Here is a 57,671-nt window from a genome sequence, read left to right as displayed (position 1 = left end):
CAAGGGTAAACTCAATCCTTTACCTGCCAGTATTCAATTACGCAGACAAAAAAGGCCGGTCAATGACCGGCCTCATCACGGCCACTCGGGTATCAGTTCACTTCCAGCCGGTCGCGGTTCTTGTCCAGGAGCGTCTTGCCGATGCCCTTGACCTCCAACAATTCATCCACCGAGGTGAACGAACCATTGCTGTCACGGTACGCAACAATAGCTTTGGCTTTGGCCTCGCCGATTCCGGAGAGGTCGCGCTGTAAAGTAGCCACATCGGCTTTGTTCAGATCGACCTTGGCCGCCATCTCAGAAGACGCCACTGGCATCGTTGCAGGCGCTGGAACCGTTTCGGCTTTAGTGGAGGGAGCAGCGATTGCTGCAACTGAGACACTGGTCAACAGGGCGAAAACCAGAGAGTGGAAGTAGCCTGTACGCATAAGTGACGCTCCATGACTTCGTTGAGAGAGAAGCAGCTTTTCCAAAGCTGCTTCCCAAACCTAGGTCATGGTGGGCTTCTGTCAAAAATGTGTGCGTTGCAGAGTATGTAGCATCAGGGCTCAAGGCGGCGTTGCTGGTAGATCCAATCGACGATTTCCCCGTCCGGGGTATAGCCGCTGACGGTTTCGCGCAGCAGTTGCCGAACTCGGGCGTAATCATCCTGTTCAACGGCCCGCAACAGTTTAGCCAGGCGCACCTTCAGATCATCCCAAGGCAGGTGATCCTCGTTTGCACTCATGATCATCGGGTGCTGAGTGGCCGCCACGTTGTCACCTATCAGCAACTCTTCGTAAAGCTTTTCACCCGGACGCAGGCCCGTGAACTCAATGGCAATGTCACCCTGCGGGTTCCTCTCCGAACGAATGCTCAAACCAGACAGATGGATCATCTTCTCTGCCAGTTCGACGATCTTCACCGGTTCACCCATATCGAGTACAAACACATCCCCGCCTTGCCCCATGGACCCCGCCTGGATGACCAGTTGCGCCGCCTCGGGAATGGTCATGAAGTAACGCGTGATCTTGGGGTGCGTCACTGTCAGCGGACCACCCGACTTGATCTGGCTGTGGAACAGCGGGATCACAGAACCGGATGACCCCAGCACGTTGCCGAAACGAACCATCGTGAACCGGGTTTTATTGACCCGCGATACATTGCCTTTGTCGCCAAACAGCACCGGAGCGATTTCACGACTCAGGGCCTGCAGTGTCAGTTCGGCCAAGCGCTTGGTACTGCCCATCACATTGGTCGGGCGAACAGCCTTGTCAGTGGAGATCAGCACAAAACTGGCAACCCCCGCTTGCAAGGCCGCCTGAGCGGTATTCAGCGTGCCGATCACATTGTTGAGCACGCCTTCGGCAATATTGTGCTCGACCATCGGCACGTGTTTGTATGCGGCGGCGTGATAAACGGTATCCACACGCCAGGTCTTCATCACATCCAACAACTTGTCCTGATGGCGGATCGATCCCAGAATCGGCAGCAAACGCACGGACAAGGACTCACAACTTGCTCGCTGCTCGAGCTCGGACAAAATGCTGTAGAGATTGAACTCACTGTGTTCGAACAACAGCAGCGTGGTGGGCGCGAGGGAAAAAATCTGTCGGCACAGTTCGGCGCCAATGGAACCTCCTGCACCGGTCACCATCACCGTCTTGCCCTTGATACAACGTTCCAGCAAATCGGATTGTGCCGGCACCGAATCCCGGCCAAGCAAGTCGGCGATATCTACTTCCTGAATATCTTCGACTTTGACCCGGCCACTGGCCAGGTCAGTGAAATTCGGCACACTGCGGATATGTAATGGAAATCCCTCAAGGACATTGAGAATTTCCCTACGCCGCGCACGGGTCGAAGACGGCAGCGCCAACAGAATTTCCTGCGCCCCCGTTACGTCGATCATTTGCTGAATGCGCTTGGGATTGTAGACCAGTAGTCCGGAAATAGACCGGTCGGCAATACTCGGGTCGTCGTCAATGAAGGCCACCGGACGCATCACGCGCCCCATGCGAAGCGCTGCGACGAGCTGATTCCCCGCGACACCCGCGCCATAGATAGCCACTTTGGTCAAACCATCATCGCGATTGGTGAACGGCACGTGTTGAGCCGCCGTGAACCAATCGCCCATGAAGTAGTGGCGCATGCAGAGGCGAAGACCGCCAATGATCACCAGGCTCAACCACCAGTAGTTGAAAATGATGGAACGCGGCACCACAGCCTGATGATTGCTGTACCAATAGACAACAACCGCCAGGATCAACGAAGACAGACTGACGGCCTTGATGATAGCGATGAGAGCGTCATTGCCAAAATAGCGCATGACCGCGCGGTACATGCCGAAACGGATGAAGAGCGGAATGGCAACAATTGGAGCGCAGACAAAAAGCCAGAAGTGGACCTTGATCGGATTGAGCACATCATCGATACCAAGACGCACTATAAATGCCATCCATAGCGCCCCCCAGACCAGCAACATGTCAGTAATGACCTGAATGAGTCTTTTTTTACGTCTGGGTAGTCCAAGTAAAAACGTTCTAACTTTATCCATAAGCCCCTCAAACACTGCAACTATCTCCCTCGTTTTGCCCCAATTCCTGAAGCCTTAGACATAAACTCAGGAGGATCGATGAGTCCTTAAGGTGGACGTTCCAGTTCGCCTGCGCGAAACCACCATGCCAACACTAGCAATGGACTATAGGCCAGCAGCACGCCAATCGCACCGTCCAGGCTATAAAGAGTAACGCAAAGGGCTATCGGCAGCAGCCAACACAGATTGATCAGTCCGACTGCGAGCGTCACTGGAAGGTGCTTGCCAAATCGACGCGAGGCAAACTGATAGGCGTGGCTGCGATGGGCTTCATAAATCCTGTCCCCGCGTATCAGTCGACGTAGCAGGGTAAACGTCGCATCAACGATAAACACCCCCATCAGGATGAGCCATCCCCAAAGCAGTTGCGCTGAAATCCAGCCAGCCTGAAGGGACATCACCCCGAGCATTATGCCAAGAAAACCACTACCGGCATCGCCCATGAATATCTTGGCGGGGGGGAAATTCCAGCAGAGAAAACCAGCGACGCAAGCGCCCAGCAACAAGGGAGCCCAGATCGAGCCGCTTTGCCCTGACATCCCGTATAGAAGGCAGGCTCCAAAGCAGGCACAAACGGCTTCTACGCCAGCGATACCATCAATTCCATCCATGAAGTTGTAGAGATTGAGCATCCAGACCAAGTAAATCACGGCCAGCGCAGAGCCTGCCCAACCCAGGTCAAGCTCAACTCCCAACACGCTAATGGCAGGCAAGCCCCCCAACCAGAATATGGCCCAGGCAGCGGCAATGAAATGCCCGAGCAAACGCCATCTCGCGGCTATGTGCCCATGATCATCCATGAACCCAATGATCGCGATAAGCGCCCCCGCCCCGGCACACGCGGCAAAAACAGCTGGAGAAACCAGCCCGAAAAACAACAATGCACCCAGCGCCAGGAGAAAGGTCAACACGATAGCCACGCCGCCGCCGCGTGGGGTTGGCAGTACGTGTGAACTACGTGCGTTCGGGACGTCCATCAGGCTACGGGCGACAGCGTAGCGACGCATTGCGCCCGTCAGTAAAAAGGCCACACTTACGGCCACGAGAACAAACCAAGCGTAACTCACGAGCTTCTAGACTCTGAAAAATGCCGCGCAGTCTTGCGCAGAGACTGCTCCAAGGTCATGGGCGGTGACCAGCCCAGGAGTTGCTGGTTTTTACTGATATCCACTTGCAGAGAATCGAAAAGGCGTTGGACAAGTGCTTGCTTGCCTAACGACAGCGCCAGGCTCCTCATTATCCAGACAGGGAAAGGAATGAGACGGGCGGGCCGACACAAGGCGTGACTAGTCTTGCGTAGCAAATCGGTGGTGGATACATCCTGACCATCACTGACCAGAAACGTCTGGTTTGCGGCAAGTGGGTGATTGAGGCACACAATGATCAGATCAATCAGGTTATCCAGCGCTACCAGACTGCGACGATTGTGGATTGCACCCAGTGGCAGCGGCACGCCCTTGGAAAGCCATTTCATCATGCTAAGAAAGTTAGCCTTTACGCCCGGACCATAAATCAACACGGGGCGAATGATGACAACCTCCATGGATGTACTGGACGCCAACTCCCGCAACCCCTGCTCCGCTTCCATCTTGCTTATCCCATAAGGATCGATTGGAGCAGGCACATCATCTGCGCAATACGCGGTGCCGGGCTCAGTGCGCTCACCGTTGACCTTGATCGAGCTGATGAAGATGAAACGCTTGACGCCCGCAGCAGCGGCTTGCCTGGCGAGGTTCAGCGTGCCGTCGACATTGACTTTGCGAAACTCGGTCAACGGATCAGCGCTGGCCTCTTTCATGACATGTACTCGGGCTGCTGCATGTACCACTTTGTCGACACCGCAAAGGGCCTGCTTCCAATCGGTATCCGCGTCCAGGTCCTGGATTTGTAGAACCCGCGCAGAGGGGGGAAACCCCGCTTGGGTATTTCTGATAGGTAGAACGAGCGCACAGCCGTCCATTGCAGCCAAGTGTTTTACCAAGGCGGCCCCAAGAAAACCGCTCCCTCCTGTAACAAGAATCGTCTCAGCGTTCATTTCAATGACCCTGGAAAAAAACAAGACTGCACACGATGCAGGCTGATAAAACTGCGCTTTACACTTCGCAAGCGCTGACCCATGGCGGGCATCGCCAAAAATCAGACTAGGCGGGATCGAAGATTTTCGCAGACGAAAAACGAGCATTCCAGGAGTTTACCTGCCGAAACTGCCCTATCTGGTCCAAGGTAAATCTGAACGCGAGAGCCGCCTCAACCGTCCCGATCAAGCTAGACGGGGTGTCAGCCGAGTGCACGGTAAATACGCCGGGCTGCTGGGCATGCACGCGCATTTCGCCAAAATCAGAGGTAATGACCGGTAAACCGAGTGCGCAATACTCGTAATATTTGATGGGATCAACCGACTCGGTCAACTCTGTGATCTTGAACGGAATCAAACCGACGTCGAACGCCTGCATAGCCGCAATGGCCTGCGCATGTGAACACTGCGGCAGAACTTCGACATTGGCGGGCAACTTGAACGGCGCTGGCGTGTAGACGGGGCCGATCAAACGGACGGTGACGTCAGTGCATCCCGCCAAACGCTCGATCATCTCCCAATCAAACCATTTCCCGATGGTCCCCACGTACCCCAGAATCCTGGGACCCGAATGCAGCGCCTGATGCTCGATAGGTGGCAGCACTTCAACCGCGCATGCATTCTCGCATAGGCGAACATCAGCTCCCGGGCGCATCTGCTGTGCTCTGTGCATAAGCAGGGTGGACGACACCAGTACATGGTCTACCGCGCTGACTACCGCGCGTTCTTTGCGTTGCATCGAACGCTTGGAAAGTCCACTGTAGAACGCCGGAAAATCATCCATCGAATCGTAAATACTCTTGGCAAAACGACCGCCACTCAAGAGTTGCAACGCAAAGGCCGATGGTTTGCCAATAACCAGACTGGTGGGCCCGGCACTCGCAAAGGCATTTATCTCCTGTACTAGCGCACGTCGCAGATAGCGGTTGACGACGTCCAAACCAGCAATCGGTTCGATGGGCAACGCTTTGACCGTCAAGCATTTCAACCAGGGCTCCGACCTGCTCTGAGGGTTACTGGGGCTCGGTCGAGCAGCAAAGTCTCCCAGGCCGGGTAGCCGGGTCGGGTAAGGATCAACCCAGAGCACCTGTCCCCCGTAGAGGGCGTGAAACCACTCGACGAATTTATGTGGGCGCTGGGAAAAGCTGTCCCATGGCACCGGGGATAGGTAAACCATGCGATTCAACAAAAGTACTCCCGCAAAACCCCGATAATTCGAGCGGATGCTTTGCCATCTCCGTACGGAGAAATCCCGATAGCCATCTTCTTGTACTCATCTGGATTATTGAGGAGCTCTTGGGCTTCACGAACAATCACCCCAACATCCGTACCCACCAGCCGAGAACATCCAGCGGCTATCGCCTCGGGACGCTCCGAGCTTTCGCGCATTACCAATACAGGCTTTCCAAGTGCTGGCGCCTCCTCCTGAACACCACCTGAGTCGCTGATAATAAAGCTGGCTAGCTTCATCGCCATCACGAACTCTTTGTAGCCCAATGGATTGACCAGATGGAGATTAGCAACATCACCCAACAGCTCGTAAGCAACGGTGCGAATACTCGGGTTGGGGTGAACAGGAAATAGCACTTCAACATCTGGGTTATTAACCGCGATCATTTTGATAGCGGTACAAATATCAACGAACGGCTGCCCAAAGTTCTCTCTTCGATGCGCGGTTACCAAAATCATCCGTTTGGCGCGGTCCAACGGCACGGAAAGGGGCATTTCTCTTGCCGCCGTGTAGTGCAACGCATCGATAACGGTATTACCCGTGATGAACACCTTTTCGCCAGGTGTGCGCTCCGCCAATAGATTCTCGGCAGCACTCGACGTCGGTGCAAAGTGCCAATGCGCCAACACGCCGGTCACCACCCGATTGGCCTCTTCAGGAAATGGGCTATTGATATCGCCCGTCCGGAGTCCAGCCTCAACATGCCCAAACGGAATACCCGCATAAAAACATGCCAAAGACGCCGCTAATACGGTAGTCGTATCGCCTTGGGCCAGTACCGCATCAGGTTTTTCCGCCAACAGTACCTTGTCAAGTTCGAGGAGCAACTTTCCCGTCAATGTGATCAATGACTGGTTGGGCTGCATGATATCCAAGTCGATATCAGGAGCGATCGAAAAATCCAACAATATCTGATCAAGCAAATCGCGATGCTGAGCCGTAGCCAGAATCCTGACCTCCGCCCACTCTTGCTCTTTCAGGCCAAGAATAAGAGGGGCCATCTTTATGGCTTCAGGTCGTGTGCCTATAACGCACAGGATTTTTTTCCGAGGGTGGCTCAACATAGAAACGGTCGCATAGTATTAATCTTAAAGCCTTGCAAGAGGTCATCTTCAAAGTTGTTAAGCGAAGATGACCCCACAGTTCATGAAAAGTATTTCATCCCCGATTCTGCCTACTCAGGCAGAGTAGTCGACAAAGAACTCGGGGTGATGCTTCCACTTCTCCTTGAAATAAGTTGAATTTCTCAGGAACAGGGTTTTGTACTTATCACTGCCGCTATCGGCACCCGTAGTCTGATGGGGCTGGTGACGAATTCCGGACAAATCGCGGAATGAAACCTCCATTCCCAGCGCCCGGATCTGGAAGCACAGATCCGTATCCTCGAAGCAGGTTGGGTCGTAATACGTATCAAAACCTTCAATTGCCTCGAATACCGAACGACGCATAAAGAAGCCGCTGGTTCCCAGGAATCCGATATCAGAGCGATAACCCTCGCGTATCGCGACAGGGTTCATTGCACGGTTCGGGCAGTAATCCGCAATCATTCCACCCAGGTCAGTACGGGTTGCATCAAACCAACCCGCATTCCAACCGATGACCCCGACACTGGCGCGGCTTTCAAGAATTGACAAGGCCTCGGCAAAACCCGATGACCCAGTGAACCATTGATCGCTGTCGAAAAAGGTGATGTATTTTCCGCTGGCATGGGTGACGCCCAAGTTACGGCCGGAGGAACAGCCGTTCTCGGGGTTTCTTACCAACTTGACGTCTGGGAACTGTTGTTCAACGATTTCTGCACCACCATCAGAGCTGGCGTTATCGACAACAATGACTTCCTTGACATAGGCGCCACAGTGTTTTTTCAGGGTTTCAAGGCAACGCGCAATGATGCCCGCGTTGTTATGGATAAGAATTACCACACTGAGATCGTTACGCGGTGCCGCCGGCACCAAGGATTCCAGGCGGGCGAGCCAGGAGTTTTCCGACACAAACAAATCGTTCTTCAGGACGACCGGGAAGCGACTATTGACGTCCCCCACGACCTCAGCATTTGGCAGGTGCAGGAAGTTATTCAACTGAGGAATATCGATAGCCTGGGAACTAATCACCGGCTTATTCAGAAAAGCGCCTGCATAGATACCTTGAGGCAGGCCCGCATTAGCGGGCGTCGCCTTCAAGAACGGCGAAAGCAGGAAATCGCTATGGGCAATGAACGCATTAGCATTACTCAGGCACTCCTGGGCAAGCGTCACTACGTTATTGGGGAGCCCCTCGGAGCGATTGAACACCCCCAACAGATAGAACGTCACCAGCGGGTTCATGCCAGCGATGCGCTCAACGTACGGCCAGTCAACACTGGCCTCTTCCCCTGGCGCAAAGATAACAGCCTTGGTACCACTGACCCCGTGGTACTGCGACGGGACCTGATAGTTCTGGTAGATATCAAAGTAGGTATGGCTAGCGGCTGCAGGGACACACACCACAGGTGTGTTGTTGAACGCTGCCAGATAACTGGTTGCCTGTGTGCAACTTACGCAGAAGGCGCTGACCTTGCTGGCCAACTCCTTGAACAACGGTGTGCAGACGACCCGCGGATCGGCAAGGCTCGCAGAAGTCTCCAGGTAAGACTTCAGTCCGCGACTTTGAGCATACTGAAGGTACGGCAGTACTACCGGATCCAGCATAAAGTTCACGAGTACCGAACGCTCGGAGAGCAGCGAAAACAGCTTGGTGACAGACAGATCACTCAAGGACATTTGCAGTAGGCCCGCTGGCCCTTGAGGTACTGAGCCACTCAGTACACTCGAGTAATCCTTGGTCAGGTAAACCACCCGATGTCCGGCAGACAGGGCCGCCCGCGCCAACTGTGCCGCACGGTGATGCCCACCCAAAGAGTCAAAGGTTCGCGAGGCGAAAATGACGACTTCTTCTTCGCGAAGCTTTGCGGCGGCTTCAAACAGCGCACGATCGAGATCAGCCTGGCTCATGGACTCCGAAAACTCGATGGTCGGCAATGGCATCTGTTGCGCCAACGCCAGTTGCCGACGTCTTTTCAGCGCCGAAAGCAATGCTCGAGGGCCACCGTTTTGCAACAAGTAAGCCGCGCGCTGAAGTTTGCGAGTTATATTCTGCATGCTGCCTGACATGATCATTCCTGTGGTTTTCTTTGCGCTTTCGACTGTCTGTAGCTGCGTCGTCCGGGCATCCAACTCCTGTTGCAGGCTAACGGCGGTAGCCTTCAACAGGAGAAATTGCTGTTTAATTTGATGCAGTTCATGATCGAGATCATAGAATTCTTGAGTTTGCAGCGGCGACGCTGCGAGCTCAGCATTGTGTTGCAGCAGCTCTAGATGCAGCCTTTCCAGCTCCGCCTGCTGCTGCTTGCTCAGCAGGACTTCTCTTGCCAACTCTGCATTCTGCTGCTGTAGCGCCTGAAAGTGCAGCTCCTTTTCGCTGAGCTGACCGTCTTTCTCATGGATTTGCAGGTCGCGGTACTTCAACAGCTCATGCGCGCGCGTGCTGGCCTGCTGGATAACCTGCTTCTGCCAGATAAGATCCTGTAGCCAGACAGACATCCAATCCAGATTCTGGCTTGACCATCGGCTACGCCTCTCGCCATCACCGCGAACCTGCTCCAACGCACCGACTAGCATATCCCTATGGGTTAATGCCGAAATTTGCAGTTCTTGCAAAACCTGCGGATCAATTCGCCAGCCCGCTTCAAGGTTTGCAAGCTTGGCAATAATGAGTTCATAGGCGCTCAGAGGACACTTCAGGTCAAGTCTCAGATTCTCTGGGACCTGCGCCATGTTATGCGCCTGAGTCATCTTGTCATCGTACTCAAGGAAACCACAGGGCTTACCCAGGGCGAGCGACAAAATGCTGCCATGCAGGCGCATCGACAACACCGCATCACACGCATTGATGGCATCTACCGCATCTGCAACAGCAACGTGATCGACAATCTCGCTGTCGATACGCGCATCCAGGCCGCTCGACAGTTGCTCAAGGAAAGGTCTGTCAGAGCCTGCACGACGTTCATCCAAAGCGTTCTGGAAAGCAAACCAGACACATCCCCAGCCAGCGGGTAGATGGCTATTAAGCGCCGACACCAGCTTCTCTTCCCAGTCCCGCCCTGCGTGCCACTCACGAATGATCAGCGCAATTTTTTTCTTGTCATCGGGTGCGCGAATGGCGTGTTCCTGGCCGGTACGCACAACCTGCCCTGCTGCAAACCAGCCTGGATCCGCTGCCACCAGAAGTTCACGAGTAATGCCAATCTTGCGCAGAAGTGCTGCGCTTGGTTCATCTCTAACTGATACAAAATCCGCAAGAGTGAATACATCTCTGACGATTTCCTGAGCATCATGACTGGCGAGAGGTCCTACGCCATGAGCAAGGATCAGGGTCTTTACCCCAAACTGTCGAGCCAGATAAAACGGACGTGCGTACTGGGCGATATCGAGAGCGGTTGCATCATATAACGCACTGATGTGAAACGGATGGTGGTCCTGGAAGATCCCCCCGCCGCCCATCACGAACAAGTCGCAGTCGGCCAGCGCCGAGGCAATCTCACCCAGATTGTGGAAATCAACCGCGGCGGTTCCGTAGACTTTGGCCGTATGCTCGGGGTTGAGACTGATGATCGTCAGCTCACCGCCAGCGTCTGCGACCCATTTTGCGACGGCTCCCAGGAGCAACTCATCGCCGACATTGCTGGCCCCGTACCATCCGCTGACTACGACCTTCGGTTTGTCAGTCATAACTTATCCTCGACGACTAGACTGATGACAGCGAAACGGTCGGGCATGGGGCCAACCAGCCAGAACCGCTCCGTTCCTGAGGCAAGACATCAATATGCCCGGCATAAGGAAGCCGGGAATGTCGGCGATACTCACCCGTTTCGGTACTTCCCGCTCCAATCGCCAAAACATAACGATTGCCCGAAAAAGTCGCTTTGCAAACCCAGGTAAGTTGATGATGCCCTACCGCAAGCCGACCTAATGGAACCTCCATACTCTGGGTAGTCGCACTCCAGAGCACAATATCGTCGACGCTTTTTATCTGCATGCCAAAACAGGGTAATTCAACGGCAACGCCGACCCGAAGGTTCACCCGAACCAAAAAGGTATCACCATAGGAAAAAGTACTGCGCTGCAGTCCTGCAGAATCGAGTACATCCACCCCGACGATGGCAATTTTTTCCTCTGATCCACCTGGAGTCTCTACAAAGGCCGTGGACTCAAGGTCCTGGAGCGCCAAGGCTTCGTCCTGGGTTCTCTCGGCAAGCGCAATACCACCTTCCTCTTCCACCAAGTCATTGGCGTAATGCTTGACCACATCACGACACACACCATCCTCGACCAAAACTCCGCGCTTGAGGTAAATCGCCCGATCACAGTATTCAATCAGGGTATTGGTTGAGTGAGTGACCAACAGGATGGTTGTACCTTTCTTCTGCAGTTCGCGAATTCGCGTCAAACACTTGGTCTGAAATGCAGTGTCCCCCACCGCCAACGCTTCGTCGACGACCAGAATATCCGGAGACGTATGGATGGCCGTGGCAAATGCCAAGCGCACGAACATACCCGAAGAGTATGTTTTTACTGGCTGCTCAATGAACTCTCCGATATCTGCAAAAGCCGCAATATCAGCGAAGCGTTTGCGCATTTCCTCTTGGGAGATACCGGCAATGCTTCCAGAAAGGAAAACATTGTCGCGCCCGGAAAATTCAGGATTGAAGCCAGCACCCAGCTCAAGCAAAGCCGCGATTCGCCCGTGGATGTCTACTCGTCCTCCAGTAGGCGTCAACGTCCCGCAAATCATTTGCAATAAAGTGGATTTACCGCAGCCGTTGCGGCCGATAATTCCAACTGTTTCACCTCGGCGCAGCTGAAAGGAAACGTCATGCAATGCCCAGAACTCATGCATAAAACTACTGGGCCGAAGCCCGACAGCACGTTGCAGTCTAGGCACAACAAACTGCATGAAACGGTGCGCCGGTTTATCGTAAATATGAAAGCACTTCGACAACCCGGCCACGTCGATGAGGATATCTTCAGAGGACATCACTAAATCCCTTCCGTGTCTTGTTAAAGAACCACAAGCCCGTGCCGCAGGTTAAAATGCCAACCAAGCTGAGGATAAGCAGAGTCTGTAGATCGGGCTGACCACCGTAAATCAGGACTTGCCTGGACTGCTCAATTACTAGGGTCAATGGATTAGCCATCATATAAGGACGAAACCGCTCAGGTATCGACTCGATTGAGTAGAACACCGGCGATAGAAACATCATGACCGCAGTAATCATCCCGACGAGCTGTGCGATGTCTCTGAAAAATACGCCCAAGGCCGATACAAACCAGGACAATCCCACCAAAAACAAAACAAATGGAATCAGAATCAGCGGTAGATATATCAACGTCCACTGCAAGCCACCCGTCAGAAACAGTTGCAATCCCATCAGCACAACCAGACCGGTAAACAAGTGGAAGAGTGCTGCCCCTATTATTGTCCAAGGCAGTATTTCCAGAGGGAAAATGACTTTTTTTACATAGTTGCTGTTTGCCACAATCAACGTCGCTGATTTACCTAGGCACTCGGCGAACAGCCCATGCATCAGCATGCCGACGAAAAGTAGGATGGTGTAGTCCTGGCTCTCAGTGGCCACACCTCCCCATCGCGCCTTGAAGACGGTACCGAAGACAAAACTGTATACCATCAACATCGCAAGCGGATTGATGAACGACCAGATTATCCCTAGGAATGAACCGCTGTAACGAAGGCTGATTTCGCGCCGAACAAGCTGCCAGATAAGCTCGCGGCTCTTGATGAAGCTCCGAGCACCGAATGCAAGAGTTCTAATCATGAGGGGGTTTCATCTCAATTCAGGCGCTGGCTCAAACCGACGCCAGCAGCTTATGATAAATCCGATCTTTTTCATCAATGCAGTTCTGCAAGTTGTACTTCTCATTAAGAAGCTGCTTGCAAGCGTTTGATAATTGAGCGCGTCGCAGCGGGTCGGCGGCTAGCTGAAGAATCGCATCAGCGAACGCCTGAGCGTCGTCGCGAACCACAATATCGAGCCCATCAGTAGCCCCCAACCCTTCGCAGCCTTTACTGGTACTTAGGACTGGAATGCCGTTACTCATTGCTTCAAGAATTTTCACCCGCACTCCACCACCCGACAACAGGGGGACAAATAGCAGGTGCGAACTAGCGAGCATATCTTCCAGAGAGTCCACGAAACCATGGACAAATATGTTCTGACCGTCGTCGACCGCCTTCAATTCGTCCGGAGGGCCGGCGCCGAGAAAGTGCAGACGAATATTCAAAGCCGCTAGCTTATCGACGATCAACGGCAGAATACTTCTGACAAACCAAAGTACCCCTTCAGCATTCGGGTGCCACCAGAAACCGCCCATCCAAAGCAGGTTTACGCAATCATCAGGTTTATCTGAATAGTTGACGCCCTTCACGGGCAGGCAAAGAGGAATATAGCTTTTACTCACCTCAGCACTGACCCGTTCCATGTCGCTCATGGAAATGAACGTCATTGCATCAAACTTCCATTTGTTCTGCGCTTCGACCTGATGGGCATTACGTCGACTAGCCCTGGCCACGCCTTCAATTGCAGCTTTTTTCCAGCCCGTCAAATGCTGCGGGATCCAAAATGGAAAAATATCGGATTCAATATTGTGACTGACCAATAACGCAGGAACGTGCGGGATAAACTTCTTGAAAAAGGCCAAGTGACTGGAATGAATTTCCATCGCCTGGATGTTGTATTGCTTGACGATTCTGCGCGCGTTTTTCACAGCACTGTGGCTGTAATAACTGGCGTCCATAAAAGGCAAACCGTGATACAGGTGTTCCAGGCTGTGAGCAATCCGGCCAACGGTTCCCTTCTGTGAAGGCATCAGCGCCCGCGGCTCTACATGCACACTACGGAAGTAACGATCGTAAAGGCTCTGATGTCGCTTGATGTGCGCAATCTCGTCCGGACCACCGATGGTATACAAATGCAAATCATACTTATCGGCGAGCGGTAGCAGCGTATTGCAGATGTAGATAGGCGCGCCAGAATTAGCTGGCAGAGGTGGAGAAAGCGTGAAAACAAGCAGGCTTTTCTTAACTGGATTTAGCATGGGACTCATCGAAGATATCTGTGTCGAAGAAAGGGGAGAAGTTGGTCACATAGGTCAGATCGCGGTTGCGCTGACCAATCACTCGGGCTGGTACTCCCCCCACCACCGCATAGTCAGGCACCGAACGGGTTACCACAGCACCGGCAGCGACAACGGCGCCTTCACCTACAACGACTCCAGGTAAAATCATAGCCCTTGCACCGATCCAGGCATGGTCTTGAATAACAACTGGTGCGCCAATCGCGGAAAAATTCGGGTCATTATGATCATGATGCAGGCTCAAGAGACACGCCTGGAACGACACATTCACATTGTTACCAATGTGCACCCCGGCCCTGCCATCCAGATATATATCGCGATTGATTACACAATTATCCCCAATGACGACCTGGCAGCGACTATGGTAACCAGTCAGAAAAATCCTCATGCTTAGATGGGTGTCATTCCCAATCGACACCCCCATAATCCGCCGATAATAGGCTTTACGCACTGACTCGATCGGCACCTTCGCGATAATATTATTTGCAATATAATATTTTGCCGCTGCCAGCATAAAGTAGATACTGGATTTCAGTAGCGCCTGCTTGAGCCTGACCTTCAAATTACCTGCCATATTCTGTCCCGAAGTGAGGCGCAGTCAGCGCCTTGTGTATTCAACCTCTTCTATCAGATCCTTTGAAGCCACGATTCACCCAACCCTGGGATGACAGCTACCCGCCTGAAATGGGCGCGCAGTGTAATCCAATATCAGCACAGGTGGTATTGGCTTCCCTCCAGCGCCGGCATTGGCTTCACAACCGGTTTACTAGAACGGCCGCAATCAAAACCACGTTTTCGGCAGCAGATTGGCGGTAGATCCCCGAGCGCTTAAAGCAAATGATTCTCATTGGTAGCGATGATCTTCGAGCCTTTCGAAACATATCCAGCCGCTTGAGGTGCTCCACCGTCAAATCTTGTCGAAAATACTCAAGGGCCACTAAATTATCCGTAGTCCAAGCGCGAAAGGTTCCATCAAACATCTTTTTAAGTCGCGATAAACGCTCACTTAAACGCCGATTGGAACCCATCAGATTATTAGCATGCTGCCTATAATCAACTTGTGGAGTCGGATCATAAAGAACTCTGCCACCACTACCGCTGACTAGCAAATATGCCCACCAGTCATGCGAAACGATCGACAATTCCTCGGGTGTTCGACTCACCAGTTGTCTGGCTGGCGAGTTGAGTACCATGGTGTTACCTCCCGCAATACTTTGAACCAAAGCACTCTCAAAGCAGGGTCGACCAGGAAACAACGCCGAATACCCCATCTCGACACCGCTCTCATCAACTAGGCGAGTGCGCGAACAGTAGAGTGCCGGTACCGGCCCTTCCTCGTCCAAACAACGTACTGCAGTGGAAATTTTTTCTTTGGCCCAGATATCGTCCTGGTCACAAAAAGCAAAATAACTTGCCTGTATTTCTTCACGCCGAACCAGCGACATGAAATTTGCCGCGAAACCCCGTCCTGGGCCACGATAGATACTCAAGCGATCAGTACCCAATCGCTCACGGTAGGACTCAAGAATCTCTAAAGTGTCATCGGTGGATCCATCGTCTGAAGCATGAATTTCCCAGTTTTGATACTCCTGAGCGACCAGCGACTCCAATTGAGCCACCAGGTACTTTCCGCCGTTATACGTTGACAACAAAATAGCAACACGACCAACAGCCCGGCTATCGTAACCACTATCAGCAATAGATAAAAAATCAGGCATTGGATAGACAACCAAAAACTATATTAAGATTGCAGAGCTGGACTAGACATTAGCCACATCCAACTCGCAATTAACGCTATCAAACTGAATGTCAAACTCAAGACTTGGCAGTGACTACTGCATCTACCCGTCCATAATTATCTTCAAAGCGGACAATATCGTCCTCACCTAGATAATCTCCGCTCTGCACCTCAATCATTACCAGGTCGATTACCCCTGGATTCTGCAAGCGATGCTTATGGCCCGCACGAATAAATGTTGACTCGTTGGTATTAAGCATCAACTCCTGTTGATCGTTGACAACCACAGCCATGCCACTCACCACAATCCAATGCTCACTACGGTGGTGGTGCATCTGCAGGGAAAGTGAAGCCTTCGGCTTGACCACGATACGCTTGATTTTGAAGCGCTCACCGCTCTCCAGCGTTGTATAAGTACCCCACGGACGATGCACCGTTCGATGCAGTAAGTGCGCAGTATGGCTACTGGCCTTGAGCTGGCCAACAATGTGCTTCACATCCTGCGCATGGTCTTTATGCGCAATCATCACGGCATCTGGCGTGTCAATTACCAGCAGGTCCTCAACCCCAACCAAAGCAGTGAGTCGACCCTCACTGTTTACATAGTTGTTGCGCGAACCATGAGATAACACCTCACCTTCGAAACGGTTACCATCGGCATCAGGGCTGGTCAGCTCAGCCACTGCGTTCCACGAGCCGATATCACTCCAACCGATATCACAGGGAATGGTCGCGACCTTGATAGAGCGCTCCATCAACGCGTAATCAATGGAGATATCGGGAACCTGGGCAAACGCATTAGCGTCAAGGGTCAGGCAGCGGTACTTGTCAGACGAAGTGATTCGCGACTTTTCAATGGTCTTGACCACCGCTTCAACTACGTCCGGAGCATGCTTGCGCAGCTCCTCAAGGACGGTGCCGACCCGGAAGCAGAACATCCCGGAGTTCCAATAGTAATTGCCGGCACTTACATAACCTTGAGCGGTTTCAAGATCTGGTTTTTCGACGAAACGCGCAACTTTCAAGCCGCCGTTCAGCGGAACATTCTTCTGCGCCTCGATATAACCAAACCCTGTTTCAGGGTAGGTAGGTTGAATCCCAAAAGTCACCAGCCAGCCTTCGGAAGCGAGCGCTACGGCATCGGATACCGCGGCGGCAAAGGCCTTTTCATCCTTGATCAGGTGGTCGGCAGCCAGCACCAACATATGGACATCAGGACCATGCGTGACTTCCAGTTGCAGAGCAGCCGCGGCAACAGCGGCAGCCGTATTACGCCCGAAAGGCTCAAGAATGAAGCCTTGTGAGTGCTTGGCGGCATCAACAGCGCCGTACTCGTCTTCAGTCTTGAACAGCAGCTCACGGTTCGTCACCGTCAGGACTTCTACAACGCCCTCCAACCGCGAAGCGCGCAGGAAGGTTTTCTGGATCAGATTCTGGCCACCCGGCAGATCCATGAACGGCTTGGGGTGCGCCTCTCGAGAAACAGGCCACAACCGGCTGCCCACACCGCCAGACAAAATTACTGGAATCAGTTCCATACTCAACCTCCTTAATCCTCGCTCACTGAAAGGTTAACCACAGAAAACGGCGCTCGTTTACATTCCGATCACCTTGCACCTCTTTCAGATGCAAATCGCTGTGAACGCCTACGAAACCATCAAGCCACTTGCTTGTGCTAGGGCCGCCCTGCTATTTATTTATGTTCGACCTGAGCTATCGACGCTCGCTCGGCCTGAAATGCATATTTGCCCATTCTACAGCTAACCAAGACTTTACGAACCACTCACAATCCGCTAAACCTCAGCCATTCAGTCATGCATCCAACAACCTCTGCAGATACTGACCATACCCGGTTTTTTTCAATCGCTCAGCCTGGACTCCGAGCTCAGCTGGCGTGATCCAGCCAAAATTGTAAGCAATCTCCTCCAGGCAAGCGACCTTCAACCCCTGGCGCTGCTCAATGGTATGAACAAAGTGACTGGCCTCCAGCAGCGACTCGTGGGTGCCGGTGTCCAGCCAGGCAAAGCCGCGACCGAGCATTTCGACATTGAGGGTCTGCTGTTCGAGGTAAGCGCGGTTGACGTCGGTAATTTCCAACTCGCCACGCGAGGATGGCTTGATGCTCTTCGCGATCTCGACCACCTGATTATCGTAGAAGTACAAACCCGTTACTGCGTAGCTGGATTTTGGCTGGAGCGGTTTTTCCTCGATGCTCAACGCACGACCGGTTGCATCGAACTCGACCACACCAAAACGCTCAGGATCACTGACGTGATAACCGAAAACCGTCGCTCCCTGGGCCTGGGTATTGGCAGAGCGAAGCTTCTCCGAGAAGTGCTGGCCATAAAAGATATTGTCGCCCAGGATCAGGCAGCACGGGGCATTGCCGATGAACTCTTCACCAATGATAAAGGCCTGTGCCAGTCCATCGGGGCTTGCCTGCTCGGCATAACTGAGCTGGATACCATACTGACTGCCATCACCGAGTAACTTGCGAAAACACGGCAGGTCTTCAGGGGTGGAGATGACCAGGATTTCCCGTATACCTGCAAGCATCAACACCGATAGCGGGTAGAAGATCATCGGCTTGTCATAGATCGGCAGCATCTGCTTGGACACGCCGAGCGTCAACGGGTGAAGTCGAGTGCCTGAGCCGCCTGCGAGGATGATGCCTTTACGATTTGTCGTGGTCATTTATTCAGGACTTCCCTAAGCATTCGGGTTACACCAGTTTGCCAATCCGGTAAGCACAGAGAAAAACTGTCGCGCAGCTTTTGCGTATTCAGACGCGAATTCAGCGGGCGGCGTGCAGGTGTTGGATAGGCCGTGGTATCGATCGGATTGACTGCCGTCACTGCCAGTTGTTCACCCTGGCTGCGGGCGAAATCGATCACATGACTAGCATAGCCGTGCCAGGACACTTCACCACCAGCAGCCAAGTGATATAGGCCCGCGAGCGCAGGGTTGTGCATGACTTTCTGAACAGCCAGCGCGGTGATGTCTGCGATAAGCTCTGCCCCCGTAGGAGCCCCAATCTGATCAGCGATGATGCTCAAGGTCTCGCGCTCCCTGGCCAGTCGCAGCATCGTCTTGGCGAAGTTATTGCCGCGAGCCCCATAGACCCAACTGGTGCGAAAGATCAGGTACTTGCATCCGGACTCAATAATCGCCTGCTCACCGAGCAATTTACTGGCGCCGTAGTGATTGACGGGGGCGACCGCATCCACCTCCGTCCATGGAGCCAGGCCCTGCCCACTGAAGACGTAGTCGGTCGAGTAGTGAATAAGCCAGGCATCGAGAGCTTTGGCTTCCACCGCCATGACCTGGCTCGCCTGACCATTCACACGGTCAGCCAGTTCGGTTTCGGATTCGGCCTTATCAACAGCTGTATAAGCAGCAGCGTTGACAATGACGTTGGGCTTGACCCGGCGGATTGTCGCGCGCAAGGCCTCGAGGTCGGACAGGTCGCCGCTCAAGCCATCGGAGGCATGACGATCCAGCGCAATCAACTCGCCAAGGGGTGCAAGAGAGCGCTGCAGTTCCCAGCCTACCTGGCCATTTTTCCCCAGCAGGAGGATTTTCATGCCTTGCTCGACCGATCCGCGTAGTTCTGGTCGATCCACTGCTGGTAGCTTCCGCTCTTCACGTGATCCACCCACTCAGTGTGGGTTAGATACCATTCGACGGTCTTGCGGATGCCGGTTTCAAAAGACTCTTGCGGCGTCCAACCCAGCTCACGCTGGATTTTGCTGGCATCGATCGCGTAGCGCTGATCGTGGCCCGGGCGATCCTGAACGTAAGTGATCAGGCTGGCGTGCGGGCAATGAGGAGAGTCCTGACGCAGCTCATCGAGTAGTGCGCACAGGGCGTGTACGACCTCGATGTTTTGCTTTTCGTTATGGCCGCCGATGTTGTACGTCTCGCCAATGACACCTTCGGTCACGACTTTATACAGCGCCCGCGCATGGTCCTCGACATAGAGCCAGTCACGCACCTGGTTACCTTTGCCATACACCGGCAATGCCTTGCCTTCCAGCGCATTGAGAATGATCAGCGGAATCAGTTTCTCGGGAAAGTGGCACGGCCCGTAGTTGTTCGAGCAGTTGGTGACCAGGGTAGGCAGGCCATAGGTACGCGCCCAGGCACGAACCAGATGATCAGAGCTGGCCTTGCTGGCCGAGTACGGCGAGCTTGGCTGATAGGGCGTGGTTTCGGTGAAGAGGTCTTGCGGGCCTTCGAGGTCACCATAAACTTCGTCAGTCGAAATATGGTGAAATCGGAAACTCGCCTTGCGACCATCGTCCAGCGCTGCCCAGTAGTGACGCGCGGCTTCAAGCAGCGTGTAGGTGCCAATGATGTTGGTCTGGATAAATTCGGATGGGCCGCTGATCGAACGATCGACGTGGGATTCCGCGGCCAGGTGCATGATGGCATCTGGTTGCTGTTCACGCAGGACACGATCGATCTGCTCGCGATCACAAATATCGACGTGCTCGAATAGATAACGGGCGTTTTGGCTGACTTCAGCCAAAGACTCAAGGTTGCCCGCATACGTGAGCTTATCGACATTAACGACCGCGTCATTCGTGTTGGAAATGATATGGCGAATGACCGCCGAACCGATAAATCCTGCACCGCCGGTTACTAGAATTTTCACGCGAAAGCATACCCTTGAGTTGCAGACAGCGTCGCTACCGGACGGCCGTCTAATCCATGAATGCATCAGTCGTTTTTTGTCAGGTTCAGTCCGACCGATGTGAGGCCCAATCATTTGCGGACGATTGCTGCAATTTACCGCTCAATCACGACTCACTAATGGATATGGGCACCCTGCAGCCAAAGCCAGGGGCATGCCAAAGGTGCTCCGCTAGGACAGCACCCGCTTTCGCGCCCCCCTGGAAGTCCGACCCAGGAACCACCCCAATACAGGCCCTATCACCATCCCCACCAGAAGCGTCAGTACCACAACCACCGACAGTGGGATTTGCGGCCCCGCCCAGCCAAGAAACAGCAAAGATACCGACTGCTGATTTTCCAGCACAAACAGCAGTATCGCCAGCGCCAGCAACAGGACAAAAACGCCAAGCAGTACACGCTTCATGCTACGCATAAGTGATTCCTTGAGTTGCGCAGTCTGTCAAAGCCCCTCCTCCTCTTCTTCATTCACCCGATCCCGAAGCTCTTTGCCCGGTTTGAAATGGGGAACAAATTTTCCATCCAGGCTAACCGATTGCCCGGTCTTCGGGTTGCGTCCTACACGAGGTGCGCGGTAGTGCAGGGAGAAACTGCCAAAACCACGGATCTCGATGCGATCACCGGTGGCCAGGCATTGGGACATTTGTTCAAGCATAGTCTTGATGGCCAGCTCTACATCCTTGGATGAAAGCAGCCCTTGATGGGTGACAATTCGTTCGATCAACTCCGACTTCGTCATATTTTTCCCTTCTTTTTCAAGCAGCTAGATCAGCGCTTCAAAGGTTTTAGCATGCCAGAAGGAATTTGAACAGCCCAAGCATTGACTTATCTGCACGACCACGACCTCACCGATCAATCGAGTTTTTTCAGACATCAAACCCAGACTCACCATACAAATTCACCACACGATTACCTACAAATGACCAGCATAGTGCGCGTAAGGTAACCCGCCGGATTCCAACCAAACGGATAGTCCTGATCCTCCTCCTTGATATCACTGGACCTGGCAACGACCTTATACCCCTGCGCCTTGCATTCCTTGTCTGCGCGCTTGTAGCACCTCTCCCAACCCGACCCAAGCCCCGAACAATCGATCTCGATCCCGCTCACCCCGCGCACCGCATGGGACTTCACGTTAGTGGTACAGCCTGCCAGAACCAGCACAACAAGCACGACGAAGAACCTGTTCATTCGCTTCCTTAGACTGGACGATTTGCCCGACCGCTGTTTGCTTCAGGCTAAGCCTAGCCCAAATAGTGAAATGCTCTGCACAAAGAACCAGACAGCACTGCCCGGGGTTTGTTTCACCGATAACCGACACACCCATCAATCGTCGCAAACTCAAATTCCAGGCACAAAAAAGGGCGACCGAAGTCGCCCTTTTTATGGTCTGACAGAACTTAGTTCTGTTTTTCCATCTGTGCACGCAACAGGTCGCCCAGAGTGGTAGGACCAGCAGCAATGTCAGAGGTAGCTGGCTTGTCGCGCAGGCTCTGGATTGCTTCTTTCTCTTCAGCATCGTCTTTCGACTTGATGGAGAGCTGGATTACGCGGCTCTTGCGGTCAACGCTGATGATCTTGGCTTCTACTTCTTCGCCTTCTTTCAGAACGTTACGCGCGTCTTCAACGCGGTCACGGCTGATTTCGGAGGCTTTCAGAGTCGCTTCGATGTCGTCAGCCAAAGTGATGATGGCGCCTTTAGCGTCAACTTCTTTCACGATGCCTTTAACGATTGCGCCTTTGTCGTTCTCTTGAACGTACTCGGAGAACGGATCGCTTTCCAGTTGCTTGATACCCAGGGAGATACGCTCGCGCTCTGGGTCAACCGACAGGATAACGGTGTCCAGCTCGTCGCCTTTCTTGAAGCGACGAACAGCTTCTTCGCCCACTTCGTTCCAGGAGATGTCGGACAGGTGAACCAGGCCGTCGATGCCGCCGTCCAGACCAATGAAGATACCGAAATCGGTGATCGACTTGATGGTGCCGGAGATTTTATCGCCCTTGTTGAACTGGCCAGAGAAATCTTCCCATGGGTTAGATTTGCACTGCTTGATGCCCAGGGAGATACGACGACGCTCTTCGTCGATGTCCAGAACCATAACTTCCACTTCGTCGCCGACTTGTACGACTTTCGAAGGGTGGATGTTCTTGTTGGTCCAGTCCATTTCGGAAACGTGTACCAGACCTTCAACGCCTTCTTCCAGCTCAGCGAAGCAGCCGTAGTCGGTCAGGTTGGTTACACGCGCGGTAACGCGAGTGCTTTCTGGGTAACGGGCTTTGATAGCAACCCATGGATCTTCGCCCAGTTGCTTGAGGCCCAGGGAAACACGATTGCGCTCGCGATCGTACTTCAGAACCTTGACATCGATCTCGTCGCCAACGTTGACGATTTCCGATGGATGCTTGATACGCTTCCAAGCCATGTCGGTAATGTGCAGCAAGCCATCGACGCCACCCAGATCGACGAATGCGCCGTAATCGGTGAGGTTCTTGACGATACCTTTGACTTGTTGGCCTTCCTGCAGGGATTCCAGCAGAGCTTCACGCTCAGCGGAGTTCTCGGCTTCGAGGACGCTACGACGGGAAACGACAACGTTGTTGCGTTTCTGGTCAAGCTTGATGACCTTGAATTCCAGCTCTTTGCCTTCCAGGTGCGTGGTGTCGCGCACAGGACGGACGTCAACCAGAGAACCTGGCAGGAACGCACGGATGCCGTTAACGTCGACAGTGAAGCCGCCTTTAACCTTACCGTTGATAACGCCCTTGACCACTTCTTCGGCTGCGAAGGCTGCTTCCAGAACAATCCAGCATTCAGCGCGCTTGGCTTTTTCACGGGACAGCTTGGTTTCGCCAAAGCCGTCTTCAACCGAGTCCAGAGCAACGTGAACTTCGTCACCGACGTTGATGTTCAGTTCGCCAGCGTCGTTGTAGAACTGCTCAAGCGGGATGAGTGCTTCAGACTTCAGGCCAGCGTGAACGGTTACCCAGCGAGCTTGGTAATCGATATCAACGATAACACCGGTGATGATGGAGCCTGCCTGAAGGTTCAGGGTTTTTAGGCTTTCTTCAAAGAGTTCCGCAAAGCTTTCGCTCATTTTAATTCCTGTTGATAAGGGCGAAGAATACGCCCATCTCCACACCCCAGACGGTGTGGGTTAGTTTCAATTAAAAGAAGCACCGCAGGACTATGACTGGTCCCCTACGGCCTTCTTGGTCACCCGGCGATATCGCGGAGGGCGATTTCGCTCATGATGCGTTCCAGCACCTGATCGATGGACAACTCCGTGGAATCCAGCTGAATCGCGTCGACCGCCGGCTTGAGCGGGGCTACCGCTCGCTGGGTGTCGCGCTCATCGCGCACACGGATCTCATCTAGCAGACTCGACAGACTAACATCCTCGCCCTTGCCCTTCAACTGCAAATATCGGCGGCGCGCTCGTTCCTCGGCGCTGGCGGTCAGAAAAATCTTCAAGGGTGCATCGGGAAAGACCACCGTACCCATGTCACGACCGTCAGCCACCAGCCCCGGGGCTTCCTGGAAAGCCCGCTGGCGCTGCAGCAGCGCCTCACGCACAGCCGGCAGCGCAGCTACCTGGGAGGCGCCGGCACCGGCAACTTCGGTGCGGATCGCATCGCTGACCTCATCCCCTTCAAGGATGATGCGCTGCAACTGACCGTCGGTCGCCGCGATGAACTGCACATCCAGATGAGCGGCAAGTTTCTTCAGCAATTCCTCATTGGTCAGGTCGACCCCGTGGTTGCGCGCAGCGAACGCCAGCAAACGGTACAACGCACCGGAATCCAGCAGATTCCAGTTCAGGCGCCTGGCGAGCATGCCGGCAATAGTGCCTTTACCCGAACCGCTTGGCCCGTCGATGGTGATAACTGGAGCAATGTTGTTCACGACTGAGCCTCTTGGGCAACGCGGATACCGACCTGCGCGCACAACGCGAGGAAATTCGGGAAGGAGGTGGCGACGTTGGCGCAATCATGGATGCGGATCGGCGCATTGGCGCGCAACGACGCCACACTGAACGCCATCGAAATCCGGTGATCGCCATGACCATGGACTTCGCCACCACCGATCTGGCCGCCGTCAATGATAATCCCATCCGGCGTCGGCTCGCACTTGACGCCCAGCGCCAGCAGACCGTCGGCCATGACCTGGATCCGGTCAGATTCCTTGACCCGCAGCTCTTCGGCACCGCGCAGGATAGTCCGGCCTTGCGCACAAGCTGCCGCCACGAACAGTACCGGGAACTCGTCGATGGCCAGCGGCACCAGCTCCTCGGGAATCTCGATGCCCTTGAGTTGAGCCGCGCGCACACGCAGGTCAGCCACCGGCTCGCCGCCCACTTCGCGCTGGTTTTCCAGGGTAATGTCGGCACCCATGAGACGCAGGATATCGATCACCCCGGTGCGGGTCGGGTTGATGCCGACGTGCTCCAACACCAGTTCGGAACCTTCGGCAATCGAAGCGGCGACCAGGAAGAACGCCGACGAAGAGATATCGCCCGGCACTTCGATGTGAGTGGCAGTCAGCTTGTGGCCGGACTCGACCGAAGCGGTTGCGCCCTCGACAGTTACCGGATAGCCGAAGCCGCGCAGCATGCGCTCGGTATGGTCACGCGTTGGCGCAGGCTCGGTGACCGTGGTCTGGCCTTCGGCGTACAGACCGGCCAACAGCAGGCAGGACTTAACCTGGGCGCTGGCCATCGGCATGGTGTAGGTCAGGCCCTTGAGGGCATGACCACCACGAATGATCATCGGCGGACGGCCTTCAGCGGCGGTTTCGATCACCGCACCCATTTCCCGCAGCGGATTGGCCACGCGATTCATCGGGCGCTTGGACAACGAGGCGTCGCCCGTCAGGGTGCTATCGAAGCTCTGCGCAGCCAGAAGGCCAGACAGCAGGCGCATCGAAGTGCCGGAGTTGCCCAGGTAGATCGGGCCAGGCGCCGGTTTCAAGCCATGCAGGCCCACACCGTGAATGGTCACACGACCATGGTGCGGCCCTTCGATGACCACCCCCATGTCGCGGAAGGCCTGCAGGGTCGCCAGGGCATCTTCGCCCTCGAGGAAGCCTTCGACTTCGGTGACACCCTCAGCCAGCGAGCCGAGCATGATCGAACGGTGGGAAATCGATTTATCGCCCGGTACACGAATCCGCCCAGTCAGGCGGCCACCAGGTTGTGCCAGGAAAATCAGGTCGTTGGAGTTCATAGCGTCCACATAGGCCCGGCGGGCCAGGATTTTACTGAAATGCTCGCGGGCAACCCGGGCGCGAGTGAATACGCCCAACAATTGGTGCCCGTCCCCTGCATCGACCGCGTCGCGCAAGGCGTCGAGGTCGCTGCGAAATGTATCGAGTGTGCGCAGCACCGCTTCCCGGTTAGCGAGAAAGATGTCGTGCCACATCACCGGGTCGCTACCGGCGATTCTTGTGAAATCGCGGAAGCCGCCCGCAGCGTAACGGAAGATCTCAAGATTTTCATTGCGCTTGGCCAAAGAGTCGACCAGACCGAACGCCAACAGGTGCGGCAGATGGCTGGTTGCGGCCAGCACTTCATCGTGGCGCTCGACCTGCATGTGCTCGACATCGGCACCCAGTTCGCGCCACAACGCATCAACCACCGCCAGCGCAGCCGGATCGGTTTGCTCAAGCGGCGTAAGGATCACCTTGTGCCGGCGGAACAACTGGGCATTGGAGGCCTCAACCCCGCTCTGCTCGGAACCGGCAATCGGGTGCCCCGGCACGAAGCGTGGCGGCATGCCGCCGAACGCCTGGGTTGCCGCGCGTACCACATTGCCCTTGGCACTGCCGACATCCGTCAGGATCGCTGCGCCCAGGTCCATGCCCGCGAGCAACGCCAGGAGTTTCTCCATGGCCAGGATCGGCACCGCCAACTGAATGACGTCCGCACCGACACAGGCGGCCGCCAGGTCATCTTCACAACGGTCGACCACGCCCAGCTCTACGGCAAGCTTGCGCGATTGCGGATCGAGATCGACCCCCACCACCTCACGGCAAATGCCGCTTTCGCGCAAGCCCTTGGCAAACGAACCGCCGATCAGCCCCAGGCCGACCACCACCAGGCGGCCGATCACCGGCACAGCAGGTTGCACGGCACTGACATCAACCACGAGCCAGAACCTTGCTCAGCGCCTCTAGGAAACGACTGTTTTCCGCCGGGAGGCCGACGGTGATGCGCAGGTGGTTTGGCATGCCGTAGTTGGCCACCGGACGCACAATCACACCTTCACGCAGCAAGCCCTGGAAGATCGGCGCAGCACTGCACCCCAGATCAACACAGATGAAGTTGCCCCGGGACGGGATCCAGCCCAGCCCCAGCTCACGGAACCCGGCTTCCAACTGCTGCATGCCAGCCTCATTCAGGCGTCGGCTTTCAGCCAGGTATTCATCGTCCTGCAACGCGGCACAGGCGGCTGCCAGTGCCAGGCTGTTGACGTTGAAGGGCTGGCGCACGCGATTCAGCACGTCAGCCACCACCGCCGTCGACAAACCATAACCGACGCGCAGCGCCGCCAAGCCATAGGCCTTGGAGAAGGTGCGCGATACCAGCAAGTTCGGATACGCAGCAAGAAAATCCAGGCCATCGGGCAGGTCACTGCCCTCGGCGTACTCGATGTACGCCTCGTCCAGCACCACCAGCACCGAGGCAGGCACATCCTGCAGGAACTCATCCAGTGCCTCGGCACTGAACCAGGTTCCGGTCGGGTTGTTCGGGTTGGCAATGAACACTACTCGGGTATTGGCGTCGATCGCCGCCAACATGGCGGGCAGGTCGTGCCCCCAGTCCTTGGCTGGAATCACCCGCGCGTCAGCACCAACGGCCTGGGTGACGATCGGATAGACCGCAAAGGCGTGCTCACTGAACACCGCGTTCAAGCCGGGTGCAAGATAGGCACGCGCCACCAGCTCAAGAATGTCGTTGGAGCCGTTGCCCAACGTCACTTGGCTCAGCTCGACGCGGCACTGTTCTGCCAGCAGGGTCTTGAGCGCAAAGCCATTGCCATCCGGATACCGGGTCAGCTCGGCCAGCTCTTCGCGAATCGCCGCCAAGGCCTTGGGACTGGCACCCAGCGGGTTTTCGTTGCTGGCCAGTTTAACGATGCTGGCCGGATCGATATCCAGCTCGCGAGCCAGTTCGTCCACGGGCTTGCCCGGAACGTAAGGCGAAAGTTGTTGCACGCCCGGCTGTGCCAGAGCGAGGAAGTCGCCACTCATTGTTAACGCCCTTAGAGAACTGCTTTGGGGTAGGAACCCAACACTTTAAGTGCCACTGCTTCCTGACTGATTTTCTCCAGCACACCCTTGACCAGCGGATCGCGGTGGTGGCCGACAAAGTCGATGAAGAACACGTAGGTCCACTTGCCACTGCGCGACGGACGAGTCTCGATGCGAGTCAGGTCGATGCCGTTGTCGTGGAAAGGCACGAGCAGTTCGTGCAGCGCACCCGGCTTGTTGCTCATCGAGACGATGATCGAGGTTTTGTCGTCGCCGGTCGGCGGCACTTCCTGGCTACCGATCATCAGGAAGCGCGTGGAGTTGTCCGGACGATCTTCGATCTTCTCGGCCAGGCGAGTCAGGCCGTACAGGCCAGCCGCCATGTCGCCAGCGATTGCCGCCGAATTCCACTCACCCTTGACCCGCTTGGCTGCCTCGGCGTTGCTGGAGACCGCCACGCGCTCGACATTCGGGTAATGCGCATCCAGCCACTTGCGGCACTGGGCCAGGGACTGGGCGTGGGAGTAGATGCGGCTGATGCTGTCAGTCTTGGTGTTTTCACCCACCAGCAAGTGGTGGTGAATCCGCAGCTCGACTTCGCCACAGATGACCATGTCGTGCTCAAGGAAGCTGTCGAGGGTGTGGTTGACGGCGCCTTCCGTGGAGTTTTCCACAGGCACCACGCCAAAATTCACCGCGCCGGCAGCCACTTCACGGAACACTTCATCGATCGCCGCCATCGGCTTGCTGATCACCGCGTGACCAAAGTGCTTCATGGCGGCTGCCTGGGTGAAGGTACCTTCAGGCCCCAGGTAAGCCACTTTCAGCGGCTGCTCGAGCGCCAGGCACGAGGACATGATTTCACGGAACAACCGCGCCATCTCTTCGTTGCCCAGCGGCCCCTGGTTACGCTCCATCACGCGCTTGAGCACCTGAGCTTCACGCTCAGGACGATAGAACACCGGCACTTCGCCTTCGGCCAGCGAGGCCATCTTTACTCGCGCGACTTCCTGGGCGCAGCGGGCACGCTCACTGATCAGCTCCAGGACCTTTTCGTCCAGTGAATCAATGCGCAGGCGCAGTGCCTTGAGTTCTTGCTCAGACATTAGCCGTGTTCCTTCTCGAACTCTGCCATGTACGAAACCAGTGCGTTGACCGCAACGATGTCGACGGCGTTATAGATGGAGGCGCGCATACCGCCTACCGAACGGTGACCCTTGAGGTTCAGCAGGCCCCGCTCCTCGGCACCGGCCAAAAATGGCTTGTCCAGGCGATCGTCGGCCAGGCGGAACGGCACGTTCATCCACGAGCGATCAGTCTTGTTGATCGGGTTGCTGTACAGGCCGCTGGCATCAATGAAGTCATACAGAGTGCGCTGCTTGGCCTCGTTGAGCTTACCGATAGCTTCCACGCCACCTTGATCCTTCAGCCACTCGAACACCAGGCCGGACAAGTACCAGGCCAGGGTTGGCGGGGTGTTGTACATCGAGCCGTTGTCGGCCGCGACCTTGTAGTCGAGCATGGTCGGGCACAACGAGCGGGCACGACCCAGCAGGTCTTCGCGCACGATGTTGACCACGATACCGCTCGGCCCGATGTTTTTCTGGGCGCCGGCGTAGATCATGCCAAAACGCGAAACATCGATCGGACGCGACAGAATGTCCGAAGACATGTCGGCGACCAGCGGCACATCACCGGTTTCCGGCACCCAGCCAAACTCCAGGCCGCCGATGGTTTCGTTCGGCGCGTAGTGCACGTAGGCGGCGTCCTGCGACAACTGCCACTCGTTCTGTCCGGGAATTGCAAAATAGTCGTAGGGCTTGGCGGTTGCGGCAACGTTGACGTGGCCGTAACGGGAAGCTTCTTCGATGGCTTTCTGCGACCAGATACCGGTGTCGATATAGTCGGCAGTGCCGTTTTCCGGCAACAGGTTCAGCGGAATCTGGGCAAATTGCTGGCTCGCGCCGCCTTGCAGAAACAGTACTTTGTAGTTCGAAGGGATATTCAGCAGATCACGCAGATCCTGCTCGGCCTTGGTGGCAATGGACACGAACTCATCACTGCGATGGCTCATTTCCATGACGGAGAGGCCCTTGCCGTGCCAATCCAGGAGTTCACCCTGGGCACGTTGCAGGACAGCTTCGGGAAGTGCCGCCGGACCGGCACAGAAGTTATAGGCTCTCTTGCTCACATCCAATCTCGCTCTGATTTGGTGGTATCACACAATTAATCACAACATCTATCGACACCGATCCTGGCTGGAGCAAATTATTGTGGGAGCTGGCTTGCCTGCGATTGCATCACCGCGGCACTGAAGACGCACCGCGGCGTCTGCATCGCGGGCAAGCCCGGCTCCCACAAAAAACCTGTCACACAAGATCTTCGCAGTTGTCGATATTTTCATACCGGACAAACAACAAGGGGGCGAATTTTCATCCGCCCCCTGTTTGTCCGCTTACTCTTGCGGTTCTTCGTCAGCGGCGGCATCGAGTTGCTGATCGTCAACCACGTCGTCGATCACGACCTCGCCGTCGAATACCGCACCCTCTTCACCTTCCAGCTCGTCACCTTCGACTTCCGACGGCTCCTGGACCCGCTCCAGGCCTACCAGCGTTTCGTCGCTGGCCAGCTTGATCAGGGTCACGCCCTGGGTGTTACGACCCAGGCTCGAGACTTCGTCGACACGGGTACGCACCAGAGTGCCCTGGTCGGAAATCAGCATGATCTCCTCACCGTCGAGCACCTGAACGGCACCTACCAGACGGCCGTTGCGATCGTTGCTGACCATGGCGATCACGCCCTGGCCGCCACGCTTGTACTCCGGGAACTCGCCGATGGCGGTACGCTTGCCATAACCACGCGCCGAAGCGGTGAGGATCTGGCTGCCTTCTTCCGGGATCAGCATGGAAATCAGCTTCTGCCCTTCCGGCAGGCGCATGCCGCGCACACCACGTGCAGTACGGCCCATGGCACGTACATCGGATTCCTTGAAGCGAGTGACCTTGCCGCCGTCGGAGAACAGCATGACTTCACGCTCGCCATCGGTGATGGCTGCGCTGATCAATACGTCGCCTTCGTCCAGCTCCAGCGCGATCAGGCCGACGCTGCGTTGACGACTGAAGGATTCCAGCGGGGTCTTCTTCACGGTGCCTTTGGCGGTCGCCATGAAGATGAAGTGACCTTCGGTGTATTCCTCGACCGGCAGCATGGTCGTGATGTACTCATCACTGTCCAGCGGCAGCAGGTTGACCAGCGGACGCCCACGGGCAGCGCGGGAAGCTTCCGGAATCTCGTAGGTTTTCAGCCAGTACACCTTGCCCTTGCTGGAGAACAGCAGCAGCGTGGTGTGGCTGTTGGCAACCAGCAGGTGAGCGATGTAGTCCTCATCCTTGACGCCAGTCGCCGACTTGCCTTTACCGCCACGACGCTGAGCCTGGTACGCAGCCAATGGCTGGGTCTTGGCGTAGCCACCGTGGGAAATGGTCACGACGCGCTCTTCTTCCGGGATCATGTCACCCAGGGTCAAGTCGAGACGGGCATCGAGGATTTCGGTGCGGCGCACATCGCCGTACTCGGCGCGGATCACTTCCAGCTCTTCGCGGATCACTTCCATCAGGCGCGTGGCGCTGTTGAGGATGCGGATCAGCTCGCCGATCTGGTTGAGGATCTCTTGATACTCGGCCAGCAGCTTTTCGTGCTCCAGGCCAGTCAGGCGGTGCAGACGCAGCTCCAGAATGGCTTGCGCCTGTTCCGGCGACAGGAAGTACTTGCCTTCGCGCAGGCCGTATTGCGGATCCAGGGTCTCTGGACGGCAAGAGTCGGCACCGGCGCGCTCGACCATCGCCACCACGGCGGAGGATTCCCAGGCAGTGCTGATCAGCGCTTCCTTGGCTTCCGACGGCGTTGGCGAGGCCTTGATCAGGGCGATGACCGGGTCGATGTTCGACAGGGCAACGGCCTGGCCTTCCAGGATGTGGCCACGCTCGCGGGCTTTACGCAGCTCGAACACGGTACGACGGGTCACGACTTCGCGACGGTGACGCACGAAGGCTTCCAGCAGATCCTTGAGATTGAGGATCCGCGGACGGCCATCGATCAGCGCAACGATGTTGATACCGAACACTGCTTGCAGCTGAGTCTGGGCGTAGAGGTTGTTGAGAATCACCTCTGGCACTTCGCCGCGACGCAATTCGATCACGACGCGCATACCATCCTTGTCGGACTCGTCGCGCAGCTCGGTGATGCCTTCCAGTTTCTTCTCTTTGACCAGCTCGGCGATCTTCTCGATCAGACGCGCCTTGTTCAACTGGTAAGGCAGTTCGGTGATGACGATCTGCTGGCGACCACCGACCTTGTCGATGTCTTCGATCGTCGAGCGGGCACGCATGTAAATGCGCCCGCGGCCGGTACGGTAGGCTTCGATGATGCCGGCGCGACCGTTGATGATCGCAGCGGTCGGGAAGTCCGGACCCGGGATGTATTGCATCAGTTCGTCGACAGTCAGCTCGGGATTGTCGATGAGCGCCAGGCAACCGTCGATGACTTCACCGAGGTTGTGCGGCGGAATGTTGGTCGCCATGCCCACGGCAATACCGCTGGAGCCGTTGACCAGCAGGTTGGGAATACGGGTCGGCATGACCGCCGGGATCATTTCGGTGCCGTCGTAGTTCGGCACCCAGTCCACGGTTTCCTTGTGCAGGTCAGCCAGCAGCTCGTGCGCCAGCTTGGTCATGCGCACTTCGGTGTATCGCATCGCTGCGGCGTTGTCGCCGTCGACCGAACCGAAGTTGCCCTGGCCGTCGACCAGCAGGTAACGCAGCGAGAATGGCTGCGCCATCCGAACGATGGTGTCGTACACCGCGGTATCACCGTGGGGGTGATACTTACCGATCACGTCACCGACAACACGGGCAGATTTCTTGTACGGCTTGTTGAAGTCGTTACCCAGCTCGCTCATAGCGAACAGCACACGCCGATGCACGGGCTTCAAGCCATCGCGCGCATCAGGCAGTGCCCGCCCGACAATTACGCTCATTGCGTAGTCGAGGTAGGACTGCTTCAGCTCGTCTTCGATATTGACCGGGAGGATTTCTTTGGCCAGTTCGCCCATGAGAAGCCTGATTCCTTTTTCTGGTGAAACTTCGTCACATCCAGATGGGACGAACGAAGCTCGCCGCTGCAGGCTGAGTGCCATGCACCGACTTACGACAAATCAACGAGTTATGCCATGGATCTGCGCAGTAAAGGTTACCCCGCGGGGCGACCTTGGAAACCGCCGGATGTTATCACAAGAGCCGCCACGCACCTATCCCCCTGATGCGCATGGAGCATAGTTAGTTGACCGATGACAGGCTTGAGGGGGACGAGAGAAGCTTAGAGGCTGATTCGAGACTAGATTGTGGTTAATTTATTGACTTGACCTGCCCTTTCGCTGGCAAGCCAGCTCCTGCAGAGCCTGTGGTGGGCGCAAAACCTGTGGGAATGAACCTGCTCGCGACGACAATCGCTCAGGCACCTGAGCTGATCAATGCAGGCGCTTGCGGCACATCAATTGCGCCATCTTTGCGGTATCCGGCCGCTCGACCAGGCCTTTTTCGGTGATGATGGCATCGATCAAGTCCGCCGGCGTGACGTCGAACACCGGATTGAAAGCCTCGACCCCCTCACCGATCCGCTTGCCGCCCACTTCGAGCAACTCACCGGCGTCGCGCTCTTCAAGGGCGATGTCCTCGCCGCTGGCCAGGTCCATGTCGATGGTCGAGCTCGACGCCACCACCATGAAGCGCACGCCGTGGTGCATGGCGTTGACTGCCAACTGGTAGGTGCCGATCTGGCTAGCCACATCACCATTGGCGGCGATCCGATCAGCGCCGACGACCACCCAGGTAATCCCCTTGGTCTTCATGATATGGGCGGCAGCCGCATCGGCATTGACAGTCACCGGAATGCCTTCGTTGGCCAGCTCCCAGGTGGTAAGGCGCGAGCCTTGTAGCCAGGGCCGAGTTTCGTCGACATAGACCCGCTCGACCATGCCTTCCAGGAACGCCCCGCGAATCACCCCCAGCGCCGTACCGAAGCCGCCCGTGGCCAGCGCACCGGCATTGCCATGGGTGAGGATGGTCTGCGCGTTGCCTTGGTGCTTGCGAATCAGGTCGACGCCCAACTGGGCGATGGTCAGGTTGGCCTCACGATCACTTTCTTGGATCGCCAGGGCTTCGGTTTCGAGCGCGACCAAGGGCTGGGCGTGAGCCTTGAGCCGCGCCAGGCGTTCGCGCATACGCCCCAGGGCCCAGGACAGGTTAGCCGCAGTCGGGCGGGACTCGGCCAGCAGGGCGAAATCCTCTTCCAGCGCCGCCTGCCAGTCGCCACCTGCGGCGATTCGGGCACGCGCGGCCAGCACCATGCCATAGGCGGCGCTAATGCCGATTGCCGGGGCGCCACGGACCACCATCGCACGAATGGCCTCCGCCACCTGTGCCGCGCTGGTATGAGCGATCCAGCGCTCCTCGAACGGCAGCAGGCGCTGATCCAGCAGGTACAGGGTGCCGTCTCGCCAATCGATGGCCTTCACCTTCTCAGCAGCCAACAGTCGATCGCGCATCCCTCACCCCGTACTCATGAACAAAAGCCGTCGATTATAGCGATCCCCCCGCGAAGACGCTCGGGTATACTTCGCCATCCTTTACAAAAGCACTGGACCGAATCCTCGATGCCGACCCCCGTTGCCGCTCTCGACCTCCTCTTGCTGCCGACCTGGCTGGTGCCTGTCGAGCCGGCGGGCGTGGTGCTAAAGGAGCATGGCCTGGGGATCCGCGACGGGCGAATTGCCTTCATCGGTCCGCGCAGCGCTGCACTCAAACTCGCGGCCCATGAGGTCCGGGAGTTGCCAGGCATGCTGCTCAGCCCCGGGCTGATCAACGCCCACGGGCACGCGGCAATGACCCTGTTCCGCGGCCTGGCCGACGACTTGCCACTGATGACCTGGCTCGAACAGCACATCTGGCCGGCCGAGGCCAAGTGGGTTGATGAAGCCTTTGTACGCGACGGCACCGACCTGGCCATCGCCGAACAGATCAAAGGTGGCATCACCTGCTTCTCGGACATGTACTTCTTCCCCAAAGTTGCCAGTGAGCGTGTCCATAACAGCGGCATACGGGCACAGATCGCGATTCCGATCCTCGACTTCCCGATTCCCGGCGCCAGCAGTGCCGATGAGGCGATCCGCCAGGGCATCGAACTGTTCGGCGACCTCAAGCACCATCCACGCCTCAAAATCGCCTTCGGCCCCCATGCACCCTACACCGTTGGCGATGAAAACCTGGAGAAAGTCCGGGTCATCGCCGAGGAACTGGACGCCGCCATTCACATGCACGTCCACGAAACCGCGATCGAGGTTCATCAGGCGCTGGAAAAGCACGGTGAGCGGCCATTGGCCCGCCTGGCACGCCTGGGCCTGCTGGGGCCACGCTTCCAGGCAGTGCACATGACCCAGATCAGCGAAGACGACCTGGCATTGCTGGTAGAAAGCAACAGCAGCGTGATTCATTGCCCGGAATCGAACCTTAAACTGGCCAGCGGCTTCTGCCCGGTGGAGCGCTTGTGGCAAGCCGGGGTCAATGTGGCGATCGGCACCGATGGCGCCGCCAGCAACAACGACCTGGACCTGCTGGGCGAAACCCGTACCGCCGCCCTGCTGGCCAAAGCCGTTGCCGGATCCGCCAGCGCCCTGGACGCCCATCGCGCCCTGCGCATGGCAACCCTCAACGGCGCCCGTGCCCTGGGCCTGGAACAGCAGACTGGCTCGCTGGAAGTCGGCAAGTTTGCCGACCTGGTGGCCTTCGACCTGTCCGGCCTGGCCCAGCAACCGGTCTACGACCCGGTCTCGCAACTGATCTATGCCACCGGCCGGGACTGCGTGAAACACCTTTGGGTCGGCGGCAAGCAATTGCTCGACGACCGGCGCCTGACGCGCCTCGATGAACAACAGCTGTGCGCCACGGCCAACGCCTGGGGTCAACGCATCAGCGGCCACACCGAATAGAACGCCCCCTTGAGCTGAACCTCAAGGCTGACAGCAGAATATTTCAGATTCAGAGGATTACCCATGAGCAACGTCGACCACGCTGAAATCGCCAAATTCGAGGCCCTGGCCCATCGCTGGTGGGATCGCGAAAGCGAGTTCAAGCCCCTCCACGACATCAACCCACTGCGCGTCAACTGGATTGACGAACGCGTCAAACTGGCGGGCAAGAAGGTCCTGGACGTCGGCTGTGGCGGCGGCATCCTCAGCGAATCCATGGCACAGCGCGGCGCCACCGTGATGGGCATCGACATGGGTGAAGCGCCCCTGGCAGTTGCCCAGTTGCATCAGCTGGAGTCGGGCGTGAGCGTGGAATACCGGCAGATCACCGCCGAAGCCCTGGCCGAAGAAATGCCCGAGCAGTTCGACGTGGTCACCTGCCTGGAAATGCTCGAGCACGTGCCCGACCCCTCGTCGGTGATCCGCGCCTGCTTCCGTATGGTCAAGCCCGGCGGCCAGGTGTTCTTCTCCACCATCAACCGCAACCCGAAGGCCTACCTGTTCGCCATCGTCGGCGCGGAATACATCATGAAGCTGCTGCCACGCGGCACCCACGACTTCAAGAAATTCATCCGCCCTTCCGAACTGGGCGCCTGGAGCCGTGCGGCCGGCCTGACCGTCAAGGACATCATCGGCCTGACCTACAACCCGCTGACCAAGCACTACAAGCTGGCCAGCGACGTTGACGTCAACTACATGATCCAGACCCTGCGCGAGGAGTAAGCCCATGGCAATCAGAGCAGTTCTCTTCGACATGGACGGCACCCTGCTCGACACCGCGCCGGACTTCATCGCCATCTGCCAGGACATGCTGGCCGAGCGCGGGCTGCCAGCGATCCCGGACAAACGCATCCGCGACGAGATTTCCGGTGGGGCCAAGGCCATGGTCGCCGCGACCTTCATGCTGGACCCGCAGGCGCCAGGCTTCGAGGAACTACGCCTGGAGTTCCTCGAGCGCTACCTCAAGGGCTGCGCGGTCCACAGCAAACTGTTCGACGGTATGGCTGAACTGCTGGCCGACATCGAGAAGGCCAATCTGATCTGGGGCGTAGTGACCAACAAGCCGCTGCGTTTTGCCGAGCCGATCATGCAACAACTGGGGCTGGCCGAGCGCTCGGCCCTACTAATCTGCCCGGATCACGTAAAGAACAGCAAGCCAGACCCGGAACCGCTGATCCTCGCGTGCAAGATGCTCGACCTCGACCCGGCCAGCGTCCTGTTCGTCGGCGACGACCTGCGCGACATCGAGTCCGGACGCGATGCCGGCACCCGCACCGCCGCGGTCACCTACGGCTACATTCACCCAGACGACAACCCGCGGCACTGGGGTGCGGACGTGGTAGTGGATCATCCGCTGGAGTTGCGCAAGGTGCTCGATAGCGCGTTGTGCAGCTGCTAAGCAGTCAACGCACCACATCTGTGGGAGCGCGCCTGCTGGCGATAGCCGCACCGGCGCCCCCGCAGGGATTGCGCCTGACCTGAAGAATTTTTGTAGAGGTTTTTTATGTTTGATTACTCCGCTCGTCCTGAATTGCTCAAGGACCGGGTCATCCTGGTCACCGGTGCCGGCCGCGGGATCGGTGCAGCCGCCGCGAAAACCTACGCAGCTCACGGCGCCACCGTGCTGTTGCTGGGCAAGACCGAAGCCAACCTGACCCAGGTCTACGACGAAATCGAAGCCGCGGGTCACCCTCAACCGGCGGTGATCCCGTTCAACCTGGAAACCGCTCTGCCGCACCAGTACGACGAGTTGGCGGCAATGATCGAGACTGAGTTCGGGCACCTTGACGGCCTGCTGCACAACGCCTCGATCATTGGTCCACGCACGCCGATCGAGCAACTGTCCGGCGAAAACTTCATGCGCGTGATGCAAGTCAACGTCAACGCCATGTTCATGCTCACCAGCACCCTGCTGCCCCTGCTCAAGCTGTCCAAGGACGCCTCGGTGATCTTCACGTCCAGCAGCGTGGGTCGCAAGGGCCGTGCCTACTGGGGTGCTTATGGCGTATCGAAGTTCGCCACCGAGGGCTTGATGCAGACCCTGGCCGATGAAGTCGACACCGTCGCACCGATCCGCTCCAACAGCATCAACCCGGGCGCCACCCGCACCAGCATGCGTGCCCAGGCCTACCCCGGGGAAAACCCGAACAACAACCCGACCCCGGAAGAGATCATGCCGGTCTACCTGTACCTGATGGGGCCGGACAGCAGCGGCATCAACGGCCAGGCGTTCGACGCCCAGTAAGCTGGTGCCCCAGCATGTCGCGACGGCTTCCCGCCGCGGCATGAGCCAGGCGGTGCCACTATTCTGCTATGCTTAGTCAAACAACCGTCATATTGCTCGCAGGCATATCCCGCTGGGTGCCCCAAGCATCTGATTGCAATCGGCTTTTCCAGAAAATGAACCGATGGCACGCATTTCGCTCTAAATCTGCACCAAACACGCTGTAACCCAGCTTGTCAGACAGCATTCCTGCTTGGGGGCGCACGCCATATGAAATCTCCGACCCAGACCCACGCAATTGATTTTGATAGCGCCAAATTGCAACGCCTGGGTTTTGGCCAGATCCCGCCCCTTGTGGAACGCCCTGCGAGCCTGAGCCAGTTGCGCCAGCAAATGGGCCTGCAATTGCAAACCAGCCTGGAACCGCAACGCATCCTCGGCCTGTTTTTTCGCGAAGTTCAGCGCCTGGTTCCGCTGGACGCCCTGCACTATCGGCACGAGTCCAGCGAATTGCGCCTGGAGCTCGGCCAGCGCGGCCATCACTCGGTGAGCTACAGCCTCAGCCATCAGGGTGAACACCTGGGTGAACTGGTGTTCCGGCGCAATCAACGCTTCAGCGAGCAGGAGCAGGCCAACCTCGAAGCCCTGCTGGTGCCCTTGTTGTTCCCCATGCGCAACGCCCTGCTGTATCGAGCGGCGACTCAAAGTGCACTGCGTGACCCCCTGACCGGTACCGGTAACCGTATCGCCATGGATCAGACCCTGGAACGGGAAATCCACATGGCCCGACGTCACCAGCAGCCTTTGTCCCTGCTGATGCTGGATATCGACCACTTCAAGCGCGTCAATGACAGCCACGGCCACGCTGCTGGCGACCAGGTGCTCAAGGCCGTCGCCACGTCGATCAAGAACCAACTGCGCAACGTCGACATGGTGTTTCGTTTCGGTGGCGAGGAGTTTTTGATCCTGCTGTCCAATACCAGCCGCGAAGCTGCGGCCATGGTCGGCGAACGCCTGCGATACAGCGCACAGGTGGAGGATTATCGGGTTGAGGGCAAGCTGATCGAGCTGACCGTCAGCCTCGGCTGCTCGACCCTGCTCCCCGCAGAATCGGCCGAAAGCCTGCTGCGCCGCGCTGACAGTGCGCTGTACGTGGCCAAGCGCGAGGGGCGTAATCGCCTGGCGATGGCGGGGTAATCCCCCGACACCCTGCTTGAGAATGTCGGGGGTCGCTGCGCAACCCAACGCAGGCTGCGCCAGCTGCTGCAGGAGCCGCGCCGTCAGCCTTCCGCCATCGCCATTCGCCCACGGACTACGCTGGGCTTGTGGACGTACTCCAGTTGCAGGCAGCGCTCCAGGAACAGGTACATATAGTCGTAGCTTTTGCACACGGCTAGGCGCAGCTCTTCCTGCAGCGCCTTGCTGGGGTTTTGGCCGGCGAGCGTGCAGATGATCTCCAGCGCCTCCCAAGGATGAGCATCATCGTACTGCGCGTGCATTTTCAGCCATTTCATGGCGCGTTTGCGTTCCTCATCGGCAAATGACGCCGCATAGATCCCGTTGGAACAGACCAGCGCCGCCCACTCCCCCGTCGCTCCCTCGATCGCATAGTTGGTGGCGGCGATGGCCACGATCAACGAGTCGGACGAACTGGTATGCCAGCACCAATGACTCAGCGCATGCAGCTCGGGCGCCACTTGTTGCGCCTGCAAATCTTCCAGACTCACGCCATGGGCACGACTCCAATGCAGCCAATAGTCGGCATGATTGAGTTCTACACGGATATTGCGCATCAACCAGCGGCGTGCCATGTCTTCGCCCGGGTGCCGGGCAAAGCGGGTCTTGGTCAGGTTCTGCGCCATATACAGCGCAAATTGTTCCACCACCGGCCAGCCACCAATCAAGTATTGGCGCATGGTCCTGGCGCTGAGTTGGTTGTCGCGCATACGCAGGTAAAGTTCATGTTCGACAACCCGACGCTTGCTCTCGCTGCACGCCTGAATCAATTGCTGAGCCCAGGCAGGATAACTAGCAGCTTCCATAAGCGGGCCGGTTCTGTTGAATGTATCGATCACTGTCGCACTCCTTTTGATTGTGATGGTTAGGGATCGACAGACAACTTCAACGGAACGTACCGGGCGCCTTGAACAACAATGGCCGAGGTCGACTCGGCCGACAGAGCAGGCTGTCAGTGGTAAACAACTGCGGACGTTCAATGTTGTAACCCTGCGCATAATCCACGCCGATTTCCAGCAAGGCCTGCTCGATCTGCGGGGTTTCAACAAATTCGGCAATCGTGCGCTTACCCATGACATGACCAATGTGGTTGATCACTTCGACCATTGCGCGGTTAATCGGGTCGTCCAGCATATCCCTGACGAAACTTCCGTCGATCTTTAGAAAGTCTACAGGTAAGTGTTTCAGATACGCGAACGATGACATTCCGGCACAAAAATCATCTAGAGAAAAGTAGCAACCCAAGCCTTTGAGTTCATTAATAAATTTAATTGCACTGGATAAATTTGAAATTGCACTGGTTTCAGTAATTTCAAAACAAATCATTTCAGGCGGAATACCGTGAATAACAAACTGCTGACGCAAGAAGATTAAAAATTCATCATCACCAATAGTAATGCCTGACAGATTAATCGCACACATCGCCATCGGCCCTTCATGTTGTCGGGCCATACACTGGGCAATTATCTTGAATACATTCTCGACCACCCAGCGATCCAGAGAAGTCATCAAGCCATAACGTTCGGCGGCGGGAATAAAAGAACTGGGCAATATCATTCGCCCGGCTTCGTCATGCAGTCGTAGAAGAATTTCGACATGCCCACCGCCTGTATCGACGTGCCCCAAGGTGGCGATTTCCTGGGAGTACAAACAGAAGCGATTTTCTTCAAGGGCCATGTGCAAGCGCTGCACCCAAGCCATTTCGCCAAAGCGCAGCGACAACTCGGAATCGTCGACATGGTACAGCTGCACGCGGTTACGGCCCTTCTCCTTGGCCATGTAGCACGCCATGTCCGCCGCCCGCAGCAAGGCTTCCAGGGTCGCCGGATTCTGCGCGACGTGCACCAGGCCGATACTGACAGTGGTCACGAATGGCCGGCCTTTCCAGACAAAATGCAGGTTTTGCACGGTCTGGCGCAGGGTCTCGGCGATTTTCTCCGAGGACTCCGGCGAGCAGTTCTCCAGGAGAATGCCGAACTCGTCCCCCCCCAGCCGAGCCAGGGTGTCACCCTCGCGCAAGCCCGACTGCAGCAAGGCACAGATGTGTCGCAGCAACTCATCGCCGGCAGCATGCCCACAGGTGTCATTGACCAGCTTGAATTGATCGAGGTCGAGGAACATCAGCGCATGTCGCCCAGGTTGGCGTGTCAGGTTATGCAGCGCCTGCTCCAGGCGAAATTCGAATTCGCGACGGTTGGCCAGGCCGGTCAAGGCGTCGTGGGTCGCCTGCCAGGAAAGGTTGGCGATGTATTGCCGCTCCTGGGTCATGTCATGCAACACCAGCACCGTGCCACTGACCTTGCCCGCCGTGTGAATCGGCGACCCGACCAGGGTCACCGACACCGTACTGCCGTCCAGACGCTGGATCAGCTTGGCGTGTTCGCTGCTGCCACTGAGCTGACCGCTGAGAATGTGCTCGATCAGGGTGAAGCCGTCGGCCTGGGCGTTCTCATCCAGCAGATTGAACAACTCCGCCAGCGGCAGGCCGACGGCCTGTCCAGCCTTCCAGTGGGTCAGTGCTTCGGCCGCCGGGTTCATGTAAGCAATGGCGCCCTCGACATCGGTGGTGATCACGGCGTCGCCAATCGACTGCAAGGTAATTTGCGCGCGCTCTTTTTCCAGCTGCAAGGCATCGGCAAAAGCGTGGCGCTGCGCGAGCAATTTGTGGGTCCGCAGCAAGGCCAGGACAATCAGACCGAGCGCGGTTGCCAGGTTGGTGTACAGCAACCAGCGCAAAATCACCCGCGAGCCCTCGCCCAGCGCATCGCTGAAGGCCTTGGCGGCGGGGGTTACACCTTCATTGATGGCAAATATCCGCGCTTTCCACCGCGCCATGTCCGCTTCGGTGGCCTGGTTGCGGCTGATGCGCTCGTGCATGTCCCGGGCAACAGTGTCCAGCTGGACCAGATACGCATCACCCTCAATCCAACGATCGATAGCGATTTGCAGATAGCTGAAATGGCGAAAATTCAAGTACAGCCAGATCAGGCTCGGTACGTCGTCCGGGTGATTACCCCCCTTGAGAATGCCTAGTCGGGCCGCCTCCAGGTCCGGCGGCTCGCGGTCCAGTGCAACCCGCAGTTCATGGCCACCTTCCGGCACCGTCATGGCCTGCTGGTATTTTCGAAAGATAGATTCGTCGCGGTTGTCAGCGTAGAGATTGAGGTAGTAGATCGCGTCTTTCTGGCTCTTGGACCACAGGCTCTCGCCGGCCACATAGCCGCGAACCGCCGACAGCGTATAGAGGCTGACACCACCGAGCAGGGCCTGAAATAGGACGACGGCAATAAACGGCCAGACGATGCCCAGCAGCCGAGGTGTCCCGAGCGTCCTTTTTTGCTTCATGAGGTCCCTTGCGTTAACGCTGCTTGATCGACGTGCAGCCGAAATCGTTACAGCTAGCCTAGGAGGCGATCTCACTCCCGGCAAGCCGCGACATTTTTAATGCTCATACGTGATGAAGCAGTTTGCTGTTGACGGCAACCCCAATGCATTGGAAGTGGCCTGGAAGTAAGTGCCGGCCGCCTTCAGTGCTGTTGCAAATGACCGTACAGCTTGGCGTACAAACCACCCTCCGCGATCAGTTGCTGATGGTCGCCATCCTCGGCAACTTGCCCGCTATCGAACACCAACACCCGGTCGGCCTGCTTCACCGCCGAGAGGCGGTGGGCAATGATCAAGGTGGTCCGCCCACTGAGAAACCGCGCCAGCGCCAGGTGCATGTTGTACTCGGTGGCGGCATCGAGCGCCGAGGTGGCTTCGTCTAGAATCACCACCTTGGGTTCGGCGAGCACCATCCGGGCAATCGCCAGGCGTTGGCGCTGACCACCGGACAAACGCACACCGGAACGCCCGACAATACTGTCCAGCCCCTGGGGCAAGCCCTTGACCGTGGCATCGAGTTGGGCGATCTGCAGGGCCTGCCAGCAGGCTTCGTCACTGCGCTCACGGCCCATGGTCAGGTTGGCCCGAATGCTGTCGTTGAACAGCGCCGGGTGCTGCAGCACCACCGCGACATGCTCGCGGATGGTTTCCAGGCCAATGTCGTGCTGGGTGACACCGCCAAAACGGATTTCGCCGCCCTGGGGGGTATAAAGCCCCAGGAGCAATTGCACCAAGGTGCTTTTACCGCCACCACTGGCCCCGACGATGGCGACTTTTTCTCCGGGCGCAATGGACAGGTTCATCTGGTCCAGCACCGGCTCGTCGCCATAGCTGAAACTCAGGCCTTGCACTTCGATACCGACTGTCTCGCGCCCCTTGAACGGATCGATCCCTCCCGGGTACTGCGGCTCGTCGGCGCGCGACAACAGCTCATTGATGCGCGTCAAGGCACCGCCGGCGGCGTAATAGGCGTATTGCAGATTCAGCAGTTGTTCGACCGGACCGATCATGAACCACAGGTAGCTGAACACCGCCAGCATCTGCCCGATGGACAGGTCGGAGAACAACACAGTGAGCATCGCTGCGGCACGAAAGATGTCGATGCCGAACTGGAACAGCAAGCCACTGGCGCGGCTCGACGCATCGGTTTTCCACTGCGAGTTGACCGCATAGTTGCGCACGTCCCGGGCGCGCGCGCCAAGACGACCGAGGAAAAAGCCCTGGCGGTTACCGGCACGGATTTCCTGAATCGCGTCCAGGGTCTCGGTCAGCGCCTGGGTGAACCGCGAGGTGCTGTCGTTCTCCAGCTTCTTCAGGTGCTTGACCCGCTTGCCCAACTGCACCGTGGCGTAGATCACCAGTGGGTTGAACAGCAGAATCAGCAGTGCCAGCTGCCAGTGCATCCAGACCAGGATCGCCGCCGTGCCCACCAGCGTGAGCATGGCCACGAGGAACCGACTGAGAGTCTCGCCGACAAACTTGTCGACCGTGTCCAGGTCGGTGACCAGGTGGGTGGTGACCGTGCCGCTGCCCAGGCTTTCGTACTCGCCCAGGGAAATGCACTTGAGGCGCTCGATCAGCCGCAGGCGAATGCGATACACAATGTCTTTGGCCAAACCGGCAAACAGCCGAGCCTGCACCACGTTGAACAACAATGCCGCACACCGCAGGGTCAGGGTGATCAGCAGCATCAGGCCGATATAACCGGCGGCGCTTTGCCAGGCCTGGGGTAGCGCGTGGTTCATCACCTTCAGCGCAGCATCGCCATTACCCAGCAACACCTCATCCACCAGCAACGGCAACAGCAAGGGAATCGGCACGCTGCACAGAGTCGCCAGGACGGCGACGCCATTGGCGATCCACAAGGCTTTTTTATGCCGCAGTGCCAGGCGACGGATGTGTGCCCAACTCAGCCGATCGACTCGCTCCGGTGGCTGTCCAGCGTCAGGCTGGTCATACACAGGCGGCACGCTCCAGCCAGCGGCCGAGCAACGGGGACAGCTCGCTAAGTGGTTGGTAGCCATTGGTCAACAAGGCCAGTTGACCGTTACGCTCGGCCAACAAGGTCGGGAAGCCGGCAATCCCCAGGTCCTGGACCCAGGTGAAATCCGCCGCCGTGGCGGCGTGCTGGTCGGCACGGTCGAAGGCTGCGGCGAATTCGATTCGCGGCAAGCCCGCTTGCTCGGCCAACTCCACCAGCACGCTGGCATGGGTCACATCGCGCCCCTGTGCATAAAAAGCCTGCTGGATCAGCTTGAGCAACTGCCAGGCGCAATCCGGTGCCAGGCTGCGGGCCGTGACCAGCGCGCGGCAGGCGGGCTCAGTGTCGTAGACAAAACCTTCGGGCAGCGCACCGTCGAGCTTGAATGGTTGGCCGGTGGCGTCGTTGACGGCCTGCCAGTGTTCAAGAATGTAGCGCCGGGTAGTCGGCTCCAGCGCCGCGCCACTGCCCGTGCGCAAACCGCCGACCACCAGGTGCACGTCCACGCCGGCGGCCTGCGCCTGCAAGGCCAATGCCTCGGCCACCGGAGCGAACCCCCAGCACCAGGAACACATCGGGTCCATTACATAGAGCAGGCGCGCGGTCATGGTTCAGGCCTCGGTGCTGGATTGCTTGTAGTTGTAACCAATCGGGTGCGGCTGGTTGCGCGCCTTGGCCAATTCGATCTGCTTTTGCCGGTCGATCGCACTGCGACGGGTTTTCTCGCTCAGCTTATCCCAGCAATGAGGGCAACTGATGCCAGCTACATAGTGCTCGGATGCGCGGTCTTCTACACTGACGGGTGTACGACAGGCATGACATTGATCGTAGTCGCCTTCGCTCAAGTCGTGGCGAACGGTGACCCGGTTATCGAATACAAAACAGTCGCCCTGCCATTTGGTTTCTTCCTGCGGCACCTCTTCGAGGTACTTGAGGATTCCGCCCTTGAGGTGGAAGACCTCATCGAAGCCCTGGCTGAGCATATAGCTCGAAGCCTTCTCGCAGCGAATGCCGCCGGTGCAGAACATCGCGACCTTCTTGTGCTTGGCCGGATCGAAGTTGGCTTTGATGTAGTCGGGAAATTCGCGAAAACTGGTGGTCTTCGGGTCGATCGCCCCTTCAAAAGTGCCAATCGAGACCTCGTAGTCATTACGGGTATCGATCAACAGCACTTGCGGGTCGCTGATCAAGGCGTTCCAGTCCTGCGGCTCGACATAGGTGCCGACTTTCTTGTTCGGGTCGACGCCTTCGACGCCCAGGGTCACGATTTCTTTTTTGAGCTTGACCTTGGTGCGATAGAACGGCTGATCGTCGCAGTACGATTCCTTGTGGTCGATATCGTCCATGCGCGGGTCGTTCTTGAGCCAGGCCATCAGGCCGTCGATGCCTTCGCGGCTACCGGAAACCGTGCCGTTGATGCCTTCCTCGGCAATCAGCAGGGTGCCTTTGATGCCGTTGTCGACCATCGCCTGCAGCAGGGGCTCGCGCAGTGCAACGTAATCTTCCAGGGTGACGAACTTATACAGTGCCGCCACGACAATCTGTTGTGTCATGGGTATTTCTCCAGGTGGCTACCCTCGTAAAGGGTGAACCGGATGCGAAAAAAAACGCGCCGGCATAAGCGGCGCGCTGCGTAGTCTAACAAAAATCAGCTGGCCTGTAGGCGATCAGTGCTTGCTGCCGCCGGCACAAGTCGGCGAGGCAGGCGCGGCGCCCGTCTTGGCCCATTCCTCGGGGGTATAGGTGTGCAGCGCCAACGCGTGAAACTCACCCATCAGGTCGCCCAGCGTGGCGTAGACCTTCTGGTGGCGTTTGACGCTGTTGAGCCCGGCGAACTGTTCGCTGACCACTACCGCCTTGAAGTGGGTCTGCAACCCGCGGCTGTGCATGTGGCTTTCGTCCAGCACATCCAGGTGCACGGGTAGCAACGCGTTCAGCGTCGTCTCAATACGTTGTTGCATGGTCATCACGGGCTCCGGTCAGGGCTTTTTCTTGGCGGCTGCCGCGGCTTTTGGATCAAGTTCGTTGGTCATGTCGGCCAGCAGTTTGTTGACCACCGGTACCGCGCTTTCCAGTTTGGCCTGGGTCATCTGCGCCGATTGCTGAGTCAGCTGAGGCATTTTTTCCAGGACTTTTTTGCCCAGAGGCGACTGGTAGAACGCGACCAGGTCCTTGAGTTCTGATTCGCTGAAGTTGCTGGTGTACAGCTTGACCATGTCCGGCTTGAGCTTGTTCCAGCCAATGGCCTGGTCCAGCGCGGCGTTAGCCTTGGCCTGGTAGGTTTCCAGCAGGGCTTTTTTCGACTCCGGGGCCTTGGTCTGTGCAAAGCGCTGGGCAAACATCTGCTGCACCTGCATGTACACCGGGGTACCCAGCTTGTCGGCATGCGCCAGGGTCAGGAAAGCCTCGGCGCTGGCATTGTGGCTGGCGGTATCGGCGAAGGCCTGGCCGCTGGCGCAGACCAGGGCAACCGCGGTACAGATGGCACGAAGACGGGTCATCGAGTTTCCTTTTCTAGCTGGCGAGGTAAAACCCCAAGGGGAGCCATTCTGCGCCTAAAAAACGCGTGCGCTCAACCCCTCCCCCTTGCCGGGCCTGATTTGCAGCAACCGAACGGTAGAAAAATCGACTGATGGAACCCCCAGCGACATTCAGCACCTAAACTTCGCTATCAACCCTGAAGGAATGTGACCCATGAGCCGTATTGAAACCGACAGCCTTGGCCAGGTTGAAGTCCCGGATGACGCCTACTGGGGCGCGCAGACCCAACGCTCGCTGATCAATTTCGCGATTGGTAGCGAACGCATGCCACTGGCGGTGCTGCACGCCCTGGCGCTGATCAAGAAAGCGGCGGCCCGGGTCAATGATCGTAATGGTGACCTGCCGGCCGATATTGCCCGGCTGATCGAACAGGCTGCCGACGAAGTGCTCGACGGCGAGCATGATGAGCAGTTCCCCCTGGTGGTCTGGCAAACCGGCAGCGGCACCCAGAGCAACATGAACGTCAACGAGGTGATTGCCGGGCGTGCCAACGAACTGGCCGGCAACCCGCGTGGCGGCAAGGCGCCGGTGCACCCGAACGACCACGTCAACCGCTCGCAGAGCTCCAACGACTGTTTCCCCACGGCCATGCACATCGCCACGGTGCAGGCCGTGCAACAGCAACTGCTGCCGTCTATCAACGAACTGTCCGGTGGTCTCGCCGAGCTGGCGGCGCGCCACATGAAGCTGGTGAAGACCGGGCGCACCCATCTGATGGACGCCACGCCGATCACCTTCGGCCAGGAGATGTCCGCCTTCATCGCCCAACTCGACTACGCCGAGCGAGCCATCCGCAGCGCCTTGCCGGCCGTCTGCGAACTGGCCCAGGGCGGGACCGCCGTCGGTACCGGGCTCAACTCGCCCCATGGCTTTGGCGAAGCGATTGCCGCGGAGCTCGCCGCCCTCTCCGGCCTGCCGTTTGTCACCGCACCGAACAAGTTCGCCGCGCTGGCCGGTCATGAGCCGCTGACCACCCTATCCGGCGCCCTGAAAACCCTCGCCGTGACCCTGATGAAACTCGCCAACGACTTGCGCCTGCTCGGCTCCGGGCCGCGCGCCGGTTTCGCCGAGGTCAGGCTGCCGGCCAACGAACCAGGCAGTTCGATCATGCCCGGCAAGGTCAACCCGACCCAGTGCGAAGCCCTGTCGATGCTGGCCTGCCAGGTGCTAGGGAACGACGTGGCGATCGGCTTCGCCGCAAGCCAAGGTCACCTGCAGTTGAACGTGTTCAAGCCCGTGATCATCCACAACCTGTTGCAATCGATCCGCTTGCTCGCCGACGGCTGCAGCAACTTCCAGTTGCACTGCATCGCCGGCCTGGAACCGGATGCCGGGCAAATGGCCGCTCACCTGGAACGAGGCTTGATGCTGGTGACCGCGCTGAACCCGCACATCGGTTATGACAAGTCGGCGGAAATCGCCAAGAAAGCCTACAGCGAGGGGTTAACCCTGCGTGAGGCGGCGTTGCAGTTGGGCTACCTGACAGACGAGCAGTTCGATGCCTGGGTGCGCCCGGAAAACATGCTGGAGGCAGGCAAGCAGGGCTGAAGCAGCCAGTTGGCAAGCTCCCGCAGGTTACACACAATCCTGTGGGAGCGAGCCTGCTCGCGATGCTCTAAAGTACGCCGCAATTTTTCAACTGATCCGCGTCACCGCCGCCCGCATCCGCCGTGCCCTGAGCCCGGCAATCAGCGACGGCCCCAATGCCACCAGCGCCGACCCCAGCACCACCAGCAACGCGCCGCCATACGCCAGGCCATTGATCTGCTCGGCCTGTACATACTCCGGCCATAACCAGGCCGCCAACGCCACCGCTGCAAAGGTCACCAACGGGGTGATCGCCAGCGTTGCACTGACCCGTGAGGCTTCCCAATGGGCCAGCGCCTCGGCAAACGCGCCATAGGCAACCAGGGTATTGAGGCAGCACGCCAGTAGCAGCCAGCCTTGCAGCGGGCTCAACTGCAGCGCCTCCAGTGGATGCACCCACGGCGTGAGCAACAGGGCGCAAAACAGGTAGATCACCATCATCACCTGTAGCGAATTCCACACTGTCAGCAATTGTTTTTGCCCCAGCGCATAGAAGGTCCACACGGTGGAAGCCAACAAAATCAGGAGCACCCCGGCGGTGTAGTCACTCAAGGACGTCAGCAACTCGCTCAGGCGCTGATTGAAAAACAGCCCGAAGCCGAGCATCAGCACCAGCAGGCCAATCCCCTGCCCCAGGCTGAAACGCTCCTTGAATATCAATACACTGCCGATCAGCAACAGGATCGGGCCCACCTGCACCACCAGTTGCGCAGTGCCGGGGCTCAATAGATTCAGGCCCATGAGGTACAGCACGTAGTTACCCACCAGCCCGAGCACCGCCATCAGCACCAGCCAGCCGCCTTTGGGGCCTAGGGCCTTGCGGCTTGGCAGGCGCCGGGTGGCGGCCAGGTAGGCAAACAGGCACCCACCGGAAACCAGCAGGCGAAACCAGGTCACCGTGACCGGGTCCATCACCAGCAGCACCTGCTTGAGCTTGATCGGCAGGATGCCCCATAAAAAAGCGGTCAGCAGGGCCAGGAACAGACCATAGACCCAGCGACCGGACGAAATGTGCATGCAAACCCCAGAGCAAGACGGCGAGAAAAGCCCATTCTAGGCTTCCACGCCGGCATCACACAGGGACAGTTGCGCACTAGCCGCTAATAAGACTGTATGGGTCGCTCGGTTCAACGCACCGCTTCGAACAACCCGCTGGCGCCCATGCCACCGCCCACACACATGGTCACGATGCCGTAGCGCAGGTTGCGGCGCTGCAGTTCGCGCACCAGGTGCCCGACCTGGCGTGAGCCAGTCATGCCGAACGGATGGCCGATGGAGATCGAGCCGCCGTTGACGTTGTACTTTTCGTTGTCGATTTCCAGGCGGTTACGGCTGTACAGGCATTGCGAGGCAAAGGCTTCGTTGAGTTCCCACAGATCTATATCAGCGACTTGCAGACCTTTGGCCTTGAGCAGCTTGGGCACCGAGAATACCGGGCCGATGCCCATTTCATCCGGCTCACAACCGGCCACCGTAAAACCACGGAAGAACGCCTTGGGTTTAAGGCCCAGTTGCAGGGCTTTTTCCAGGCTCATCACCAGGGTCATAGAAGCACCGTCGGACAGTTGCGACGAGTTACCGGCCGTCACCGAGCCGTCCTCGGCGAACACTGGTTTCAATCCGGCCAGGCTTTCGTAAGTGGTGTCGGGACGGTTGCAGTCATCACGATCGACAATGCCCTCGAGGATCTGCACCTCGCCGCTGTGCTTGTCCTCGACCTTGTACTTCACCGTCATTGGCACGATTTCATCGTCGAACAATCCGCCGGCCTGCGCCTGGGCAGTGCGCAACTGGCTTTGCAGGGCGTAGCGGTCCTGCTCTTCGCGGCTGACCTGATAACGACGGGCAACGATTTCCGCGGTCTGGCCCATGGGGAAGTAGATACCCGGCACCTGCTCCTTGAGCAACGGGTTGATCAGGTTGTCGGTGTTGACGCTTTTCATGGTCAGGCTGATGGACTCGACGCCACCGGCGACAATGATGTCGCTGCAACCCGAAGCGATCTGGTTCGCCGCAATGGCAATCGCCTGCAGGCCCGAGGAGCAGAAGCGGTTGAGGGTCATGCCGCTGGTGCCAGTGCCCAGGCGCGAGAGCACGGCCACGTTACGCCCGATATTGAAGCCCTGGGCACCTTCGTTGGAACCGGCGCCGACGATGCAATCCTCGACGCTGGCCGGGTCGATAGCATTTCGTTGCAGCAGTGCGTTGACGCAATGGGCCGCCATGTCATCCGGGCGAGTCTGGTTGAACTTGCCACGGAAAGACTTGGCCAGGCCGGTTCGCACGCTATCGACGATCACTACTTCACGCATGGCATACCTCATTGTTGTTGTCGTTCAGGGGAGTGAATCGAGAATAGATCCACCACCCCGCCGACCGCGACAATCATTCATCCCGCGTATGCAAACCCATGGTGTCCGCCCCCACAGGTTTTTGGGTATATGCAAAACCATTGTGGGAGCGAGCCTGCTCGCGATGTACGTCAACGATGACGCCTACTTGTGCTTCTTATCGTGCTTGTCGGATTTCTCGAACGCCGCTTCCAGCGCCCGGTTGATGGTGCGCAGCACCTTGACCCGGGCCCAGCGCTTGTCGTTGGCCTCCACCAGGGTCCAGGGCGCGACCTCGGTGCTGGTGCGGTCGACCATATCGCCCACGGCGCCACGGTAGTCGTCCCATTTTTCGCGGTTACGCCAATCGTCCTCGGTGATCTTGAAGCGCTTGAAGGGGATCTGTTCGCGCTCCTGGAAACGCTCCAGCTGGGTCTGTTTATCGATGGCCAACCAGAACTTCACGACGATTACATTGGAGGCATCGAGTTGCTCTTCGAAGTCGTTGATCTCGCCATAGGCGCGCATCCAGTCGGCCGGCGTACAGAAGCCTTCGATACGTTCCACCAACACCCGGCCATACCAGGAACGGTCAAAGATGGTGAACTTACCCCGCGCCGGAACGTGCCGCCAGAAGCGCCACAGGTAAGGTTGCGCACGCTCTTCCTCGGTCGGCGCGGCAATCGGCACGATGCTGTACTGCCGCGGATCGAGCGCCGCAGCCACCCGGCGGATCGCCCCGCCCTTGCCTGCCGCATCATTGCCCTCGAACACCGCGACCAACGCGTGCTTGCGCATGCGCTTGTCCCGCAGCAAGCCGGCCAGCCGTGCCTGCTCGGTAATCAACTGCTCTTCATAGTCTTTCTTGCCCAGGTGCTGGCTCATGTCCAGGGCATCCAGCAGCCCGCGCTGGTCCACGCTGGTGGTCAGTGGCGCGGCGCTGACCTTGTCCGGCTTGAGGTTGGGCCGCTTGAGGGCGGCCTGTAGGCCGGCGAGCAGGATCTTGCCCACCGCCAGGCTGCGATAATGGGGGTCGACGCCTTCGATAATGTGCCATGGCGCGTAATCGCGGCTGGTGCGGCGGATCACCCGCTCGCCGTACTTCACGAACTTGTCGTAGGTCTGGGACTGCTGCCAGTCCAACGGGCTGATGCGCCAGCTATGCAGCGGGTCGTCCTGCAGCGATTTGAGGCGGGCCTTCATTTGCTGCTTGGACAGGTGAAACCAGAACTTGAAGATCAGTGCGCCTTCGTTGCAGAGCATTTTCTCCAGGCGTTCCGCACCGTTGATTGCCTGGTCCAGCACCGCGTCCTTGAACAAGCCGTGAACCCGACCTTGCAGCATCTGGCTGTACCAATTGCCGAAGAACACCCCCATACGGCCCTTGGCCGGAAGCATCCGCCAATAGCGCCAGGCCGGTGGCCGCGCCAGTTCTTCATCGGTCTGCTGGTCGAAGGTGCGCACTTCGATCAGCCGCGGGTCCATCCACTCGTTGAGCAATTTGACCGTCTCGCCCTTGCCGGCGCCTTCGATACCGTTGATCAGCACGATCACCGGAAAGCGGTCCTGCTGCTGCAACTCGAACTGGGCTTCGAGCAAGGCTTCACGCAGCGCCGGTACTTCGGCCTCATAGGTTTCTTTATCGATCGCGTGACCGATTTCGGCAGATTCGAACATGAGTGGCTCCCATCCAAGATGGCCCAAGCCTAGCGGATTGACCGGCGGTTTGTGCGGGTAATACGCGCCGAGCTGCCATAGATCAGTTGCCGTTGCCCTGATCCGCTAGAATGGCGGCCTTGCCAATGCTGAGCCCGCCATGAACCCTGTATTGCCCCACGCCCAGCTCGACTGGGACGACCAAGGCCGCCCGCGCTCGCGGGTGTTCGATGACGTGTATTTCTCCGACCAATCGGGCCTGGAAGAAACCCGCTATGTATTCATCGAACAAAACCGCCTGAGCGAACGTTTTGCCGCCCTGAGTGCCGGCGAAAAACTGGTGATTGGCGAGACCGGCTTCGGTACCGGGCTGAACTTCCTGTGTGCCTGGCAACTGTTTGAACAGCAGGCAGTGGCGGGTGCGCGCCTGCATTTCATCAGCGTTGAAAAATACCCGCTGAGCCCTGCCGATCTGCAGCGAGCCCTGGCCCTGTGGCCGGAACTCAAGGCCTTCGCCGAGCCCTTGCTGGCGCAGTACGTCGCCATCCACCAGGGTTTCCAGCGCCTGGTACTGGACCATGGCCGCGTCACGCTGACACTGCTGATTGGCGACGCCCTGGAGCAGTTGCCACAACTGGACGCGCAGATCGACGCCTGGTTTCTCGACGGCTTTGCCCCTGCGAAAAATCCCGAGATGTGGACCGCCGAACTGTTCGCCGAACTGGCGCGCCTGGCCGCTCCCGGCTCGACCATCAGCACCTTCACCAGCACCGGCTGGGTGCGTCGTTTGCTCAACGCCGCCGGCTTCAAGATGCGCCGCACGCCGGGCATCGGCCACAAATGGGAGATCCTGCGCGGGGCGTTCATCGCCTGGCCCGCAGAGACGCCAGCACCGGCAGCCGTCAAACCCTGGTTTGCCCGGCCGCCGCAGCACCTGGGCGAACGCCATGCGCTGGTGATCGGTGCCGGCCTGGCCGGCTGCGCGAGTGCCGCCAGCCTCGCCGCACGTGGCTGGCAGGTCAGCCTGCTGGAGCGCCACGCCGACCTCGCCCAGGAAGCCTCCGGCAACCCGCAAGGGGTGCTGTACCTGAAGTTGTCGGCCCACGGCACCGCCCTCTCGCAAATGATCGTCAGCGGCTTCGGTCATACCCGACGTCTGCTCGAACACTTGCACCGCGGCCACGACTGGGATGATTGCGGGGTTCTGCAACTGGCATTCGATGCCAAGGAAGCCGAGCGCCAGGCCAAGCTGGCGGCGGCGTTTGCCAGCGATCTGCTGCAGCCGCTGGATCGCCTCCAGGCACAGGCCATCGCCGGCATCGCCCTGGAACACGGCGGGTTGTTTTACCCCGAAGGCGGCTGGGTGCACCCGCCTGCGTTGTGCCGCTGGCAAGCGGCCCACCCCCAGGTGCAACTGCTGGCCCACCGCGAAGTACTGCAGCTGCGCAAGGTCGACCAGCTCTGGCAAGCCTGGGATGGCGAGACCCTGCTGGCCAGCGCGCCGGTGGTGATCCTGGCTGGCGCGGCGCAGATCAAACAGTTTGCGCAAAGTGCCGACTTGCCGCTCAAGCGGATTCGCGGGCAAATCACTCGTTTAGCGCAAACCCCACAGAGCCAGAGCCTCGGCACCGTCGTGTGCGCCGAAGGTTACGTCGCCCCGGCGCGCCTGGGTGAACACACCCTGGGCGCCAGCTTCGACTTCAAGAGCGACGACCTCACGCCGACCACCGCCGAACACCTGGGCAACCTGGACATGCTCAAGGACATCTCCCCCGACCTGGTCGAGCGCCTGCACATATCCGAACTGGACCCGGAGCAACTCCAGGGACGCGCGGCCTTCCGCTGTACCAGCCCCGACTACCTGCCGATTGTCGGTCCGCTGGCCGACAGCCAGGCCTTCACCCAGGCCTATGGCGCACTGGCCAAGGACGCCCGGCAAGTACCGGTCCACCCGTGCCCTTGGCTCGAAGGCTTGTACGTCAATAGCGGCCATGGTTCCCGGGGGTTGATCACCGCTCCGCTGTCTGGCGAGCTGCTCGCAGCCTGGCTGGACAATGAACCGCTGCCCCTGCCCCGCAGCGTGGCTGAAGCCTGCCACCCGAATCGATTTGCCTTGCGCCAGTTGATTCGCGGCAAAGCCTGAGGCCAGTCCGGTAACCTCTGCTTATAACCGATCGATCTAAAACTCACAGCACCGCAGCAGGTCAGTTTCTGAGTACCCGCCACTTCCGGCGGGTTCGAGATTGACCCTCCCCAACGGAAAAACCGGTAAGGAATTTATGTGCGGATTAGCTGGCGTTTTTGGGCCGGGAATTTTAAAGAGATTCAGGCCCCCCCCCCTAACCCTCCCTAGAAAACGCAAGAGAGGTACAAAAAGTACGAGATTTCCGTCCGATAGGACGCCTTTCAAGTGCTCGCCGCATACACAATCCTGTGTACGGAATTTGGCCATGCAATAGGATATGATCATGCCGGACTTCTGCATTACAACTGCCAAACACTCAGTTGATCGAAAGCATCTTGATCGACCTATCGTAAAAGAAGAGAAGCCATCTACAGCTGACGTAGACCGAATAGCTCCAAGGTCTTTTGTTGCAAAACCAATTCAACTCCAAAAGGCAAAACTTCAAACCAAGATTAAGAAGACTAACAAAAAGTGGAAATTCGGAGTGCACGTTTATATTATTGATAGCAACCATTAACAATGGATAGCACCAGAACTAAGAGAGACAGTTTGGAAAACCTTCCAGAGTTCGAGTAGCGTTAACGCCCTGATAGATGATCCAGCGCTTCCAGTGCTCCCCCAAGCACGCCCATGGACTCTTAGAAGATCTCATCGCAGCGCTCACGCGTGATGCTCACCAGTTCGCCTGTGACAATTATCGCGGTGAATGACTCCATTACCACCTCTTACGACAGCCTCCCGCCTACCAAGCAGAACTGCTTGATCTAGTCCTCGAGCCGGTGCTTGCGCTGGCCATTTCCGGCGCTAGGCAAAATACCCCGGCACTTCTTGATAGCGGTTTCGATCCGGCCGGCGAGCACTTCCAGCAGGTCCTGGCTGACCGGACTGAAGTCCTTGAACACCTCGGGCTTCGCGTCGATGCCGGTGACGATCACGTCGTAACCATCCATGATGGTGGCCGGGGAACTGCCGGCACCCTTTGCCCAAGCTAGCGTGTCGAGAAAGGCGAGCGTGTCGCGGCGCCCTGCCTGGGTATCCGAAAGTCTTGCCCTTGTTTTTCTCCAGGCAAAAATAAACCCGCTCGATGGCGGGCCCAGTTGCAACGCTGGCTTTGGTGTCAGATCGAATCTACTGGTATATTTCGCGCTTTTTTAAGGATCAGGTATCGCCATGCAGGGAAAACTTTATTCGATACAGGCTCTGAGAGGGCTTGGCGCTTTTACCGTAGTGATCTATCACGCTCTGTCTCTCTTCCCTTTTATGAATTTCAGAGCTGGAGCTGCAGGGGTCGATCTGTTCTTTGTAATTAGCGGAATTGTCATGTCAATCTCAATAACTGACAAGACCAAGCCGTTAGACTTTTTTGTTCGTAGAATTGTGCGCGTTGTTCCAATGTACTGGATAGCAACAACACTAGCAGCCGCATACTTTACACTTAGATATGACATGTCTATATCAACAAGCCACATCATATCATCCTACTTATTCCTACCCCCTCCTGCGGAGTTTTTCTTCCCTATTCTTTACCCTGGCTGGACTCTGAATTTTGAGATGTTCTTCTACCTGGTCTTGTCAACACTACTGATAATAAATAAAAACACGACATACACAGCCATTTGCATTCTTTTGGCCATTGGATCTTTATCAAAAAACCTTTCAAGCGCTCCAGGTTCATACTATCTTACAGAGGGGGTTCTTGAGTTTGCAATCGGCCTAATGATCGGGCAGCTCATAAAAACCGGATACAGACCAAAAACCGCTCCATCTATAATACTTATCACGTCATCAATAGTTCTGTTTGTAGTAAACAACAAATTCAAATCAGAGGGCTTTCTAGCTTGGGGCGTACCTAGCGCACTACTGATAATCGGCTGCCTCGGGTTTGACTCATCAAAATTCATGAAATCGAAGACTGCTCAATTTTTTGGTGAGGCAAGCTACTCAATATACCTATTCCATGCGCTTGTCATTTGGGCCATAGATTGGTACTCCCCTGTAGACAAATCTATTCTACACGTCGGCTTGGCGATAATCCTATCTATGCTCATTGGGGCCATTGCCTATAAGTTTATAGAGCAGCCATTATTGAAATTAATGATTGGCGCACTAAAAAAGAGTAACAGTCAAAACTAGATGCAGGTATCGATGTTCGCAGTTTCGCGCTCTATGCAAGTGGTTGCCGAAACCTCCAGCGTGATGGATATCTCAGACAGGCAAATTAAGCTCAGTTGGAGCTAAACGGCCCTAAAGGTAATCCCGCCAAGTGATGTTCTTGTCGAATCTAGTACGGTGACGCCCTGCATTGACCATAAGCGCTCCATAAACCCGGCACTCAAGGCGCTTAGCTGACCCCGGATGCTGTGCTCCCGACGCCCTCAGGAGCCAGCATCACCATGATGCGACCCGATGCCAGGGGACAGGCCCCCTATACCCCAAGCCGGTCTGGCGAGCTGCTCGCAGCCTGGCTGGACAATGAACCGCTGCCCCTGCCCCGCAGCGTGGCTGAAGCCTGCCACCCGAATCGATTTGCCTTGCGCCAGTTGATTCGCGGCAAAGCCTGAGGCCAGTCCGGTAACCTCTGCTTATAACCGATCGATCTAAAACTCACAGCACCGCAGCAGGTCAGTTTCTGAGTACCCGCCACTTCCGGCGGGTTCGAGATTGACCCTCCCCAACGGAAAAACCGGTAAGGAATTTATGTGCGGATTAGCTGGCG

46 protein-coding genes and 1 pseudogene are annotated in these 57,671 nt (G+C 57.4%); 9 read left to right on the top strand and 38 right to left on the bottom strand.

Annotation, left to right across the window (positions count from 1 at the left end; genetic code table 11):
- Nucleotides 1-92 precede the first annotated feature (92 nt).
- From CKW24_RS11685 to mtnA, 27 genes are all read right to left on the bottom strand, one after another.
- Entirely contained in the window at nt 93-428 is a 336-nt protein-coding gene (locus CKW24_RS11685) for a helix-hairpin-helix domain-containing protein (RefSeq protein ID WP_095168055.1), read from the bottom strand.
- A gap of 113 nt (nt 429-541) precedes the next feature.
- Nucleotides 542-2,536, bottom strand: a complete 1,995-nt coding sequence (locus tag CKW24_RS11680; protein ID WP_095168054.1) for a nucleoside-diphosphate sugar epimerase/dehydratase — start codon at nt 2,534-2,536, stop codon at nt 542-544.
- A gap of 86 nt (nt 2,537-2,622) precedes the next feature.
- Complete coding sequence (locus tag CKW24_RS11675; protein WP_095168052.1) at nt 2,623-3,642, bottom strand: glycosyltransferase family 4 protein; 1,020 nt, start codon at nt 3,640-3,642, stop codon at nt 2,623-2,625.
- Nucleotides 3,639-4,610 (bottom strand): SDR family oxidoreductase, encoded by a 972-nt coding sequence (locus CKW24_RS11670; protein ID WP_095168050.1) that lies wholly within the window; start codon nt 4,608-4,610, stop codon nt 3,639-3,641. Before CKW24_RS11670 ends, CKW24_RS11675 begins: the two co-directional genes overlap by 4 nt.
- Nucleotides 4,611-4,716: 106 nt before the next feature.
- Entirely contained in the window at nt 4,717-5,628 is a 912-nt protein-coding gene (locus CKW24_RS11665; RefSeq protein ID WP_256585453.1) for a glycosyltransferase, read from the bottom strand.
- A gap of 203 nt (nt 5,629-5,831) precedes the next feature.
- Nucleotides 5,832-6,944 carry a non-hydrolyzing UDP-N-acetylglucosamine 2-epimerase gene (gene wecB, locus CKW24_RS11660; protein WP_095168047.1) on the bottom strand — a complete coding sequence of 371 codons (1,113 nt, stop codon included), beginning with the start codon at nt 6,942-6,944 and terminating at the stop codon, nt 5,832-5,834.
- Nucleotides 6,945-7,058: 114 nt separating this feature from the next.
- Complete coding sequence (locus CKW24_RS11655; RefSeq protein WP_095168044.1) at nt 7,059-10,646, bottom strand: polysaccharide pyruvyl transferase family protein; 3,588 nt, start codon at nt 10,644-10,646, stop codon at nt 7,059-7,061.
- A 16-nt stretch (nt 10,647-10,662) separates the two neighbouring features.
- The gene (locus tag CKW24_RS11650) at nt 10,663-11,952 is read right to left on the bottom strand and encodes an ABC transporter ATP-binding protein (protein ID WP_095168042.1); all 1,290 of its coding nucleotides are present in this window, start codon (nt 11,950-11,952) and stop codon (nt 10,663-10,665) included.
- On the bottom strand, nt 11,942-12,751 hold the full coding sequence (locus tag CKW24_RS11645; RefSeq protein WP_095168040.1) for an ABC transporter permease: 810 nt from the start codon (nt 12,749-12,751) through the stop codon (nt 11,942-11,944). Before CKW24_RS11645 ends, CKW24_RS11650 begins: the two co-directional genes overlap by 11 nt.
- Nucleotides 12,752-12,782: 31 nt before the next feature.
- Nucleotides 12,783-14,030, bottom strand: coding sequence for a glycosyltransferase (locus CKW24_RS11640; RefSeq protein WP_095168038.1), 1,248 nt, complete (start codon nt 14,028-14,030; stop codon nt 12,783-12,785).
- Nucleotides 14,014-14,643 carry a DapH/DapD/GlmU-related protein gene (locus CKW24_RS28590; protein ID WP_095168037.1) on the bottom strand — a complete coding sequence of 210 codons (630 nt, stop codon included), beginning with the start codon at nt 14,641-14,643 and terminating at the stop codon, nt 14,014-14,016. Before CKW24_RS28590 ends, CKW24_RS11640 begins: the two co-directional genes overlap by 17 nt.
- Nucleotides 14,644-14,821: 178 nt before the next feature.
- Nucleotides 14,822-15,787 carry a glycosyltransferase family 2 protein gene (locus tag CKW24_RS11630; protein WP_256585452.1) on the bottom strand — a complete coding sequence of 322 codons (966 nt, stop codon included), beginning with the start codon at nt 15,785-15,787 and terminating at the stop codon, nt 14,822-14,824.
- A gap of 97 nt (nt 15,788-15,884) precedes the next feature.
- Complete coding sequence (locus tag CKW24_RS11625) at nt 15,885-17,345, bottom strand: mannose-1-phosphate guanylyltransferase/mannose-6-phosphate isomerase (protein WP_095168035.1); 1,461 nt, start codon at nt 17,343-17,345, stop codon at nt 15,885-15,887.
- A gap of 274 nt (nt 17,346-17,619) precedes the next feature.
- On the bottom strand, nt 17,620-18,501 hold the full coding sequence (gene rfbA / locus CKW24_RS11620; RefSeq protein WP_095168034.1) for a glucose-1-phosphate thymidylyltransferase RfbA: 882 nt from the start codon (nt 18,499-18,501) through the stop codon (nt 17,620-17,622).
- On the bottom strand, nt 18,498-19,391 hold the full coding sequence (rfbD, locus tag CKW24_RS11615) for a dTDP-4-dehydrorhamnose reductase (protein WP_095168032.1): 894 nt from the start codon (nt 19,389-19,391) through the stop codon (nt 18,498-18,500). The genes rfbA and rfbD overlap by 4 nt, the downstream gene beginning before the upstream one ends.
- On the bottom strand, nt 19,388-20,464 hold the full coding sequence (rfbB, locus tag CKW24_RS11610; protein WP_095168030.1) for a dTDP-glucose 4,6-dehydratase: 1,077 nt from the start codon (nt 20,462-20,464) through the stop codon (nt 19,388-19,390). Before rfbB ends, rfbD begins: the two co-directional genes overlap by 4 nt.
- 210 nt (nt 20,465-20,674) lie before the next feature.
- Nucleotides 20,675-20,917, bottom strand: a complete 243-nt coding sequence (locus tag CKW24_RS11605; protein ID WP_095168028.1) for a lipopolysaccharide assembly protein LapA domain-containing protein — start codon at nt 20,915-20,917, stop codon at nt 20,675-20,677.
- A gap of 27 nt (nt 20,918-20,944) precedes the next feature.
- Nucleotides 20,945-21,241 (bottom strand): integration host factor subunit beta, encoded by a 297-nt coding sequence (gene ihfB / locus CKW24_RS11600; RefSeq protein WP_007899751.1) that lies wholly within the window; start codon nt 21,239-21,241, stop codon nt 20,945-20,947.
- A gap of 170 nt (nt 21,242-21,411) precedes the next feature.
- Nucleotides 21,412-21,693 (bottom strand): hypothetical protein, encoded by a 282-nt coding sequence (locus CKW24_RS11595; protein WP_095168027.1) that lies wholly within the window; start codon nt 21,691-21,693, stop codon nt 21,412-21,414.
- Between the two features lie 209 nt (nt 21,694-21,902).
- Nucleotides 21,903-23,597, bottom strand: a complete 1,695-nt coding sequence (rpsA, locus tag CKW24_RS11590) for a 30S ribosomal protein S1 (RefSeq protein WP_014337228.1) — start codon at nt 23,595-23,597, stop codon at nt 21,903-21,905.
- A gap of 119 nt (nt 23,598-23,716) precedes the next feature.
- Entirely contained in the window at nt 23,717-24,406 is a 690-nt protein-coding gene (gene cmk, locus CKW24_RS11585) for a (d)CMP kinase (protein WP_095168025.1), read from the bottom strand.
- A complete protein-coding gene (locus CKW24_RS11580; protein ID WP_095168260.1) occupies nt 24,403-26,610 on the bottom strand; it encodes a bifunctional prephenate dehydrogenase/3-phosphoshikimate 1-carboxyvinyltransferase in 2,208 nt (735 codons plus the stop codon). Before CKW24_RS11580 ends, cmk begins: the two co-directional genes overlap by 4 nt.
- 28 nt (nt 26,611-26,638) lie before the next feature.
- Entirely contained in the window at nt 26,639-27,751 is a 1,113-nt protein-coding gene (gene hisC, locus CKW24_RS11575) for a histidinol-phosphate transaminase (protein WP_095168024.1), read from the bottom strand.
- A gap of 11 nt (nt 27,752-27,762) precedes the next feature.
- A complete protein-coding gene (pheA, locus tag CKW24_RS11570) occupies nt 27,763-28,857 on the bottom strand; it encodes a prephenate dehydratase (RefSeq protein WP_017129662.1) in 1,095 nt (364 codons plus the stop codon).
- A complete protein-coding gene (gene serC, locus CKW24_RS11565) occupies nt 28,857-29,942 on the bottom strand; it encodes a 3-phosphoserine/phosphohydroxythreonine transaminase (RefSeq protein WP_095168258.1) in 1,086 nt (361 codons plus the stop codon). The genes pheA and serC overlap by 1 nt, the downstream gene beginning before the upstream one ends.
- Before the next feature lie 264 nt (nt 29,943-30,206).
- Nucleotides 30,207-32,861 carry a DNA gyrase subunit A gene (gene gyrA / locus CKW24_RS11560; protein WP_095168022.1) on the bottom strand — a complete coding sequence of 885 codons (2,655 nt, stop codon included), beginning with the start codon at nt 32,859-32,861 and terminating at the stop codon, nt 30,207-30,209.
- 414 nt (nt 32,862-33,275) lie between these two features.
- Nucleotides 33,276-34,352 (bottom strand): S-methyl-5-thioribose-1-phosphate isomerase, encoded by a 1,077-nt coding sequence (gene mtnA / locus CKW24_RS11555; RefSeq protein ID WP_095168021.1) that lies wholly within the window; start codon nt 34,350-34,352, stop codon nt 33,276-33,278.
- Nucleotides 34,353-34,460: 108 nt separating this feature from the next.
- Between mtnA and CKW24_RS11550 the strand changes: the two genes are divergently transcribed.
- The 5 genes from CKW24_RS11550 (at nt 34,461) to CKW24_RS11530 (ending at nt 39,252) form a co-directional block, all read left to right on the top strand.
- On the top strand, nt 34,461-35,792 hold the full coding sequence (locus CKW24_RS11550; RefSeq protein ID WP_095168019.1) for a TRZ/ATZ family hydrolase: 1,332 nt from the start codon (nt 34,461-34,463) through the stop codon (nt 35,790-35,792).
- 63 nt (nt 35,793-35,855) lie between these two features.
- Nucleotides 35,856-36,554: a bifunctional 2-polyprenyl-6-hydroxyphenol methylase/3-demethylubiquinol 3-O-methyltransferase UbiG gene (gene ubiG, locus CKW24_RS11545; protein WP_095168018.1), complete on the top strand. Its 699-nt coding sequence runs from the start codon at nt 35,856-35,858 to the stop codon at nt 36,552-36,554.
- Between the two features lie 4 nt (nt 36,555-36,558).
- On the top strand, nt 36,559-37,230 hold the full coding sequence (gene mupP, locus CKW24_RS11540; protein WP_095168017.1) for an N-acetylmuramic acid 6-phosphate phosphatase MupP: 672 nt from the start codon (nt 36,559-36,561) through the stop codon (nt 37,228-37,230).
- Nucleotides 37,231-37,335: 105 nt separating this feature from the next.
- A complete protein-coding gene (locus tag CKW24_RS11535; protein WP_095168015.1) occupies nt 37,336-38,076 on the top strand; it encodes a YciK family oxidoreductase in 741 nt (246 codons plus the stop codon).
- 249 nt (nt 38,077-38,325) lie between these two features.
- Nucleotides 38,326-39,252, top strand: a complete 927-nt coding sequence (locus CKW24_RS11530) for a GGDEF domain-containing protein (protein WP_095168013.1) — start codon at nt 38,326-38,328, stop codon at nt 39,250-39,252.
- An 83-nt stretch (nt 39,253-39,335) separates the two neighbouring features.
- Here the strand turns inward: CKW24_RS11530 and CKW24_RS11525 are convergent, their stop codons facing one another.
- The 7 genes from CKW24_RS11525 to CKW24_RS11495 all read right to left on the bottom strand — a co-directional run bounded on the left by CKW24_RS11525 (nt 39,336) and on the right by CKW24_RS11495 (nt 47,157).
- The gene (locus CKW24_RS11525; protein ID WP_371917586.1) at nt 39,336-40,097 is read right to left on the bottom strand and encodes a TenA family transcriptional regulator; all 762 of its coding nucleotides are present in this window, start codon (nt 40,095-40,097) and stop codon (nt 39,336-39,338) included.
- A 79-nt stretch (nt 40,098-40,176) separates the two neighbouring features.
- Entirely contained in the window at nt 40,177-42,636 is a 2,460-nt protein-coding gene (locus tag CKW24_RS11520; protein ID WP_095168010.1) for an EAL domain-containing protein, read from the bottom strand.
- Nucleotides 42,637-42,818: 182 nt separating this feature from the next.
- Nucleotides 42,819-44,636, bottom strand: a complete 1,818-nt coding sequence (locus tag CKW24_RS11515; protein WP_095168008.1) for an ABC transporter ATP-binding protein — start codon at nt 44,634-44,636, stop codon at nt 42,819-42,821.
- Nucleotides 44,629-45,231, bottom strand: a complete 603-nt coding sequence (locus CKW24_RS11510; RefSeq protein ID WP_174244628.1) for a DsbA family protein — start codon at nt 45,229-45,231, stop codon at nt 44,629-44,631. The genes CKW24_RS11515 and CKW24_RS11510 overlap by 8 nt, the downstream gene beginning before the upstream one ends.
- A gap of 36 nt (nt 45,232-45,267) precedes the next feature.
- Nucleotides 45,268-46,209, bottom strand: a complete 942-nt coding sequence (locus CKW24_RS11505; RefSeq protein ID WP_095168005.1) for a rhodanese-related sulfurtransferase — start codon at nt 46,207-46,209, stop codon at nt 45,268-45,270.
- A 114-nt stretch (nt 46,210-46,323) separates the two neighbouring features.
- Complete coding sequence (locus CKW24_RS11500; protein ID WP_095168004.1) at nt 46,324-46,623, bottom strand: BolA family transcriptional regulator; 300 nt, start codon at nt 46,621-46,623, stop codon at nt 46,324-46,326.
- Between the two features lie 12 nt (nt 46,624-46,635).
- Complete coding sequence (locus CKW24_RS11495; RefSeq protein ID WP_095168002.1) at nt 46,636-47,157, bottom strand: DUF2059 domain-containing protein; 522 nt, start codon at nt 47,155-47,157, stop codon at nt 46,636-46,638.
- A gap of 193 nt (nt 47,158-47,350) precedes the next feature.
- Here CKW24_RS11495 and CKW24_RS11490 point away from each other — a divergent pair, with 193 nt between their 5' ends.
- Nucleotides 47,351-48,745 carry a class II fumarate hydratase gene (locus tag CKW24_RS11490; RefSeq protein WP_095168000.1) on the top strand — a complete coding sequence of 465 codons (1,395 nt, stop codon included), beginning with the start codon at nt 47,351-47,353 and terminating at the stop codon, nt 48,743-48,745.
- Between the two features lie 87 nt (nt 48,746-48,832).
- On the opposite strand, the gene CKW24_RS11485 is transcribed toward CKW24_RS11490, so the two are convergent.
- The 3 genes from CKW24_RS11485 to pap all read right to left on the bottom strand — a co-directional run bounded on the left by CKW24_RS11485 (nt 48,833) and on the right by pap (nt 52,791).
- A complete protein-coding gene (locus CKW24_RS11485; RefSeq protein ID WP_095167999.1) occupies nt 48,833-49,801 on the bottom strand; it encodes a DMT family transporter in 969 nt (322 codons plus the stop codon).
- Nucleotides 49,802-49,911: 110 nt separating this feature from the next.
- Nucleotides 49,912-51,096: a thiolase family protein gene (locus tag CKW24_RS11480; RefSeq protein WP_095167997.1), complete on the bottom strand. Its 1,185-nt coding sequence runs from the start codon at nt 51,094-51,096 to the stop codon at nt 49,912-49,914.
- A gap of 183 nt (nt 51,097-51,279) precedes the next feature.
- Nucleotides 51,280-52,791 (bottom strand): polyphosphate:AMP phosphotransferase, encoded by a 1,512-nt coding sequence (pap, locus tag CKW24_RS11475; protein ID WP_095167995.1) that lies wholly within the window; start codon nt 52,789-52,791, stop codon nt 51,280-51,282.
- Nucleotides 52,792-52,930: 139 nt separating this feature from the next.
- Here pap and mnmC point away from each other — a divergent pair, with 139 nt between their 5' ends.
- Entirely contained in the window at nt 52,931-54,913 is a 1,983-nt protein-coding gene (gene mnmC, locus CKW24_RS11470) for a bifunctional tRNA (5-methylaminomethyl-2-thiouridine)(34)-methyltransferase MnmD/FAD-dependent 5-carboxymethylaminomethyl-2-thiouridine(34) oxidoreductase MnmC (RefSeq protein WP_095167994.1), read from the top strand.
- A gap of 806 nt (nt 54,914-55,719) precedes the next feature.
- On the opposite strand, the gene CKW24_RS11465 is transcribed toward mnmC, so the two are convergent.
- Nucleotides 55,720-56,058, bottom strand: a complete 339-nt coding sequence (locus CKW24_RS11465) for a hypothetical protein (RefSeq protein WP_371917585.1) — start codon at nt 56,056-56,058, stop codon at nt 55,720-55,722.
- A 67-nt stretch (nt 56,059-56,125) separates the two neighbouring features.
- Between CKW24_RS11465 and CKW24_RS11460 the strand changes: the two genes are divergently transcribed.
- Nucleotides 56,126-57,088: an acyltransferase gene (locus tag CKW24_RS11460; RefSeq protein WP_095167992.1), complete on the top strand. Its 963-nt coding sequence runs from the start codon at nt 56,126-56,128 to the stop codon at nt 57,086-57,088.
- Between the two features lie 308 nt (nt 57,089-57,396).
- Nucleotides 57,397-57,516, top strand: a pseudogene (locus CKW24_RS28165) (hypothetical protein); the annotation flags it as partial.
- Between the last annotated feature and the right edge of the window lie 155 nt (nt 57,517-57,671).

The organism is Pseudomonas sp. Irchel 3H3 (genome assembly GCF_900187635.1).
Lineage (GTDB): Bacteria > Pseudomonadota > Gammaproteobacteria > Pseudomonadales > Pseudomonadaceae > Aquipseudomonas.
Note: the sequence above shows the minus strand (reverse complement) of the source record. Positions and strands in the feature narration are given on the sequence as shown.

What these genes read in the sequence shown, in the direction of transcription:
- CKW24_RS11490 (WP_095168000.1), top strand. Translation starts at nt 47,351, where the DNA reads ATGAGCCGTATTGAAACCGACAGCCTTGGCCAGGTTGAAGTCCCGGAT.
- CKW24_RS11505 (WP_095168005.1), bottom strand. Translation starts at nt 46,209, where the DNA reads ATGACACAACAGATTGTCGTGGCGGCACTGTATAAGTTCGTCACCCTG.
- CKW24_RS11550 (WP_095168019.1), top strand. Translation starts at nt 34,461, where the DNA reads ATGCCGACCCCCGTTGCCGCTCTCGACCTCCTCTTGCTGCCGACCTGG.
- CKW24_RS11685 (WP_095168055.1), bottom strand. Translation starts at nt 428, where the DNA reads ATGCGTACAGGCTACTTCCACTCTCTGGTTTTCGCCCTGTTGACCAGT.
- CKW24_RS11645 (WP_095168040.1), bottom strand. Translation starts at nt 12,751, where the DNA reads ATGATTAGAACTCTTGCATTCGGTGCTCGGAGCTTCATCAAGAGCCGC.
- CKW24_RS11535 (WP_095168015.1), top strand. Translation starts at nt 37,336, where the DNA reads ATGTTTGATTACTCCGCTCGTCCTGAATTGCTCAAGGACCGGGTCATC.
- CKW24_RS11495 (WP_095168002.1), bottom strand. Translation starts at nt 47,157, where the DNA reads ATGACCCGTCTTCGTGCCATCTGTACCGCGGTTGCCCTGGTCTGCGCC.
- ihfB (WP_007899751.1), bottom strand. Translation starts at nt 21,241, where the DNA reads ATGACGAAGTCGGAGTTGATCGAACGAATTGTCACCCATCAAGGGCTG.
- hisC (WP_095168024.1), bottom strand. Translation starts at nt 27,751, where the DNA reads ATGAGTGGCGACTTCCTCGCTCTGGCACAGCCGGGCGTGCAACAACTT.
- CKW24_RS11680 (WP_095168054.1), bottom strand. Translation starts at nt 2,536, where the DNA reads ATGGATAAAGTTAGAACGTTTTTACTTGGACTACCCAGACGTAAAAAA.
- CKW24_RS11525 (WP_371917586.1), bottom strand. Translation starts at nt 40,097, where the DNA reads ATGGAAGCTGCTAGTTATCCTGCCTGGGCTCAGCAATTGATTCAGGCG.
- CKW24_RS11650 (WP_095168042.1), bottom strand. Translation starts at nt 11,952, where the DNA reads ATGTCCTCTGAAGATATCCTCATCGACGTGGCCGGGTTGTCGAAGTGC.
- CKW24_RS11480 (WP_095167997.1), bottom strand. Translation starts at nt 51,096, where the DNA reads ATGCGTGAAGTAGTGATCGTCGATAGCGTGCGAACCGGCCTGGCCAAG.
- CKW24_RS11460 (WP_095167992.1), top strand. Translation starts at nt 56,126, where the DNA reads ATGCAGGGAAAACTTTATTCGATACAGGCTCTGAGAGGGCTTGGCGCT.
- CKW24_RS28590 (WP_095168037.1), bottom strand. Translation starts at nt 14,643, where the DNA reads ATGGCAGGTAATTTGAAGGTCAGGCTCAAGCAGGCGCTACTGAAATCC.
- mnmC (WP_095167994.1), top strand. Translation starts at nt 52,931, where the DNA reads ATGAACCCTGTATTGCCCCACGCCCAGCTCGACTGGGACGACCAAGGC.
- rfbA (WP_095168034.1), bottom strand. Translation starts at nt 18,501, where the DNA reads ATGACCACGACAAATCGTAAAGGCATCATCCTCGCAGGCGGCTCAGGC.
- wecB (WP_095168047.1), bottom strand. Translation starts at nt 6,944, where the DNA reads ATGTTGAGCCACCCTCGGAAAAAAATCCTGTGCGTTATAGGCACACGA.
- CKW24_RS11530 (WP_095168013.1), top strand. Translation starts at nt 38,326, where the DNA reads ATGAAATCTCCGACCCAGACCCACGCAATTGATTTTGATAGCGCCAAA.
- CKW24_RS11520 (WP_095168010.1), bottom strand. Translation starts at nt 42,636, where the DNA reads ATGAAGCAAAAAAGGACGCTCGGGACACCTCGGCTGCTGGGCATCGTC.
- CKW24_RS11485 (WP_095167999.1), bottom strand. Translation starts at nt 49,801, where the DNA reads ATGCACATTTCGTCCGGTCGCTGGGTCTATGGTCTGTTCCTGGCCCTG.
- CKW24_RS11500 (WP_095168004.1), bottom strand. Translation starts at nt 46,623, where the DNA reads ATGACCATGCAACAACGTATTGAGACGACGCTGAACGCGTTGCTACCC.
- CKW24_RS11595 (WP_095168027.1), bottom strand. Translation starts at nt 21,693, where the DNA reads ATGAACAGGTTCTTCGTCGTGCTTGTTGTGCTGGTTCTGGCAGGCTGT.
- CKW24_RS11605 (WP_095168028.1), bottom strand. Translation starts at nt 20,917, where the DNA reads ATGCGTAGCATGAAGCGTGTACTGCTTGGCGTTTTTGTCCTGTTGCTG.
- CKW24_RS11510 (WP_174244628.1), bottom strand. Translation starts at nt 45,231, where the DNA reads ATGTGTTCCTGGTGCTGGGGGTTCGCTCCGGTGGCCGAGGCATTGGCC.
- CKW24_RS11640 (WP_095168038.1), bottom strand. Translation starts at nt 14,030, where the DNA reads ATGCTAAATCCAGTTAAGAAAAGCCTGCTTGTTTTCACGCTTTCTCCA.
- mtnA (WP_095168021.1), bottom strand. Translation starts at nt 34,352, where the DNA reads ATGCGCGATCGACTGTTGGCTGCTGAGAAGGTGAAGGCCATCGATTGG.
- mupP (WP_095168017.1), top strand. Translation starts at nt 36,559, where the DNA reads ATGGCAATCAGAGCAGTTCTCTTCGACATGGACGGCACCCTGCTCGAC.
- CKW24_RS11630 (WP_256585452.1), bottom strand. Translation starts at nt 15,787, where the DNA reads ATGCCTGATTTTTTATCTATTGCTGATAGTGGTTACGATAGCCGGGCT.
- rpsA (WP_014337228.1), bottom strand. Translation starts at nt 23,597, where the DNA reads ATGAGCGAAAGCTTTGCGGAACTCTTTGAAGAAAGCCTAAAAACCCTG.
- CKW24_RS11625 (WP_095168035.1), bottom strand. Translation starts at nt 17,345, where the DNA reads ATGGAACTGATTCCAGTAATTTTGTCTGGCGGTGTGGGCAGCCGGTTG.
- CKW24_RS11655 (WP_095168044.1), bottom strand. Translation starts at nt 10,646, where the DNA reads ATGACTGACAAACCGAAGGTCGTAGTCAGCGGATGGTACGGGGCCAGC.
- rfbD (WP_095168032.1), bottom strand. Translation starts at nt 19,391, where the DNA reads ATGAAAATCCTCCTGCTGGGGAAAAATGGCCAGGTAGGCTGGGAACTG.
- pheA (WP_017129662.1), bottom strand. Translation starts at nt 28,857, where the DNA reads ATGTCTGAGCAAGAACTCAAGGCACTGCGCCTGCGCATTGATTCACTG.
- CKW24_RS11670 (WP_095168050.1), bottom strand. Translation starts at nt 4,610, where the DNA reads ATGAACGCTGAGACGATTCTTGTTACAGGAGGGAGCGGTTTTCTTGGG.
- ubiG (WP_095168018.1), top strand. Translation starts at nt 35,856, where the DNA reads ATGAGCAACGTCGACCACGCTGAAATCGCCAAATTCGAGGCCCTGGCC.
- pap (WP_095167995.1), bottom strand. Translation starts at nt 52,791, where the DNA reads ATGTTCGAATCTGCCGAAATCGGTCACGCGATCGATAAAGAAACCTAT.
- gyrA (WP_095168022.1), bottom strand. Translation starts at nt 32,861, where the DNA reads ATGGGCGAACTGGCCAAAGAAATCCTCCCGGTCAATATCGAAGACGAG.